61 protein-coding genes (2 of these 61 running past the window's edge) are annotated in these 55,801 nt (G+C 56.4%); 28 read left to right on the top strand and 33 right to left on the bottom strand.

Going from position 1 to position 55,801, the window contains the following annotated elements:
* The 7 genes from AC2FIB_RS03350 to AC2FIB_RS03320 form a co-directional block, all read left to right on the top strand.
* Positions 1–839, top strand: the 3' portion of a protein-coding gene (locus tag AC2FIB_RS03350) for an ABC transporter ATP-binding protein (protein WP_282118422.1). The gene continues 4 nt to the left of window position 1, outside the view; only the last 839 of its 843 coding nucleotides appear in the window; its start codon lies beyond the left edge, outside the window; its stop codon occupies positions 837–839.
* Complete coding sequence (locus tag AC2FIB_RS03345) at positions 832–1,275, top strand: hypothetical protein (protein ID WP_496733218.1); 444 nt, start codon at positions 832–834, stop codon at positions 1,273–1,275. The genes AC2FIB_RS03350 and AC2FIB_RS03345 overlap by 8 nt, the downstream gene beginning before the upstream one ends.
* Positions 1,276–1,533: 258 nt before the next feature.
* Positions 1,534–1,857 carry a hypothetical protein gene (locus AC2FIB_RS03340; protein WP_496733217.1) on the top strand — a complete coding sequence of 108 codons (324 nt, stop codon included), beginning with the start codon at positions 1,534–1,536 and terminating at the stop codon, positions 1,855–1,857.
* A 222-nt stretch (positions 1,858–2,079) separates the two neighbouring features.
* Entirely contained in the window at positions 2,080–2,433 is a 354-nt protein-coding gene (locus tag AC2FIB_RS03335) for a hypothetical protein (protein WP_496841728.1), read from the top strand.
* 116 nt (positions 2,434–2,549) lie between these two features.
* Entirely contained in the window at positions 2,550–3,629 is a 1,080-nt protein-coding gene (locus AC2FIB_RS03330; protein ID WP_496841727.1) for a branched-chain amino acid ABC transporter permease, read from the top strand.
* Positions 3,626–4,939 carry a branched-chain amino acid ABC transporter permease gene (locus AC2FIB_RS03325; protein WP_496841726.1) on the top strand — a complete coding sequence of 438 codons (1,314 nt, stop codon included), beginning with the start codon at positions 3,626–3,628 and terminating at the stop codon, positions 4,937–4,939. The genes AC2FIB_RS03330 and AC2FIB_RS03325 overlap by 4 nt, the downstream gene beginning before the upstream one ends.
* Positions 4,940–5,126: 187 nt before the next feature.
* A complete protein-coding gene (locus AC2FIB_RS03320) occupies positions 5,127–5,378 on the top strand; it encodes a hypothetical protein (RefSeq protein ID WP_496841725.1) in 252 nt (83 codons plus the stop codon).
* Positions 5,379–5,420: 42 nt separating this feature from the next.
* On the opposite strand, the gene AC2FIB_RS03315 is transcribed toward AC2FIB_RS03320, so the two are convergent.
* The gene (locus AC2FIB_RS03315) at positions 5,421–6,962 is read right to left on the bottom strand and encodes a helicase HerA-like domain-containing protein (protein ID WP_496841724.1); all 1,542 of its coding nucleotides are present in this window, start codon (positions 6,960–6,962) and stop codon (positions 5,421–5,423) included.
* A 432-nt stretch (positions 6,963–7,394) separates the two neighbouring features.
* On the opposite strand from AC2FIB_RS03315, the gene AC2FIB_RS03310 reads away from it, so the two are divergent.
* The gene (locus tag AC2FIB_RS03310; RefSeq protein WP_109311523.1) at positions 7,395–8,003 is read left to right on the top strand and encodes an invasion associated locus B family protein; all 609 of its coding nucleotides are present in this window, start codon (positions 7,395–7,397) and stop codon (positions 8,001–8,003) included.
* Between the two features lie 63 nt (positions 8,004–8,066).
* Here AC2FIB_RS03310 and AC2FIB_RS03305 read toward each other — a convergent pair whose 3' ends face one another.
* From AC2FIB_RS03305 to AC2FIB_RS03290, 4 genes are read right to left on the bottom strand one after another with little or no spacing between them, the layout of a single operon-like run.
* A complete protein-coding gene (locus AC2FIB_RS03305; protein WP_496733212.1) occupies positions 8,067–9,275 on the bottom strand; it encodes a beta-ketoacyl-[acyl-carrier-protein] synthase family protein in 1,209 nt (402 codons plus the stop codon).
* A 9-nt stretch (positions 9,276–9,284) separates the two neighbouring features.
* Positions 9,285–9,542, bottom strand: coding sequence for an acyl carrier protein (locus tag AC2FIB_RS03300; RefSeq protein WP_058271604.1), 258 nt, complete (start codon positions 9,540–9,542; stop codon positions 9,285–9,287).
* Positions 9,543–9,574: 32 nt separating this feature from the next.
* Complete coding sequence (gene lpxD / locus AC2FIB_RS03295; RefSeq protein WP_496733211.1) at positions 9,575–10,666, bottom strand: UDP-3-O-(3-hydroxymyristoyl)glucosamine N-acyltransferase; 1,092 nt, start codon at positions 10,664–10,666, stop codon at positions 9,575–9,577.
* 36 nt (positions 10,667–10,702) lie between these two features.
* On the bottom strand, positions 10,703–12,307 hold the full coding sequence (locus AC2FIB_RS03290; protein WP_496733210.1) for a L,D-transpeptidase family protein: 1,605 nt from the start codon (positions 12,305–12,307) through the stop codon (positions 10,703–10,705).
* 354 nt (positions 12,308–12,661) lie between these two features.
* Here AC2FIB_RS03290 and mepK point away from each other — a divergent pair, with 354 nt between their 5' ends.
* The 9 genes from mepK (at position 12,662) to AC2FIB_RS03245 (ending at position 22,041) form a co-directional block, all read left to right on the top strand.
* A complete protein-coding gene (mepK, locus tag AC2FIB_RS03285; protein WP_113790634.1) occupies positions 12,662–13,231 on the top strand; it encodes a peptidoglycan L,D-endopeptidase MepK in 570 nt (189 codons plus the stop codon).
* A 434-nt stretch (positions 13,232–13,665) separates the two neighbouring features.
* A complete protein-coding gene (locus AC2FIB_RS03280) occupies positions 13,666–14,160 on the top strand; it encodes a hypothetical protein (RefSeq protein ID WP_496841723.1) in 495 nt (164 codons plus the stop codon).
* A gap of 183 nt (positions 14,161–14,343) precedes the next feature.
* Positions 14,344–15,375, top strand: a complete 1,032-nt coding sequence (locus tag AC2FIB_RS03275) for an alcohol dehydrogenase catalytic domain-containing protein (RefSeq protein WP_496733209.1) — start codon at positions 14,344–14,346, stop codon at positions 15,373–15,375.
* Positions 15,376–15,450: 75 nt separating this feature from the next.
* On the top strand, positions 15,451–16,326 hold the full coding sequence (locus AC2FIB_RS03270) for a branched-chain amino acid ABC transporter permease (protein ID WP_058277918.1): 876 nt from the start codon (positions 15,451–15,453) through the stop codon (positions 16,324–16,326).
* Between the two features lie 3 nt (positions 16,327–16,329).
* Entirely contained in the window at positions 16,330–17,427 is a 1,098-nt protein-coding gene (locus tag AC2FIB_RS03265; protein WP_496733208.1) for a branched-chain amino acid ABC transporter permease, read from the top strand.
* Entirely contained in the window at positions 17,424–18,188 is a 765-nt protein-coding gene (locus AC2FIB_RS03260; RefSeq protein ID WP_496733207.1) for an ABC transporter ATP-binding protein, read from the top strand. The genes AC2FIB_RS03265 and AC2FIB_RS03260 overlap by 4 nt, the downstream gene beginning before the upstream one ends.
* A complete protein-coding gene (locus tag AC2FIB_RS03255; RefSeq protein WP_496733206.1) occupies positions 18,185–18,958 on the top strand; it encodes an ABC transporter ATP-binding protein in 774 nt (257 codons plus the stop codon). The genes AC2FIB_RS03260 and AC2FIB_RS03255 overlap by 4 nt, the downstream gene beginning before the upstream one ends.
* Positions 18,959–18,963: 5 nt before the next feature.
* Positions 18,964–20,850, top strand: coding sequence for an AMP-dependent synthetase/ligase (locus tag AC2FIB_RS03250; RefSeq protein ID WP_496841722.1), 1,887 nt, complete (start codon positions 18,964–18,966; stop codon positions 20,848–20,850).
* A 30-nt stretch (positions 20,851–20,880) separates the two neighbouring features.
* A complete protein-coding gene (locus AC2FIB_RS03245; protein ID WP_496733204.1) occupies positions 20,881–22,041 on the top strand; it encodes an ABC transporter substrate-binding protein in 1,161 nt (386 codons plus the stop codon).
* Positions 22,042–22,114: 73 nt separating this feature from the next.
* Here the strand turns inward: AC2FIB_RS03245 and rpsI are convergent, their stop codons facing one another.
* Positions 22,115–22,600 carry a 30S ribosomal protein S9 gene (rpsI, locus tag AC2FIB_RS03240; protein WP_058271904.1) on the bottom strand — a complete coding sequence of 162 codons (486 nt, stop codon included), beginning with the start codon at positions 22,598–22,600 and terminating at the stop codon, positions 22,115–22,117.
* Between the two features lie 5 nt (positions 22,601–22,605).
* Complete coding sequence (gene rplM / locus AC2FIB_RS03235) at positions 22,606–23,064, bottom strand: 50S ribosomal protein L13 (protein WP_058271592.1); 459 nt, start codon at positions 23,062–23,064, stop codon at positions 22,606–22,608.
* Between the two features lie 242 nt (positions 23,065–23,306).
* Here rplM and AC2FIB_RS03230 point away from each other — a divergent pair, with 242 nt between their 5' ends.
* Entirely contained in the window at positions 23,307–23,669 is a 363-nt protein-coding gene (locus tag AC2FIB_RS03230; protein WP_496733203.1) for a nuclear transport factor 2 family protein, read from the top strand.
* Positions 23,670–23,673: 4 nt separating this feature from the next.
* Here AC2FIB_RS03230 and AC2FIB_RS03225 read toward each other — a convergent pair whose 3' ends face one another.
* A complete protein-coding gene (locus tag AC2FIB_RS03225; protein ID WP_496841721.1) occupies positions 23,674–25,077 on the bottom strand; it encodes an aminotransferase-like domain-containing protein in 1,404 nt (467 codons plus the stop codon).
* A gap of 99 nt (positions 25,078–25,176) precedes the next feature.
* Between AC2FIB_RS03225 and AC2FIB_RS03220 the strand changes: the two genes are divergently transcribed.
* Positions 25,177–25,404: a DUF1127 domain-containing protein gene (locus AC2FIB_RS03220; protein ID WP_058271589.1), complete on the top strand. Its 228-nt coding sequence runs from the start codon at positions 25,177–25,179 to the stop codon at positions 25,402–25,404.
* 58 nt (positions 25,405–25,462) lie between these two features.
* Here AC2FIB_RS03220 and AC2FIB_RS03215 read toward each other — a convergent pair whose 3' ends face one another.
* Entirely contained in the window at positions 25,463–25,906 is a 444-nt protein-coding gene (locus AC2FIB_RS03215; RefSeq protein ID WP_496733202.1) for a PaaI family thioesterase, read from the bottom strand.
* 58 nt (positions 25,907–25,964) lie between these two features.
* Between AC2FIB_RS03215 and AC2FIB_RS03210 the strand changes: the two genes are divergently transcribed.
* The 4 genes from AC2FIB_RS03210 to gluQRS all read left to right on the top strand — a co-directional run bounded on the left by AC2FIB_RS03210 (position 25,965) and on the right by gluQRS (position 29,900).
* Positions 25,965–26,750, top strand: coding sequence for an enoyl-CoA hydratase (locus AC2FIB_RS03210; protein WP_496733201.1), 786 nt, complete (start codon positions 25,965–25,967; stop codon positions 26,748–26,750).
* Between the two features lie 264 nt (positions 26,751–27,014).
* Entirely contained in the window at positions 27,015–28,355 is a 1,341-nt protein-coding gene (trmFO, locus tag AC2FIB_RS03205) for a methylenetetrahydrofolate--tRNA-(uracil(54)-C(5))-methyltransferase (FADH(2)-oxidizing) TrmFO (RefSeq protein ID WP_496733200.1), read from the top strand.
* Between the two features lie 37 nt (positions 28,356–28,392).
* Entirely contained in the window at positions 28,393–29,007 is a 615-nt protein-coding gene (locus AC2FIB_RS03200) for a class I SAM-dependent DNA methyltransferase (protein ID WP_496695435.1), read from the top strand.
* Positions 29,004–29,900, top strand: a complete 897-nt coding sequence (gene gluQRS / locus AC2FIB_RS03195; RefSeq protein WP_496733199.1) for a tRNA glutamyl-Q(34) synthetase GluQRS — start codon at positions 29,004–29,006, stop codon at positions 29,898–29,900. The genes AC2FIB_RS03200 and gluQRS overlap by 4 nt, the downstream gene beginning before the upstream one ends.
* A gap of 6 nt (positions 29,901–29,906) precedes the next feature.
* Here gluQRS and hisI read toward each other — a convergent pair whose 3' ends face one another.
* Positions 29,907–30,296: a phosphoribosyl-AMP cyclohydrolase gene (gene hisI / locus AC2FIB_RS03190; protein WP_496733198.1), complete on the bottom strand. Its 390-nt coding sequence runs from the start codon at positions 30,294–30,296 to the stop codon at positions 29,907–29,909.
* 48 nt (positions 30,297–30,344) lie between these two features.
* On the opposite strand from hisI, the gene AC2FIB_RS03185 reads away from it, so the two are divergent.
* Entirely contained in the window at positions 30,345–30,797 is a 453-nt protein-coding gene (locus AC2FIB_RS03185; protein ID WP_496733197.1) for an iron-sulfur cluster assembly scaffold protein, read from the top strand.
* Between the two features lie 59 nt (positions 30,798–30,856).
* Positions 30,857–31,495 (top strand): MarC family protein, encoded by a 639-nt coding sequence (locus AC2FIB_RS03180; protein WP_496841720.1) that lies wholly within the window; start codon positions 30,857–30,859, stop codon positions 31,493–31,495.
* Positions 31,496–31,681: 186 nt separating this feature from the next.
* On the opposite strand, the gene AC2FIB_RS03175 is transcribed toward AC2FIB_RS03180, so the two are convergent.
* The 5 genes from AC2FIB_RS03175 to sciP form a co-directional block, all read right to left on the bottom strand.
* Entirely contained in the window at positions 31,682–31,804 is a 123-nt protein-coding gene (locus AC2FIB_RS03175) for a hypothetical protein (RefSeq protein WP_255414864.1), read from the bottom strand.
* 111 nt (positions 31,805–31,915) lie between these two features.
* Positions 31,916–34,006 carry an ATP-dependent DNA helicase RecG gene (recG, locus tag AC2FIB_RS03170; RefSeq protein WP_496733584.1) on the bottom strand — a complete coding sequence of 697 codons (2,091 nt, stop codon included), beginning with the start codon at positions 34,004–34,006 and terminating at the stop codon, positions 31,916–31,918.
* On the bottom strand, positions 34,003–36,129 hold the full coding sequence (gene ligA, locus AC2FIB_RS03165; protein ID WP_496733196.1) for an NAD-dependent DNA ligase LigA: 2,127 nt from the start codon (positions 36,127–36,129) through the stop codon (positions 34,003–34,005). The genes recG and ligA overlap by 4 nt, the downstream gene beginning before the upstream one ends.
* A 124-nt stretch (positions 36,130–36,253) precedes the next feature.
* Positions 36,254–36,970 carry a response regulator transcription factor CtrA gene (gene ctrA / locus AC2FIB_RS03160; RefSeq protein WP_496733195.1) on the bottom strand — a complete coding sequence of 239 codons (717 nt, stop codon included), beginning with the start codon at positions 36,968–36,970 and terminating at the stop codon, positions 36,254–36,256.
* A gap of 82 nt (positions 36,971–37,052) precedes the next feature.
* Positions 37,053–37,346 carry a CtrA inhibitor SciP gene (gene sciP, locus AC2FIB_RS03155; protein ID WP_496733194.1) on the bottom strand — a complete coding sequence of 98 codons (294 nt, stop codon included), beginning with the start codon at positions 37,344–37,346 and terminating at the stop codon, positions 37,053–37,055.
* Positions 37,347–37,473: 127 nt separating this feature from the next.
* Here sciP and mnmA point away from each other — a divergent pair, with 127 nt between their 5' ends.
* Positions 37,474–38,619: a tRNA 2-thiouridine(34) synthase MnmA gene (gene mnmA, locus AC2FIB_RS03150; RefSeq protein ID WP_496695423.1), complete on the top strand. Its 1,146-nt coding sequence runs from the start codon at positions 37,474–37,476 to the stop codon at positions 38,617–38,619.
* Between the two features lie 10 nt (positions 38,620–38,629).
* Here mnmA and AC2FIB_RS03145 read toward each other — a convergent pair whose 3' ends face one another.
* The 18 genes from AC2FIB_RS03145 to AC2FIB_RS03060 all read right to left on the bottom strand — a co-directional run bounded on the left by AC2FIB_RS03145 (position 38,630) and on the right by AC2FIB_RS03060 (position 54,747).
* A complete protein-coding gene (locus AC2FIB_RS03145) occupies positions 38,630–39,205 on the bottom strand; it encodes a hypothetical protein (protein WP_496733193.1) in 576 nt (191 codons plus the stop codon).
* Entirely contained in the window at positions 39,198–40,364 is a 1,167-nt protein-coding gene (gene lpxB, locus AC2FIB_RS03140; RefSeq protein ID WP_496733192.1) for a lipid-A-disaccharide synthase, read from the bottom strand. The genes AC2FIB_RS03145 and lpxB overlap by 8 nt, the downstream gene beginning before the upstream one ends.
* Complete coding sequence (locus tag AC2FIB_RS03135; RefSeq protein WP_496733191.1) at positions 40,364–41,158, bottom strand: LpxI family protein; 795 nt, start codon at positions 41,156–41,158, stop codon at positions 40,364–40,366. Before AC2FIB_RS03135 ends, lpxB begins: the two co-directional genes overlap by 1 nt.
* A 3-nt stretch (positions 41,159–41,161) precedes the next feature.
* Positions 41,162–41,947, bottom strand: coding sequence for an acyl-ACP--UDP-N-acetylglucosamine O-acyltransferase (lpxA, locus tag AC2FIB_RS03130; RefSeq protein ID WP_496733190.1), 786 nt, complete (start codon positions 41,945–41,947; stop codon positions 41,162–41,164).
* Positions 41,944–42,417 carry a 3-hydroxyacyl-ACP dehydratase FabZ gene (gene fabZ / locus AC2FIB_RS03125; protein WP_496733189.1) on the bottom strand — a complete coding sequence of 158 codons (474 nt, stop codon included), beginning with the start codon at positions 42,415–42,417 and terminating at the stop codon, positions 41,944–41,946. Before fabZ ends, lpxA begins: the two co-directional genes overlap by 4 nt.
* A gap of 72 nt (positions 42,418–42,489) precedes the next feature.
* Complete coding sequence (locus tag AC2FIB_RS03120; protein ID WP_496733188.1) at positions 42,490–43,074, bottom strand: OmpH/Skp family outer membrane protein; 585 nt, start codon at positions 43,072–43,074, stop codon at positions 42,490–42,492.
* A 7-nt stretch (positions 43,075–43,081) separates the two neighbouring features.
* A complete protein-coding gene (bamA, locus tag AC2FIB_RS03115) occupies positions 43,082–45,442 on the bottom strand; it encodes an outer membrane protein assembly factor BamA (protein ID WP_496841719.1) in 2,361 nt (786 codons plus the stop codon).
* Between the two features lie 124 nt (positions 45,443–45,566).
* Positions 45,567–45,695: a hypothetical protein gene (locus AC2FIB_RS03110; protein WP_496733186.1), complete on the bottom strand. Its 129-nt coding sequence runs from the start codon at positions 45,693–45,695 to the stop codon at positions 45,567–45,569.
* 89 nt (positions 45,696–45,784) lie between these two features.
* On the bottom strand, positions 45,785–47,137 hold the full coding sequence (gene rseP / locus AC2FIB_RS03105) for an RIP metalloprotease RseP (protein WP_496841718.1): 1,353 nt from the start codon (positions 47,135–47,137) through the stop codon (positions 45,785–45,787).
* 4 nt (positions 47,138–47,141) lie between these two features.
* Positions 47,142–48,314: a 1-deoxy-D-xylulose-5-phosphate reductoisomerase gene (gene dxr, locus AC2FIB_RS03100; RefSeq protein ID WP_496841717.1), complete on the bottom strand. Its 1,173-nt coding sequence runs from the start codon at positions 48,312–48,314 to the stop codon at positions 47,142–47,144.
* The gene (locus AC2FIB_RS03095) at positions 48,314–49,096 is read right to left on the bottom strand and encodes a phosphatidate cytidylyltransferase (RefSeq protein WP_496733183.1); all 783 of its coding nucleotides are present in this window, start codon (positions 49,094–49,096) and stop codon (positions 48,314–48,316) included. The genes dxr and AC2FIB_RS03095 overlap by 1 nt, the downstream gene beginning before the upstream one ends.
* Complete coding sequence (gene uppS, locus AC2FIB_RS03090; protein ID WP_109311554.1) at positions 49,093–49,824, bottom strand: undecaprenyl pyrophosphate synthase; 732 nt, start codon at positions 49,822–49,824, stop codon at positions 49,093–49,095. Before uppS ends, AC2FIB_RS03095 begins: the two co-directional genes overlap by 4 nt.
* 9 nt (positions 49,825–49,833) lie before the next feature.
* Complete coding sequence (gene frr / locus AC2FIB_RS03085) at positions 49,834–50,397, bottom strand: ribosome recycling factor (protein WP_058271567.1); 564 nt, start codon at positions 50,395–50,397, stop codon at positions 49,834–49,836.
* A 185-nt stretch (positions 50,398–50,582) separates the two neighbouring features.
* Positions 50,583–51,578: an acryloyl-CoA reductase gene (acuI, locus tag AC2FIB_RS03080; protein WP_472723727.1), complete on the bottom strand. Its 996-nt coding sequence runs from the start codon at positions 51,576–51,578 to the stop codon at positions 50,583–50,585.
* 58 nt (positions 51,579–51,636) lie between these two features.
* A complete protein-coding gene (locus AC2FIB_RS03075; protein ID WP_496733182.1) occupies positions 51,637–52,740 on the bottom strand; it encodes a dimethylsulfoniopropionate demethylase in 1,104 nt (367 codons plus the stop codon).
* Positions 52,741–53,247 carry a DinB family protein gene (locus AC2FIB_RS03070; RefSeq protein ID WP_496841716.1) on the bottom strand — a complete coding sequence of 169 codons (507 nt, stop codon included), beginning with the start codon at positions 53,245–53,247 and terminating at the stop codon, positions 52,741–52,743.
* On the bottom strand, positions 53,247–53,951 hold the full coding sequence (locus AC2FIB_RS03065; RefSeq protein ID WP_282118485.1) for a DUF1326 domain-containing protein: 705 nt from the start codon (positions 53,949–53,951) through the stop codon (positions 53,247–53,249). Before AC2FIB_RS03065 ends, AC2FIB_RS03070 begins: the two co-directional genes overlap by 1 nt.
* A gap of 4 nt (positions 53,952–53,955) precedes the next feature.
* Complete coding sequence (locus tag AC2FIB_RS03060; protein WP_496733180.1) at positions 53,956–54,747, bottom strand: DUF2182 domain-containing protein; 792 nt, start codon at positions 54,745–54,747, stop codon at positions 53,956–53,958.
* A gap of 86 nt (positions 54,748–54,833) precedes the next feature.
* Between AC2FIB_RS03060 and AC2FIB_RS03055 the strand changes: the two genes are divergently transcribed.
* Both AC2FIB_RS03055 and AC2FIB_RS03050 read left to right on the top strand, forming a co-directional pair.
* Positions 54,834–55,565: a FadR/GntR family transcriptional regulator gene (locus AC2FIB_RS03055; protein WP_496733179.1), complete on the top strand. Its 732-nt coding sequence runs from the start codon at positions 54,834–54,836 to the stop codon at positions 55,563–55,565.
* A 10-nt stretch (positions 55,566–55,575) separates the two neighbouring features.
* Positions 55,576–55,801, top strand: partial view of a DUF4345 family protein gene (locus AC2FIB_RS03050; RefSeq protein WP_058277883.1) — the 5' portion only. The gene runs 137 nt beyond the window's last position; the window shows 226 of its 363 coding nt (coding positions 1–226); its start codon is at positions 55,576–55,578; its stop codon lies off the right edge, out of view.

Here is a 55,801-nt window from a genome sequence, read left to right as displayed (position 1 = left end):
CCGCGGGTGCAGGCGATAATCCCTATCAGGACGATCACGGCAACAAAGACGCCTCGATCACCAATACCCGCGGCGTTGGCACCATGACGCCCGCGCATGCGAAAAGCGGTCCCGTTTCCAAGGTTGAAGGCGGTCCCTTTCTGATCGGCGACACCATGACCGGCGGTTACGGCAAAGGGCCGGACATCCTGCACGATTGCACCATCGCCGTCGACAAGGGTGAGATTGCAGTCATCGTTGGCCCCAATGGCGCTGGCAAATCGACGGCTATGAAGGCTGTCTTTGGTATGCTGGATGTCCGTTCCGGCGCGGTGCGGCTGGATGGAGAGGATATCACCAACCTCACCCCGCAGGACCGCGTAATCCGCGGTATGGGGTTTGTGCCGCAAACCTCCAACATCTTCACGTCAATGACGGTCGAAGAAAACCTTGAGATGGGTGCCTTCATTCGCCGCGACGACATCAGTCAGACGATGGAGCAGGTCTATGACCTCTTCCCCATCCTGCGCGACAAACGCAACCAGCCGGCTGGAGAGCTTTCGGGCGGTCAGCGTCAGCAGGTCGCCGTCGGCCGCGCGCTGATGACCCAACCCAAGGTTCTGATGCTGGACGAACCAACTGCCGGTGTCTCGCCCATCGTGATGGACGAGCTGTTCGACCGGATCATCGAAGTGTCCCGCACCGGCCTGCCGATTCTGATGGTCGAACAAAACGCCCGCCAAGCGCTGGAGATTGCGGACAAGGGGTATGTGCTGGTTCAGGGGCGAAATGCCTATACCGGTACGGGCAAGGAACTGTTGGCCGATCCGGAGGTTCGGAAGAGTTTCTTGGGTGGGTGAGTTGAAGGCCGTGGCGACGCTCGCGTTTACCGCAATTGGCAGTACAGCGCTTTCAACTCCCTGCGCCTTGCAAGAAACCTGCGCGTATATGGAGGACTGCGAGGGCGCTGAACTCACGCTCGAACTTTTGGGTACTCCACCAGAGCTTGTTCAAAGCAATTTTGGTGACTTTTCTGTGGGGCAGATCGCAAGGGCGGGCGAAATCACTTCGAAAATCCATTTATCAGATGGACAAAAGTGGACCGCCACCACGGCAAACGACGTGCTGACCGCATCTCGGACACAGGAAGACAAACACATAAACATGCATGTGACGAAAACCTCAGACGGCGAAATGGCCGTGACACTGTTCACGGTGCCAATGCGCTATGTCGATTATGCGAAAATCGGCAAGACAAGACGCGCATTCTCCGGAAAATGTGAGCAGGAGTTTTAAGGGAATTCCTCAGCGCCTTTGTGGCGCTCTCCAACGTTATCCTAATTCCCGAAATTTTCTGAAATCAATTGGTTTGAATATCCGAAGTTTCCCGAAACTCCCCTACCATCCCAAGATTTTCACGCGCCGGCTGCAATCCCGTCACATTGTGCGTTTAGCGCCGGGCTTTGTGAAGGAAACGTTTTCCCGGTCAACCAAAGTTAGTTCCGTGAAATCAAGCGAACCTTCTGAATGAAAAACTCTATTCAGGACCCATAAATGAAAAAATGGATGTGTGTGGCCGTCGCCACCTTGTGCGCAACCGCCGCAACGGCGGAAGAGCGACACTTTGTCTGCGTCTCAGACCGCGACGGCAGCGAAGTGCGCCTCAACAGGGCACCGGAGGGAGACAAGGGCAACATCGAAACTACGAACATTTCCGGCGATGCCATGGTGCTTAAAGGCGTTGGCAACATGACGTTTGTCTATATCGAAGGCGCGGACGTCATGACCTTTGTCGTCCACTATGACGACATGTCTTATGATCTTTCAGTCAAAGGCCCGCATGCCGGTACCGATCACGGGACATGTAAAGAAGTCTAAGCGCTCTCTCAGAGCGTCCCGAAACAAATCGGGGCTATTGAGGATAATATCTCAAGAAATATCAAGAGGATGTGAGCACATGCTCACTCCTCTTTTTTTTCGCATGATATCGTCTAGGTCAGATAAGGGCGACACAGGTAATCGCTCGTTCTTCACTCTCAACCACCCGCATTCCAGCAGAAACCCCAATCTGGAAAGCGGAGCAAACCACCAAGAGACACCATGAAAAATCTGACTGCACTGACACTCGCCCTTCTCGCCCCCTCATTTGGTTTGGCAGCTGGTTCCGGACCGCTGGACGGTGCTGATTTTGTCGTGACCTGCGTCTCGGACACCGATGGTAGTAGCGTTACTCTGGCCCGTTCGGGTGCGACTGATACCGGCTTCATCGTAACGGACACAATTCGGGGTGAAGCCAAGATTCTACCGGGTGTTAACTCGCTGACGTTTCGCCACATCATGGACAAAGACGTGGTCACTTTTGTCGTCGATTTCGACGACCTAAACTATGACATGTCCATCAAGGGGCAGCACACTGCAAACGACCGAGGCATTTGCGATGACCCCGTAAGCTGACAAAGCGATAACTCTCTCACATTCCGGCCCTTTCAGCCCAAAAAAGGGAGCGCAAATTGTTGTGTCTGACATAAGCGTCGTGCCATAAAGCCGCACCCGGACAGTGAGAAGAATTGATGGACTTACTAAACGCGCTTGTTGCGCTTTCGAACTTTGTGATCGTGCCTGCGGTTGCTTACGGCAGCCAGTTGGCTCTGGGGGCGCTGGGGGTCACGCTCATCTACGGAATCCTGCGGTTTTCGAATTTTGCCCATGGCGATACGATGGCCTTCGGCGCGATGATTGCCGTGCTGGTAACTTGGGGAATTCCATTGCTACTCGCATGGATTCTAGAAATGCAGTTTGGGGTTCTATTCTTGGTGTTGGCTTGGTTGTTGACACCATTCGGAGTAACCGGTGGTCCTCTACCAACTGCTCTCGTTTCGTTACCTTTTGCCATTCTCGGCTGCATCGTTCTGGTTCTGATAACCGACCGGCTGGTCTATCGGTTCTACCGGGAACAAAAGGCCAAACCGGTGATCCTTGTGATCGTTTCTATGGGCGTCATGTTCATCATGAACGGCCTTGTTCGCTTTATCATCGGACCGGATGACCAAAGGTTTTCAGACGGCGCGCGCTTCATTATATCCGCCCGTGATTTCAAGGCGATGACCGGATTGCGTGAAGGGCTTGCGATCAAGACCTCTCAGGGCATCACTCTGGTAGTTGCCGTTATTGCGGTGGCGCTGCTGTTCTGGTTCCTCAACAAGACCTGCACGGGCAAATCGATGCGAGCCTATTCCGATAACGAGGATCTGGCGCTGCTCTCGGGTATCAACCCCGAGCGCGTTGTGATGATCACCTGGATTATCGTGGCGGCATTGGCGACCACCGCTGGTGTTCTTTATGGTTTGGACAAGAGCTTTAAACCGTTTGTCTATTTCCAACTTCTGCTGCCGATCTTCGCCTCGGCCATTGTCGGCGGTCTTGGCAACCCGCTGGGCGCCATCGCGGGCGGGTTCATTATCGCGTTTTCCGAGGTCACCGTAACTTATGCGTGGAAAAAAGTGCTGACTTACGTCGCGCCAGAAAGCCTGGCGCCTTCGGGACTAGTGCAATTCCTATCCACCGATTACAAATTCGCCGTCAGCTTTGCCATCTTGCTGATCGTGCTTCTGTTCAAGCCTACCGGCCTGTTTAAAGGGAAAGCGGTATGACCGAGTCTGTCAAAAACACGCTGCTTTTTGTTGTCGTTGGCGGCTTGATCCTGCTGACCGGTTTCACACAAAGCTGGAACTCCGCAATCCTGATCCTGAACATGGGGTTGATCTCGGCCATCATGGCGATTGGGGTGAACCTACAGTGGGGATTTGCTGGCCTCTTTAATGTCGGCGTCATGGGCTTTGTGGCGCTGGGTGGTCTGGCTGTTGTGTTAGTATCGACCGCTCCAACACCCGGTGCGTGGTCTTCGGGCGGGTACGGCATCGTTCTTTCCTTGCTTTTGGGGGCTGCGACCGTTGTGGCGGCAGTGCTGGTGGCGACCCGGATGCCTAAGGGCCGCGCCCAAACCTTGACGATTGTCACCATTCTTATTGTAGGCTTCTTTGTTTACCGCGCGGTATTCGATCCCAGCGTGGCTGGTGTTGAAGCAATCGATCCGGCAGTTGCCGGCAACCTCGGCGGTTTGAACCTGCCGGTCCTCGCGGCCTGGCCTGCGGGTGGTCTGTTGGCTGCTGGTGCGGCATGGCTGATCGGAAAAACGGCGCTGGGTCTCCGCTCGGACTACCTGGCAATTGCAACGCTTGGCATTGCCGAGATCATCATTGCGATCATGAAAAACGAAGACTGGCTGGCCCGGGGCGTCAAGAATGTCTACGGCATCCCGCGCCCTGCCCCCGTGGTAGGCTACGAGGTCGAACTGCAGAACGATCCCGGCTTTGTCGCGCGCGCCGATTGGTTCGGGTTGGACCCCGTCATCGCATCGACGCTTTCGGTCAAACTGGGCTATTCGCTGCTGTTCATGATCGTTCTGCTTGCTTTGCTGTGGATGGTGCAAATGGCGTTGAAAAGCCCGTGGGGCCGCATGATGCGCGCCATCCGCGACAATGAGGTCGCGGCAGAGGCTATGGGCAAAGATGTCACCCGCCGCCACCTGCAGATATTCGTTCTCGGCTCGGCAATCTGTGGCATCGCCGGTGCGATGATGACAACTCTGGACGGGCAACTTACGCCGGGCACATACAATCCGCTGCGGTTTACGTTCCTTGTCTGGGTGATGGTCATTGTGGGCGGTTCAGGCAACAATTTCGGTGCTGTTCTGGGCGCATTCCTGATCTGGTTCCTGTGGGTTCAGGTCGAACCAATGGGGTTGTGGTTCATGAGCCTGATCACATCGAGTATGCCAGATGGCAGCGCGCTCAAATCTCATTTGATCGACAGCGCCGCGCATATGCGGTTGTTCACCATGGGCCTAGTCCTGCTGATTGTTCTCAGGTTCAGTCCAAGGGGTCTGATTCCGGAAAAGTAAGATCACAATCCATCAATTCATGAAACCGCGCCAACTGACTGGTGCGGTTTCTTGATTTTGTTGGGTATACAGATTAGACGAAGCCCAGTACCGACTTGATCCAGCCGTCTTTTTGGCCACTATTTACGCTAAATTGACGCTTGGCACGCGATCATTCGGGAAACATACGAGTTTAAGAAGAGTGCACATGAATACTTCCCTAACCAAGACAATCCTTATCGTCCCGCTGATTTTCACGCTGGCCGGCTGTATACCTTCACCCGAGGATCTGGAATCCACCCCGGTCAAGGTGCAAACGCCCAAGGGCGAAGTCACCTGTCAGCTGTATCGTCTGGACCGGGTGACCTGGGATCGGGCGATCAACTTCCCGGCAACCAAGATGTCGGTTCCCGAGGCGGATGCCTACTGCCGCCAAGAAGGTCAGCGCCGTCTGAAGTAACAGAATGCGTGCCGGGTAGAAGGTTTCTGCCCGGCACAACCCTTATCTGGCTTTGAACAAACCGCCCAGAATGCCGCGAACAATACGGCGTCCGGTTGTTCCTTTCAGTTCCTTGATCACGGCCTCGCTCATCGCGGTTGCGAACGTGTCTTTCTTACGCATCACGCGAGAGGATGACCGCCCGACCCGGCTGCCGGAATAGCGTCTTGCTGTCGCAAATTCACGCTCGGCCGTGGATTGTGTTTCCAACTGTTCTTCGGCTTCGGCCGCTGCTTGCGCTGCTGCATCTGCGCGGGACTGAAGGATTTCAAAGGCAGATTTCCGGTCCTTCAACTGCCCGTATTTCACTTTCATCGCTGACGCATCCATCAGCGCCTTCCGCTCGGCCTTGGTGATTGGCCCCAGTTGCGTTCCGGGCGGGCGGATCAGAGTGCGTTCTACGATCCCTGGCACGCCTTTTTTCTGCAACATCGAGGTCACGGCCTCACCGACACCAACTTCACGGATCGCTTCTTCGGTGTCGAAGGCTGGGTTTTCTCGATAGGTTTCTGCTGCAAGCCGCAGGTTCTTGCGATCCCGCGCCGTGAATGCGCGCAAGGCATGCTGCACCCGGTTGCCCAGCTGGCCAAGAATGTCTTCCGGAACGTCCGCCGGATTCTGCGAGATAAAATAAACACCAACCCCCTTGGAGCGAATGAGGCGGGCGACCTGTTCGACCTTGTCCACCAGAATCTTGGGCGCATCATCGAACAGCAAATGCGCTTCGTCGAAGAAGAACACCAGTTTGGGTTTGTCCGGGTCGCCAACTTCGGGCAGTTCTTCGAACAGCTCGCTTAGCAGCCACAGCAGGAATGTTGCGTACAGACGCGGTGACCCCATCAGCTTGTCGGCAGCAAGGATGTTCACGACGCCCTGCCCGTTTTCATCCACGCGCATAAGATCGGCCAATTCCAGCGCGGGTTCACCAAACAGTTTGGTGCCGCCCTGGTTTTCCAGCACTAGCAGGCGGCGTTGAATAGCCCCGATCGAAGCGGTTGAGACATTGCCATAGCGCAAAGACAACTGAGCCCTATTTTCCCCAATCCAGACCAGCAAGGACTGAAGGTCTTTGAGGTCTAATAGCGGTAAGCCCTCTTCGTCTGCCACCCGGAACGCGATGTTCAGAATGCCCTCTTGTGCTTCGCTCAGATCCATCAGGCGCGACAGCAGCAGAGGTCCCATCTCGGTTACTGTTGTACGAACGGGATGTCCCTGTTGCCCAAACAGATCCCAGAACGTAACCGGGCATGCGCCATACGCATAGTCGGCAAAGCCGATCCGCTGGGCGCGATCCTGAAACGCCTGGTGAAGCTTGTGGCCTTCGCTCCCCGCCTTGGCCAGACCGGACAGGTCCCCCTTGACGTCAGACAGGAATACCGGAACACCGGCTTGGGAAAACCCCTCGGCCAGAATTTGCAGTGTCACCGTTTTACCTGTTCCCGTCGCTCCCGCGATCATGCCGTGACGGTTGGCATACTTCAGCGTCAGCGACTGCGGCTGGCTGTAGTCGTTTCCACCGCCGCCCAAGAATATGTTTTGGTCCATGAATGTAAGGCCTTATTTCCACCGATCTGCGGCCAGCATACAAAGTTAACCTTTAACTGCGAAAGTCTAATTGCTGCCCACGTCGCTAAGGTTACGGGGCGGCATATTTCCTCCCTGTCGACTGACCGCGCCTTCCGGCGCGGTTTTTTTCACAAATCATGGCCGTTACATTAAAATTTCAGGTTTTCAGTTGACCGATGCCCCTGCCTTTCGTAACGTCTGCGCATAAATAAGTCGGCCAGTCCGACGGGGAGAAAATTTTTAGAAGGGAGCCGCTCCACCGGCTCCCTTTGTTCTTTTTGCCGTAGCGCTAGATTTCCGATAACCCGGCGAAAAACCGTTCACATGTTGAAATGACCCACCTTAGCCCCTGACAGTGTGGGACAAGGGTGATAGACGAGTGAAAAAGTCCAACATAAGACCGAGGCAATCATGATCAAGAACACCCTTTCAGTCAGCCTGGTGACCGCTTCGTTGTGGTGCGGAGTCGCATACGCTCAGGAAACGACGCAGGAAACTGAACAACAACCCCAGACCTCGCAAACTCAGATCGGCAACGATCTGGACCTGGGTGAAACCGGTCCGCGTAACGGCGAACAATACGTCAAGGAAGAAAAAGGCGACTGGGCGATCCTGTGCATCAAGACCGATGCCGACGAAGACCCCTGCGCGATGCGTCAGATCCTGACTGGCGAGCAAGGCCAGCCGATCGCGGAAATCACTCTGGAAAAACTGCCCGAAGGCGTGGCCGCGGTTGCCGGAGCAACTGTGGTTGTCCCGCTAGAAACGATGCTACAGGCGCAGCTGGCGCTTTCGATCGATGGTGCTCCGGGCAAGCGCTATGACTATCACCACTGTAACCCCGTTGGCTGTGTCGCGCAGATGGGCTTTACCGAGGGCGACGTGGAGGCAATGAAGGTCGGAACCAAAGCGACCTTGTCGCTTGTGTCAGTTCTCGCACCAAACCAACTGCTGCAACTTGAAGTATCGCTGTCAGGCTTTACAGCAGGTTTTGAAGGCTTGAAAGTTCTGCAGAACTGAGGTTTCGCTAAACTAAAGAAGCCGTCGGGATTTACCGGCGGCTTCTTTGTTTGAAATCAGATTTTAAATGCGTTTTAAGGCAATTACCGCATTCAGCCCGCCAAAAGCAAAGGCGTTGCTAAGTGCTACGTCCACTTTCGCCTCGCGGGCTTCGTTTGGCACGACATCCAGCGCGCATTCGGGGTCCGGCTCTTCATAGCCGATGGTCGGAGCGATCACCCCATCCCGCAGTGCCATGATACAGGCCAGCAGTTCGACCGCGCCGGTGCCACCGATAAGGTGGCCGTGCATCGACTTGGTCGAAGAAATCATCAGCTCGTCTGCATGGGGGCCAAAAACACCGGCCACGGCCGCGCATTCCGTCTTATCATTGGCCGCGGTGCCGGTTCCATGCGCGTTGATATATCCAACACTGTCCGCGCTTAACCCTGCATCCGCAAGCGCGCCCGACATGGCACGCGCAGCGCCCTGTTTGCTGGGCATGACAATGTCCGACGCATCTGACGACATCGCAAAACCCACAACCTCACACAGGATATCAGCCCCACGGGCGCGGGCGTGCTCGAATTCTTCGAACACGAAGACACCTGCGCCTTCGCCCTGAACCATGCCATTGCGATTCGCGCTGAACGGGCGGCAGGCGTCCTTGGACATGACACGCAGCCCTTCCCAGGCTTTAACACCACCAAAACACAACATCGACTCTGACCCACCGGTCAGCATCGCCGGAGCAGCACCGCTGCGTACCATCTGGAACGCCAGCGCCATTGCGTGGTTGGACGAGGCACAGGCCGTCGACACCGTAAAACTTGGCCCTTTGAGATTATGCTCCATCGAGACGTGGCTGGCCGCTGCATTGTTCATCAGCTTGGGAACGACAAACGGGTGCACCCGGTTTTTGCCATCCTCGTAAACGGAACGGTAGTTGTCATCCCAAGTCGAAACGCCGCCGCCAGCGGTTCCCAACACAACGCCGGAGCGGGCGGCAATATCTCCGTGGAATTCGATCCCGGATTGATCAATCGCTTCCTTGGCCGCCGTCAGCGTGAATTGAGTGAACCGATCATACAGCGTCATTTGCTGGCGATTAAACCGCCCCTCAGCCTCGAACCCGCGGACCTGACCACCAATCTGAATGGCCAGTCTTTCAACATCGCGAAATTCAAGCGCAGAGATACCGCAGCGCCCTTCGCGCATAGCCTCTAACGTATCAGGCACCGAATGGCCCAGTGAATTGATAGTACCGGCCCCGGTGATAACGACGCGTTTCATAGGATTATGTCAGACCTTTTCCGACACCAGCTTTTGGATGCCGGTGATGATGGCCGCGACGTTCGAGATGTCAAAGTCGCTCGCGCTCGGCTCGTTTGCGTTGAACGGAATCGAGATATCGAACTCTTCCTCGATGGCAAAAATGCTCTCGACCAGTCCAAGGCTGTCGATACCCAGATCTTCGAGCGTGCTTTCGGGTGTCACATCCGACGGCTCCAGCACGGCCTGCTCTGCAATGATTGCGATGACGCGGTCGCTGATGCTCATGTCGATCCTCTAATTATCATGTTGTGGTTGATTTAATCGCTCGGAGGCTGTTTGGAAACAGCCTTTTTCAGCGCCTCAACGTCACGTGCCAATCTCGGCAGCCGGCGCTGTGCTTTGTAAATGTCTGTATGCGTTTCCATTCTGATGGCCGGATACCCCATAACCACACGCCCTTTGGGAACGTTGGATAGGATTTTTGAGCCCCCGCCCGCAATCACACCGTCGCCGACAAAGATATTGTCGGACACTCCAGTCTGCCCGCCCAAAACAACGTTGTTTCCAATTTCAACGGATCCGGACACACCGGATTGCCCGCATAACAGGCAATCCTGCCCAACACGTGTGTTGTGCCCGATATGAACCTGATTATCGAGCTTGGAGCCATCGCCGATGCGTGTATTCCTAATGGTTCCATTGTCAATGGTGCAATTCGCACCGACTTCGACATCATCGCCAATCTCAACGGCACCCAAAGAATGAATACGGAGCCAGCTCTGCGCCCGGGCTTCACCCTGATCGCCCATGGATTTGCGGGCGTTTTCCACGCCTGATACCTCGGGCGTCACAAAGCTAAAACCGTCACTGCCGATCCTAGCGCCGGGTTGCGCAATAAAACGATCACCGATCTGAGCCCTTGCTCCGATACTCACCATCTCGCGCAGAAATGCGTCGTCGCCCAAAACGGCATCCAGACCGATCACGCAATGCGGGCCGATGACCGCATTCTTACCGATACGCGCACCGGCACCAACAACCGCCAAAGGACCGATCGAGGCACCCTCGCCTATCTCCGCCGTTGTGTCGATTACGGCAGAGGGGTGAATGCCCGGCCGAACTCCCTGCCCGCGATCCAGCATTGCCGTGATACCTGCCATCGCCATGCGTGGACGCGGCACAAAAATCGCGGCCTCCAGCCCCAGAGCCTGCCAATCCGCACCTTCCCACAAAACGGCGGCGCGGGCGGCACCCGTGCTAAGCGCGTCCGCGTATTTCGGCGACATCGCCATTGCCAGGTCAGACGGCCCGGCATCGACCGGTTCTGCGGCGCGCTCTATAACAAGGCCAAGTTCACCCTGACAGTCCGCGCCCAAGGCTTCGGCGATTTGCTGAATAGTGTACTGCATGACGGGCTTCCCGAATTAAGGACCTGCCCCCGGTGATTACCCCTGAACGTCCGGCAGGGCTACCCCTGCTTTCTGCAGAGCGTCCCAGATTTTCCGGTCCCGGTCATAGACATCGCGGCGGTACTGAACCTCACCTTTCGGACCGACATAGGCGGTGCGATAGATCAGATGAACCGGAACATGCTGTTCCAGCGGGACAGTCGTTTCCTTTCCAGACGCCAATATCCGGTGGAAAAACGCCTTTGGGTCCTCTTCCTGTTTGGCCAAAAGCGCATAGGCAAACTCGAAGGGTTGCGCCAACCGGATACACCCGTGCGAGAACGCTCGCGTCTCACGTGCAAACAGAGATTTCTGAGGCGTATCATGCAGATAGATGTTGTACTTATTGGGGAACATGAACTTTACCAGCCCCAGCGCGTTGCTTTTGCTGGGGGGCTGACGCATGGCAAACGGGAAGTTTCTGGTGTTAAACTGGGTGAAATCAACCGCGCCCCGATTAACCAGACGACCACTGCGATCCGTGATCTGGATGTGGCCAACGGCGTTCGGATTTGACTGCAGTTTTGGCAGATATTCCTTGGTGATGATCGAGCGCGGCACATACCAACTGGGGTTGATGACCATATGCTCCATCTCGTCCGAAAACTCCGGGCTGCGACGGTCATGCACGTTCTTGCCAATCACGGCGCGGGTTTCAAAGGTAACCCGGCCATCGTCCACGATCTTAGCTGAAAAGTCGGCCTGGTTGACCAGAATGTGCCGCTCACCCCGTTCACGCGGCAACCAGCGTTCGCGTTCCAGTGCAACATAAACGGCCTTCAAACGCTCGGACGCCGTGCGGTTAAGCTCGGTGATCGTGCCCTCACCGGCGACACCATCGGTGGCCAGACCGTGCGCCTGCTGGAAGTCTTTAACAGCAGTCAGCATTGCCTCATCGAATTCGGGACTTGCGGTCGGGCTTAGATACCCCATTGTAATCAGACGGTTACGAAGCTTAATTACATTAGGTCCGGTATCGCCATATTCCAACTTACCCACAGGCACACCAGCACCCCAACCGCCTTGGTTGACCAATGCCTCAAGCGCGATCTTCTGTTTCATCAACGCGCGGTACTGGGTGGATTGCGGTGCAAGCAGATCGAAATACGCGTCACCCTCCGCAGTAAGTAGGCCCTGCAAATGGTCATTGGCCGACCGACGCGACACTGTGCGGACCAGCCCATCATCAATCTGCGCAGGACGCAATGCGCCTGAATACAGATCACTTGCATAGCTGACAAACGCCTTGCTTAATTCGATTTCAACCGCACCCAAATCCCGCAGCGATCTGGCGTCCTGCATTTTTGATACGATCGACTGAACGTCAAAGCCCCCTTCGGGCAAGCCATGCAGGTTTGTGGAAGATAACGCCTTTATCAACCGCGCTCTGCGCGTTTCATGCTCAGGCGTGTCGCCCACCCATATTGGGGCAAAGGCGTTGGTACGATAGAATTCTGCCAGACCTGAACCTGCAGGCGCAAACTCGGCCACAGCCATTTGAAATGCCGTTCCGGGTGCAGACTGGGCACTTGCCACAGAGGCAGACGCCGTAATGCAAGCGGCGAAGATAAGACTTTTAGGCAACCGATAAAGTGCTCGCATGGGATGACCTTGATTATTCAATACTTTGCGCGTTCTGAGGCGCGTTCCGAATGAATATGGTTTTCAGCTGGACGTTTTGTCCATTCACAAATACATCAATCCAAAGCATCCATCCGAGCCTGATGCGCGTTTGCATCGGCTGCGTTGCGCCAACGCCTAATTGCCTCAATACTATACCGATTTGCATCACCTGCGCAAAAAATCGCCGAAAATTCCCCCTTGAAAAGATGAATGTGAAAGATTTCTTGGCTGGCATTTCGTACTGTGTCATAAATCCCGCATCTGGGATGGGTAAAAATTAAGATCGTGCGCGTAACATCGTGTGCAGGCAGGAACAGTACGGGACGAAACGAAATGACCACGAGCAGTACATCGGGCTTGACCCGGCGTGCCCTATTGGGCGCATTCGCTGCAACAGCAGTTGTAGCAGCACCGACTTATTCCAATGCAGCAGGTTTTTTGCGCGGTGGCGGCGATATTCGTCGTATCCGTATGTATTCGGGCCGCACGGGCGAACGGCTTGATATGATATATTGGGTTGACGGAAAATACATCAAGGACGCTGTTAAAGAAGTGAACCACTTCATGCGCGACTGGCGTACTGATCAGGCCAAATCCATGGATCTGCGCACCATCGACATCATGGCAGCCTCTCATAATCTTCTGGACGTGAATGAGCCCTACACTCTTTTGTCCGGCTACCGTTCCCCCCAAACCAATGCAATGCTGCGGTCTCGTTCGCGTCGTGTGGCCAAGAACTCGCTGCACATGAAAGGCCAGGCTGCAGACTTGCGCCTGTCCTCCCGTTCCGTATCCCAGATGGCCAAAGCAGCCATGTCCTGTCGCGCTGGCGGTGTCGGCAAGTATCACCGCTCGAACTTTGTCCATATGGATTGCGGCGAGGTTCGCAGCTGGGGCGGCTAAAAGGCGCCCAAACTGTTTTCAACGACGAGCGCCCTTGGGCTCTCTTTGTCTTTAGGCGTATGGATCACATTTTTTTGCCCGGAAATCGGATCGCACGAACGGCTTCAATCCGAGCAATGACGCCAGCGTTTGAGGGGTTCCAGGGGATGGTGGCGACAACGTTTGCCGATTGAAAGCGACGATCAGATCATCGCAGGTTCAAAAGCGATCCGCGCTGCCTCTGTACTTACGGGTTCAAACCCGCCTCGGTTTTAGACAAGTAATCAAGCTCACCTGCCGTGCTGTCCGCATGACGGCGTGTTATTGCCACCTGGTTCCATCAGATCGGCGCAGGCTGGCTCAAACCCCCGAATTGAAATGAATTTCTGGGAATTCCCCTTTGATCACTGATAATTTAACTTCATCTAAGCGACACATATTTCAAGGAGAACCCCATGTCGCGTACTCTCATATTAGCTGTTATCGTCGCCGGACTTGGCGCCGGAGCTTACTATTACCTCAATCAACCCGAACCCACGCCAGCCGAAAGCCTGCAATCGGCAGCCCAGGACGCTGGTGCGGCCGTAAATGATGCCGTGGATGCCGCCACCGAACAGGCGAGCGAAGCCGCATCTTCCATTGCGGACCAGGCCACCGAAGCGGCCGAACAAGCCGGACAGGCGGCCACCGATCTGGCCGACCAGGTCGGAGATCAGGTCGCGTCCCTCGCTAATCAGGGGCAAGACTTGCTGAATTCCTGGATCGAAGAAGGTACGCTTTCCGTCCAGAATTTTGATTATGACGCCATGGTAGCTTCGGTTCAGGATAGCCAGTTGTCACAGGACCTGAAAACAAAAGCCTTGGGTATCCTGGATGAAATCAAGGCATCCCCTCAGTTGATTGCTCAAAAGATCGAAGAGCTGCGCACGCTTCTGACTGGACAACAATAATTTCTGGGGGCCGTTCTATTTTGAGCGGCCCTTTTTCTTTACCGGGCGCGCATTCCCGTTACGTCAGGCGCAACTCTGATTGACGTCTCAGCACCCGTTTGATTGGCTGCCCCTAAATCCAACGCAACACCACTTGCAGCAGACCTGTTCTGTGCTGTGTCCGCACAGGAGATAGGAGACATAATGACCACCCTGCCCCCCCCAAACATGTTCGCCGTCATTCAAACCCATGACGGCTATTCCGGATCGGCCACAGGTCCTTTTATCGAGGATGCCGCCGATTGGCTGGCCGAGGCCGAGCTTCCCGTGCCCGAACCTGGTCCCGGTCAGGTGCTGATCAAATTACGGACGGCGTCGGTGAATCCATCCGATCTCCACTTTATCAAGGGAGAATACGGGCAACCGCGTGTCAAAGGCACGCCCGCCGGGTTCGAAGGCTGTGGCGACGTGGTGGCCACCGGCACCGGTGCCGAAGCGTTGCAGGGACAAAGGGTTGCCTTTGTGGCGGCTGGTTCCGGGGCGTGGGCGGAGTATGTCGTGACGCAGGCGCTGATGTGTATCCCACTGCGACCCGATATCTCAGACGAAGATGGTTCCGCCCAGGTCATCAATCCCATGACGGCGATGGCCATGGTGGACATCGCGCGGGGTGCGGGCGATGCTTTTGTCGTTTCGGCGGCCACCAGCCAGTTGGGCAAACTCATGTGCTCATTGGGGCGCGATTTGGGACTGAAACCCATCGCAATCGTGCGTCGGACCGAGGCAGTTGAATCCTTGAAGGAACTTGGCGCTCATGAGGTCTTGGTCACGTCCGACCCGGACATGATACAGAAATTCGCAGCGCTCAGCATGGAACTAAAACCACGTGTCTTTCTGGATGCCGTGACGGATCAGGTTTCCGAGCAGATTTTCTGTTCAATGCCCAACGGTGCACGGTGGGTCGTCTACGGCAAGCTCAGCCCCGAATTGCCAAAACTGACACAGACCGGTCAGTTGATCTTTATGGGCAAGCGGATCGAGGGGTTCTGGTTGACCAAGTGGATGACGTCAACGCCTCCGGCGGACCAGATGAGAGTTGTTGGAGAAGTACAGGCCCGGTTTGCTGACGGACGCTGGAAAACGGATGTTTCTGAACGGCTTGGCTTGCGCGATGTGGTGGCAAATCTGGCCAATGCTCTGAAAAAGAGTGACGGGAAGGTGATTATCACGCCATAGTAGAACAAAGCCCCGGACGAAGGAGGATGTCCGGGGCGTAAGGAACGCCGGGCCAACCGGCATGGGAGGACAAACTTGGATAACGCACAGCTGCTGATCAGCGGGCTGGCGAATGGCTGTGTCTACGGCCTGATCGCGCTTGGCTTTGTGCTGATTTACAAGGCCACCGAGGCAGTGAATTTCGCGCAGGGCGACTTCATGATGTTGGGCGCCTTCGTGACGATCGGGCTTACGAATACGGAGTATATGGGGCTGCCCTTCTGGATGGCCTTACCGATTTCATTGGGGATCATGGGCGCGTTGGGCTACTTGCTTGATCGCCTGATCATCCGGCGTTTGTTTGGAGAAAGCCAAACGGCAGTTGTTATCCTGACCATCGCTTTGGGTTTCGTAATCCGGTTCGCAGCCGGGTTGATCTGGGGGCACGAGCCGCAGACGCTTCAAAACCCGTTGGCCGGCAAGGAAGTCCGCTTTGGCGGGCTGGTGCTGGGGATGGAGGACGTCGCCGTCATCGTCGTGACCATCTTGCTGACCTGGGGGCTGTATGTTTTCTTCAGTCGAACCAAGCTGGGTCTTGCGATGCAGGGCGCGTCGCAGAACCAGTTGGCGGCGTATTACATGGGAATACCGGTGAAGCGTGTGCAGGGCTTTATCTGGGCTCTGGCGGGGGTTGTCGCGGGGATTGCAGGCATCTTGTTCGCGGCCAAGGGGTCTGTCGATCCAACCACCGGTTTACTCGGCATCAAGGCCTTCGCCGCAGCCGTAATCGGTGGCTTTGGAAGCCTTCCGGGGGCATTGGCTGGCGGGCTGATCGTCGGCGTGATTGAACCCTTTGCCAGCCGCTACATCGCGGCAGGGTACAGTCAGATCGCGCCTTATGCGCTGCTGCTGGCGGTGCTGATCTTTCGCCCAAACGGGCTGTTCAGTCAGGTTCGGGTCAAGAAGGTCTAAGTCATGCGGATTGTGTTCAAAACCAACTACATGCAGGATATCCGACCTTGGAAGGACGCGTATCAGCTTTGCCTGTACTTGATCTTGCTGGCGATTGTCGCCGCCGCTCCGTGGTGGCTGGACGACTTCTACCTGGGTGAACTAACAAACGTGCTGATCTGGGCCATCGCGGGCCTGGGGTTGATGATCCTGACGGGTCACACAGGGCAAGTCAGCCTAGGTCATGCCGCGTTTTTGGCCTTTGGATGCTACGCCAACGTCATTCTTCTTGAAGCTGGCGTGCCGTTCCTGATTGCCTTCCCCTTGGCTGGTATTCTGACCGGGTTGGCCGGAGTGACGGTTGCCATCCCTGCCCTGCGACTGCACGGCATTTATCTTGCGATCTTCACAATGGCCCTGTCCATCCTGATGGATGACGTCATCGTTCTGGCCGAGCCGATCACAGGCGGGGTCGCGGGTAAATACCTGGGCGGCGTTGAGATTTTCGGGTTTCTCGTCGACCGATGGGGCACTCCGGTTCAATTTTTCTGGCTAGTCCTAGGCGTGGCGGTGCTGGTGACGCTTGGCTACATCAACCTGTTGCGCGCGCCTTTGGGGCGTAGCTTTATCGCTGTTCGGGATTCTGAAGTGTCGGCACAGGCCATGGGCGTGGACATTGCCCGGACCAAGATGATCTCGTTCGCGCTGTCCTGCGCGGTCAGCGGATGGGCGGGCGCGTTGATGGGCATGTTCTCGGGTGCATTCAACAATGAGACGTTCAGCGTCCTGATCTCAATCCAGCTACTGATGATGATCGTGATCGGTGGTCTGGGATCCATCCACGGCGCGTTCCTTGGAGCAATCGTGATCGGGTTCCTGCCCCAGTTCCTGTCGATATCAAAGGAGTACGTGGGCGCAGTGTTTGGTGGCAATACCGTCGCCATCCCGGGGTTGGAGTTCGGTATCTTCGGTATGATCCTGATCGCCTTCATCCTGTTTGAACCGATGGGCCTGTACGGGCGCTGGCTGAAAATTCGCACGTGGTTCGAGCTGTTTCCCTTCTATCGCAAGGACATGTTCAAGCGGCAAAAGTCCTACCTCAAGACGGAGCGCCTGAGATGAGCCTTCTTGAGTTCGAAAACGTCACTCTGAAATTCGGCGGGCTGACAGCGGTCAATGATCTGTCTTTCGAAGTCGAGGAAGGCGAGGTTTTCGCCATCGTTGGCCCTAATGGTGCAGGGAAGTCCACGGTCTTCAACCTGATCTCGCGTTTCTACGACCCTTACGCAGGCAAAATCCGTTACGACGGGCACGACTTGCTTAAGGCCAAACCGTCCGGCGTTGCTGCATATGGTGTGGCGCGGACATTTCAGAACATCGAACTCTTCGAGCATGCGACGGTCTTGCAGAACCTGCTTGTCGGACGGCACCGCCACCGCAAAACCAACATGCTGTCCGAGGTGTTGTTTCTGCCATCCGCACGACGACAGGAACTGGAGAACCGTGAAAGGGTCGAAGAGATTATCGACTTCCTCGACCTGCAGGCGTTTCGGGACAAAATGATCTCGGGCCTGCCCTACGGCGTGCGTAAGGTGGTCGAGGTGGCCCGCGCACTGGCCACCGATCCCAAGCTTTTGTTGTTGGACGAACCGGCCTCGGGTCTGTCAGTCGAAGAAACAACGGACATGCGCTGGTGGATTGACGATATCCGGCGGCAGATGGGGATCACGGTACTGATGGTCGAACATGATATGGGGCTGGTTTCCGGCGTCTCGGATCGCGTTCTGGCAATGGCGGACGGCGCAAAACTGGCGCTGGGAACACCTGCTGAGGTTCAGTCGCACCCGGCGGTGGTCGAGGCCTATTTGGGGAAAGCCTCATGAGCGAGCCCATCCTGACAATCCGCAACATCGAAAGTTTTTATGGTCCGATCATGGCGATCCGGGGTGTTTCTCTGGATGTTCATCAGGGCCAAATTGTATCGATCCTTGGCGCCAATGGCGCGGGCAAGACCACGCTGATGAAAACCGTTTCTGGCGTGATGGATCCGGAAAAGGGCAAGATCACGTTTGAAGGCGACGAAATTCAGGGGTCCGAGCCACATAAGGTCGTGCAGAAAGGCATCGTTCATGTGCCCGAAGGGCGTGAGGTGTTTCCACTGCTGACGGTCGACGAAAACCTCAGCCTTGGGGCCTATACCCTGAAGGACAAGGGTCAGATCGATCACGATCGGGATCTGGTGTTCTCATACTTTCCGATCCTCAAGGAACGTCGCAATCAAGAGGCAGGAACCTTGTCCGGCGGACAGCAGCAGATGTTGGCGATTGGCCGTGGGTTGATGGCCAGCCCAAAGATCATGCTGTTGGATGAACCCTCGCTTGGTTTGTCACCGCTGCTGGTTCAGGAAATTTTTGGCATCCTCAAACGACTGAATGACGAACAGAGCATGACCATGATGCTGGTCGAACAGAACGCCAACGCCGCCCTGGAACTGGCCCACCATGGCTATGTGATGGAGGTCGGACGCATCGTCATGGACGGCGCTGCAGATGTTCTGATGCGGTCAGAGGACATCCAGAATTTCTATCTGGGCGTTCAGGAAGAAGGCGCGCGGGAAAACCGCCGTTGGAAGCGGAAAAAGACGTGGAGGTGAGACAGATGAATATCAGCACCCTGCCCCCTCAGATCACAGTCAACGGCGTTCGCCTGAACGCAACCCCCGGCCAACGCCCGGTTTGTGTCGATGGAAGCACCACGATTTGCGAGCTGTTTCGGAACCGCTGCACTGAGCTTGGTGATCGAACGGCGCACCGCGAAAAGGACCTTGGCATCTGGAGGTCATATTCCTGGACGGACTATTGGCAGCACGCCAAGTGGATTGGGCTGGCCCTGCGCAAATTGGGACTGCAACGGGGCGAGGTTGTCTCGATACTGTCCGAGGATAGAAAAGAATGGGCCTGGTTCGACATGGGCATTCAGGCCGTTGGAGGCATCGCATCGGGCGTCTACACCACCGATTCTGCCAGCCAATTGAAATATCTCGTCAATGACAGTGACAGCCGATTTCTGATCGTCGAGAATGAAGAGCAACTGGACAAATTTCTGCAGGTCGAAGACGAGGTTCCCGGGCTGCTGAATGTCATCATTCTTGACGATGAGGGGCTGCACGATCTAGATCATGCGCGCTGCATGATGATCGACGCGCTGTATACGCTGGGCCAACAAGCCGAGGCTGTAGAACCCGACCGTTTCGAGGCCGAAATCGCGCTGGCGTCGCCGCAGGATACCGCGCTGTTGATCTACACCTCGGGCACCACGGGAATGCCGAAAGGCGCGATGCTGAGCCATGAGAACATCCTTGCGGCAATAGAATGTGGGGCACATGCGTTGCCTGCCTTAGAGACGGACGAACAGCTGTGCTTTCTACCGCTGTGCCATATTCTAGAGCGTGATGTATCCATCTACTTCCCACTTGCTGCCAAATGCATCGTAAATTTTGCTGAAAGCCCGGAGACCGTGTTTGCGAACTTGCAAGAGATCTCACCCTCGACCTTCACCGCTGTTCCGCGTGTTTGGGAGAAGATTTATTCCTACGTTCAGATCATGACGCAGGATGCGACGCCCACGGGCCGCGCAGCCTTTGGCATGGCCCTGAAGGCAGGGCTTGCGCGGGCCGAGTACATTCTGGCCGGCAAACCCGTCCCGGCCGGTGTCGCCGCGCAATTCTGGGTGTGGGACCGGCTGGTACTGCGCAACTTGCGCCGCATGCTGGGTATGGACAAGATGCGGCGCGGAGGTTCAGGCGCGGCTCCGATTTCAACGGACTTGCTGAAATGGTACTGGGCAATTGGCGTGCCGTTGGTCGAGGGGTTCGGGATGACCGAGACCTCGGGTCTGGCGACGCTAAACACCATTGAAAGCAATAAGGTCGGAACCATCGGACGCGCTGTGCCCGGAAATGATATCCGGATATCCGAAGACGGTGAGATTCAGCTAAAAGGCCTTAATATGTTTCAAGGATATTGGCGCAACAACGCTAAAACGGCCGAGACGTTCACCGCCGATGGCTGGCTGCGAACCGGCGACTTGGGGCATATCGATGACGACGGCTACGTCACCATTTCGGGGCGCATGAAAGATATCATCATCACTGCCGGGGGCAAGAATATCACCCCTGCCGAGATCGAAAGCCGAATGAAATTCAGCCACTATATCGCGGACGCGGTGATAATCGGTGACAAGCGAAAGTTCCTGACCGCGCTAATCATGATTGATCAGGAAAACGTTGAGAAATTTGCACAAGACCGGAAGATTCCATTCTCGAATTTTGCGTCCTTATGTGCCGCCTCCGAAGTCAAAGATCAGATTCAGGCGGAAATCGATGCCGTGAACAAGGATTTCGCGCGGGTAGAACAGATCAAGGATTTTCGCCTGATTGATGTGCTTTTGACAGCCGATGACGACGAACTGACTGCAACGATGAAGTTGAAACGCAGTTTTGTCGAAAAGAAACACAGTCATCTTATTGAAGACATGTACGATTAGAAAAAGAGATAACCCAAAGGGAGGAGAAAGATGAAGAATGTGATCATGCGGCTGGCGGCGGCCACCGCCTTGACGGCTTCGGCGACCCTTGCCAATGCACAGACACAGGGTGTCACGGATGATGAGATCATTATCGGGTCGGTCAATGACCTGAGCGGTATCTTCGCAGCCGTCGGTGTTCCGGCGACCAAGGGCGCAAATGTGGTGTTTGACCGCGTGAACGCTAATGGTGGCATACACGGGCGGACGATCCGCTATGTTGTCGAGGACAATGGGTATCAGATGCCGCGTGCGATGCAGGGCTATAACAAGCTGCTGAACCGCGACAAGGTGTTCGCAATGCTGCAGTCGCTGGGAACGCCGATGAATGTCGCGGGGTTCAAGCTATTGGATCCAAAAGGTATTCCCAATGTTGCCCCTTTGTCTGCTGCACGGCAGATGTTACAGGAGCCGATGGACAACAAGTTCACGGCCTTTTCCACATATTTTGACCAAAGCCGTGTCGGTGTGAAATATCTCGCTGAGCAATTTGGTGGTCAGTCTGTGTGTTCGATGTATCTGCCAACCGATTTTGGTGAGGAAATCGTCGAAGGCACCAAGGCCGGTGCCGAAGAAGCCGGGATCGCTTTCGTCGCTGAGACCACGCACAAACCGGATGAAACGGATTTCGTGGGCTCACTCAGCAAGTTAAAGGAAGAAGGCTGCGATATCGTAACGATCGCTCTGGGCGTACGTCAGGCCATTACCGTTGTTGGCACGGCCAAAAAGATGGGCCTTGCAGATATGAAGTTCCTTGGCACCTCGGCCAGCTTCCTGACCGTCGTTGCGCAAGTGCCGGGCGGTGTGACTGACGGTTTCTATGCCGCCGCATCCTGGCAGGATCTGTGGTCCCGCGCAGAAGACCCCGCCCCTGCCGCTTTTATCGAAGAATATAAAGCGGCAACCGGTGAAGACCCCGTGGGATTTGCCATGCTGGGATATTCTGCGGCCGAAACGATGGTCAAAGCGCTTGAGGCTGCTGGCCCCGATCTGACGCATGAAAGCTTTATCGCAGCGATGGAAACGCTGGACTATCAGGATGAACTGGTTGGCAACCACATGACTTTTGGACCTGATGACCATCAGGGGGCTGACTCAGTCTATGTGAATGTTGTCGAAAACGGTGCCTGGAAGATGGTGTACGAAGAATAGCGTCCAACCGACATCTCAAACGAAAAAGGGCTCGCGAATGCGAGCCCTTTGATTTTGTTCACTCGGCAGCGAATTAACGCTTCGAGAACTGGAACGAACGACGCGCTTTGCGCTTACCGTATTTCTTACGTTCCACAACGCGGCTGTCGCGGGTCAGGAAGCCAGCGGCTTTCAGAGCGCCACGCAGGCTGGGATCGTACAGTTGCAGCGCTTTCGAGATGCCGTGCTTGACCGCACCGGCCTGACCGGTCAGGCCACCGCCCTTGACGGTTGCAACAACGTCGAACTCACCTTCAACACCGGCAACCTGGAACGGCTGGCGCAGGATCAGCTGCAGAACGGGACGAGCGAAGTACTTGTCCTGATCCTTGCCGTTCACGGTGACCTTGCCGGAACCCGGCTTGATCCAAACGCGGGCAACAGCGTCTTTACGCTTGCCGGTGGCATAAGAACGACCCAGCTCATCACGTACGGGTTCACGTACGATGACTTCTTCGGCCACAACCTCAACGCCTGCAACGGCGCTCAGCTCTTCGAGAGTATTGATCTGATCAGCCATGGTCATTAGCTCCGGGTGTTTTTCTTGTTCATGGATGCAACATCCAGAACTTCGGGCGACTGGGCTTCATGCGGGTGCTCAGCACCGGCATAAACACGCAGATTGGTCATAACCTGACGCGACAGGCGGTTGCCAGGCAGCATGCGCTTGACCGCTTGGGTCACAACACGCTCGGGGTGCTTGCCTTCAAGGATCTGCTGCTTGGTGCGCGACTTGATGCCGCCCGGGTGGCCAGTGTGCCAGTAGAAGTTTTCTTCGCGCTTCTTGCCGGTCATCTGGATTTTGTCAGCGTTAATCACGATGACATTGTCGCCCATGTCCATGTTCGGGGTGAACGACGCTTTGTGCTTGCCACGCAGACGCATGGCGACGATCGAAGCAAGACGACCCAGAACAACGCCCTCGGCGTCGATCAGGATCCATTTCTTGTCGATGTCTGCAGGTGTTGCAGAAAAGGTTTTCATGGCAGGATAGTCCTGTTTGATGTGAAAGACCGCTCACATGCGGAGCGGCCCGAATTCGATGTTGCGTATTTAGATGCACCCTAGCGGCGCGTCAAGAACGTGAAAACAAAAATAATATAGCAATTACAGCACATTATGAAATAGGTATTATTTTACCCCATAAAATCGCCATCAATTTTCGCAAATATCCCCAACCAGATATACTATCGTAGACCAGCGATCAAAAAAGGAGTGGCCAGAGAATGGATTGGCAGCAAACCATCGCCAATTACGGGGCGGCCTGGCAACAGGCGGACCAAGGTCAACGCCTTGACCTATTAACCAAGTGTTTCGCCACGGATGGCGTCTATGTAGACCCGACGGCAGAAGTGAGCGGACGCTCAAACCTGTGCGATCATATCGGGGAAGTCCTCCAAAGCTCCGGCGGGCGGGTTGAGCTGACCAGCAACCCCAACAATCATCACGATGTCGTCCACTTTACTTGGCATATGGTTGACCCCGACGGCACCGTAATGGTGACCGGCCACGATTTCGTTCGATTGGATGAACAAGGCAAGATTTCACATCTGGCCGGGTTCTTTGGTGACCCCGCCCCATTGAGCTAGGGGCCTAGACGCTGATCTGTTCCGGCGGATTATCCAAAAGTGCACGCAGGCGCTGCATTGCGGCCTCGAACCGCTCCAACGACACGTGCCCATTCATCGCAATGCGTACGGCGTTGGGGGCACGCCCGTCCCGCAGCGCGAACTCGTCGGCAGACCGTAACTGAATGCCTTCGCGTTCAGCAGCACGGCTGAATGCGGCGGCACGCCAACCCGACGGTAGGTTCAGCCAGACAAACGGCACGTCCGGCGCCCAGTTCAGATCAAAGCCGCCAAGCGCATTGACCGTCACCCGGACATAATCGCCCATCCGGGCACGGACGTCCCTGGCGATCTGCCGTGTCCGTGGATCAGACAGCAACAGCCGGGTCAGTTCTGCAAGCGGTTGTGCCAAACCGAAATAGCCGTATTCGGCTGAGCGCCGAAGATCGACGCTGCGTTCGCGCGGGGCGATGGCGAACCCGACCCGCAGGGCTGGCGTCAGGATCTTTGAGATCGACGAAACATGCCAACCCCGTTCAGGTGCCAAAGCGCGATAGCTGGGCTCGCGTGCGTCCCCCATTCGATAGCAATCGTCTTCAATGATCTGCAAATCATGGCGGCGGGCGACTTCCACAACCTCTTTTCGACGTTCCAGCGGCGTATGTGTACCGGTTGGGTTTTGCACCTCGGGCGAGACGCAAACTGCTTGCGCCTGGGTCTGACGCAAAATGTGATCCATAGCCTGAGGGTCAATGCCCCACTTGTCCATTTTCACGCCGACAACCTCGGCCCGCATCAACTCACCTGCCCGACGGAAACCGGCATACGACAGATCTTCAACCAGAACGACCGGTTTGGGGCCGCGCAGGATCGTCTGAAACACAAGGCAAAGACCATTTTGCCCACCATGCGTCAGAACCACATCATCATGGGTCACTGCGCCAAGCGGCAGATCTGAGAGCCATTCAACGACCGCCTGCCGCATGGGTTGGTACGCATCGCGTGTCGGGTAATTCATCAGCAAACGCGGATCGGCTTGGGACACTTTCTTAAGACATTCCCTGATCAATGCCACCTGCCCCACATCCGGTAATCTGGGGCTGAACAGGCTGACATCGGCGTTGTACTTGTCGTCGCGCAGGTGAAGTTGCCTTGCCCACACATCGTCCAGCAAAGGTGAATTCGGAGGGGCGACAAATGTACCACGCCCGACCTCGGCTTGTAGCAAGCCTTCTTCCGTCAGAATCGTATATGCCCGGGCAACCGTGCCAGGCGTGATTTGTAACCGATACGCAAGTTCCCGGACCGGAGGCAGCTTGGACCCTACCTCCAGTGCTTTGTTCTCAATCGCTTTTCGTATTGTATCGGCGACCAGTGTGTACTTGGGACCTTTGGATTTTGGTAACGCCTCTGGCCAAATTGTATCCATTACAATTCTTCCTTTGCTTTTGACACAATCCCGAATGTATCACACATATGTACCGAACATTAGTACATTGTGTCAATACAATTTGAAAGGATACCCAAGATGACACGCCATATGCACAACCCCGCCCTCATGCTGCTGAACGATAGCCCTCGGCTGCCGATGATCGCCGCGCTGGCCGTGCGGTTTGCGGCGACTGTCACACAGTGGGAACGACAGCGCCGCAGCAGAATTAACCTGTCAAAGCTGGATGATCGCATGCTTAAAGATGTCGGCCTGACCCGCCCTGCGGCCGACCGCGAGATCAAACGCTATTTCTGGCAGTATTAATTATCCCCAGTCCCTATCGGGACCTCTTCCTAGGCCGGGTTTCATACCCGGCCCTTTTTTATCCAAATGCCGCAGCTGCAGACCCCGCCGGTGGCAATGAATAGGTCATCGTAGCCCGCGCCACGGGTTGGTCTGAGCCTTCCGAGAACATCAGAACATCGCCTACCGCAAGCGTCTTGCCCAGTTTTAGCAAGCTGCAGCGCGCGATCATATCGTTGGCCCCATCGGGTTTGCGCATGAAATCCATCGAACACCCCGTCGTCACCGCCAGCGACTGACGTCCTTTCAATGCAAGGATCATTGCATAGACGCTGACATCGGCCAGACCGAACATCGACGGGCCTGAAACTGTCCCCCCTGGCCGCAGATGCCTGTCTCCGACCTTCAGCCGCATGGTGATTGAGTTTTCATCCAGGCTGTCGATGACAAAGTCCTTCTCGACCTGTGGAAAAACCTCGACCAGATAATCTGACAGTTGTTCGCGGTTCAAAACCAACGACATACTTCCCCTCCTCGAATTGCCACCCTAGAGTTGGCCCGACATCAGATCGGAGAGCAAGATGGGAATTCTGGAACGTAACGACATGAACGGCGTTGCCCGGTTGAAAATGAACGCGCCAGAGCGCCTGAATGCCCTGAGCGAAGAGATGCTGGCAGCACTTCAGGCTGAATTCGACGCCTTAAGTAACGACTCGAGCATTCGCGCCGTGATCCTGTCCGGCGAAGGCAAAGCGTTTTGCGCAGGTCACGATCTTAAACAAATGACAGCCGGACGTCAGAGCGAAGATGGGGGAAAAGCCTACTTCCAGGACTTGTTCGCGCAGTGCGCCAAAATGATGCTGTCGATTCAATCCCTGCCCCAACCCGTGATCGCGCAAGTCCACGGCATCGCCACGGCCGCCGGCTGCCAACTGGTGGCCACTTGTGATCTTGCGATTGCAGCCGAAGGCACGCGCTTTGGTGTAAACGGGGTCAATATCGGGTTGTTTTGCTCGACCCCTATGGTGGCCCTCAGCCGGAATATCCCCCGGAAACAGGCATTTGAGATGTTGACGACAGGCGCGTTCATCTCCGCAGAACGCGCGACAGAGCTGGGCCTGATCAATCGCGCCGTACCCGAAATGTTGTTGGAACATGAAACGATGGCGCTGGCCGAACAACTGGCAGACAAGCTTGGGTCGGCGGTCAAAGTGGGCAAACAGGCCTATTACAAGCAATTGGATATGCCGATCGAACAGGCCTACGCCTATACCGGAGAGGTAATGGCGCAGAATATGATGCATCGGGATACCGAAGAAGGAATATCTGCATTTATCGAAAAAAGATCGCCAAATTGGGAACAATAACGAGATTATTTAAGTTAATTTTCGCGACTGTTCGCAATTTAGTCCTTTTCAAAAGGGCCACACTGTGGCAAAGCTGAGACATGGCTTAGGCCCAAATACGCTTTTGGGTCGCTGTAGGCGGAAGGTCCCTCCAAGCTGGTTTCTCTCACCGGCGCTGACATTCCCGCTGCGGCGACCCCAAGTACCCTCCTTAAATTACTAGCTAATCAACGCGAAATCTTGCGTGTGTTGCGTTGCGCGATGCTGTGCCCTATGTGGCACCTCATGACACAGAAATTGCATATAGTTGGCGGCGGCATGGCAGGATCCGAGGCGGCCTGGCAAGCAGCGGAAATGGGCGTGGACGTTGTAATCCACGAAATGCGGCCCAAAGTGGGCACTTTTGCGCACCAGACCGGCAATCTGGCCGAGATGGTGTGCTCGAACTCCTTCCGCTCGGATGACGACGAACAAAATGCCGTCGGTCTGCTGCATTGGGAAATGCGCGCAGCCAACGGGATCATCATGACCACCGCCGATACGCATCGCTTGCCCGCCGGTGGCGCATTGGCCGTGGATCGTGATCCGTTTGCCGAAGCAGTAACCGCCAAGCTGCAGGCCCATCCGCGAGTTGAGGTGACGGGCGAAGAAGTCACCGCCCTGCCCGACGACGGCCACTGGATCATTGCGACGGGTCCGCTGACATCCTCGTCGCTGGGCGAGTCGATCAGGGCTCAGACAGGTGCTGAGGCTCTGGCGTTCTTCGACGCGATCGCGCCCATTGTCTATGCAGACAGTATCGACATGAGCCAGGCGTGGATGCAGTCACGTTATGACAAGGGTGAAACCGAAGAGGAGCGGACGGCCTACCTGAACTGTCCCATGGACCGCGATCAGTACGAGGCCTTCATTGACGCCCTGCTATCCGCTGACAAAACCGAATTTCACGAAGGTGAAACTGCCGGGTATTTTGACGGCTGCCTACCCATCGAGGTTATGGCGGAACGGGGCCGCGAGACGCTGCGTCACGGTCCGATGAAACCGGTCGGCCTGACCAATTCGCATCAGCCTGACGTCAAACCTCATGCCGTTGTGCAACTGCGCCGCGACAATGCGCTTGGAACGCTATTCAACATCGTCGGTTTTCAGACCAAGATGAAATACGGCGCTCAGACCGACGTGTTTCGCATGATCCCGGGGCTTGAGAACGCCAGTTTCGCGCGCCTGGGCGGGATTCATCGCAACACGTTCATCAACTCTCCGACATTGCTGGACGCGCAGATGCGGCTGAAATCAAAACCGAATATTCGGTTTGCCGGCCAGATCACCGGCGTCGAGGGGTATGTGGAAAGCGCTGCAATGGGCTTGTTGGCTGGGCGGCTGGCTGCTGCCGAGATCCTGGGGCGTTCCCTGCCCGAGATCCCGCAGGACAGTGCCATGGGCGCGTTGATACACCACATCACCGGCGGGGCCGAAGCCAAGACCTTTCAACCCATGAACGTCAACTTTGGTCTGTTTCGCCCGGTTGATGGCCTCAAAGGGGGGCGCCGGGGCCGTAAGGACCGGTACAAGGCCTACACCGACCGGGCCAAGACGGAATGGACAGACTGGCTGGCGCATTGCTGACTGGACGCATTGCACCCTACCGGCCTAACATACGGGTATGAGCGACAAATACCTCAAAGACGCCTACGGGCTTGATACGCCCGAAGCGACCCGTACGCACTATCAGAAGTGGGCCTCGTCATACGACGCCGAAGTGGGGTCACATGGCTACGCCACGCCTGGCCGCGTGGCCGAGGCACTTTGGTCTCAGATGCCCGAACCGCAGACGCCTGTTCTGGATTACGGTTGTGGCACGGGTCTGTCCGGCAAAGCCCTGCACGATACGGGATTTCAGGTGATCGATGGTGTGGATCCCACACCAAAGATGCTTGAAGGGGCGGCCGCCAAGGGGGTTTACAGAAACCTCACGACGTTTGAGATCACCGATCCGGAACCGCTTGAGCAAGATGCCTATAAGGCAATCACAGCGATTGGCGTGATCGGAACCGGCGCCGCCCCGCCAGAGACATTCGACCTTTTGATGAAGGCGCTACCCAGAGGTGGCTTACTGGCCTTTTCCTTCAACGATCACACACTTGACGACCCGTCCTTCACCACCCGTTTGAACGATTGGCTGGACATGGGCGCTGCGCGGTTGTTGTTTCGGGAATACGGGCCGCATCTTCCCGGGATGGACCTTAAATCTGACGTATATGTTGTTGAAAAGACGTGACATTCATAACCAGATTTGCCCCATCTCCTACGGGGCCGCTTCATCTTGGCCATGCCTATTCTGCACTTCTTGCCAGTGATATGGCCGCCGCTGAAGGCGGTCAATTTTTGCTGCGGATCGAAGACATCGACCGCTCCCGCTGCCGGGTAAATTGGGAAGAGCAGATTTATGACGATTTGACCTGGCTTGGATTGACCTGGCCAGAACCCGTGATGCGGCAATCGTCTCGTGTGTCGATTTATGAAAAGGCGCTGAAAACTTTGTGGTCCCAAGGTCTATTGTACCCTTGTACCTGCAACCGTCGGGACATTGCCGCCGCCGCCGGAGCGCCGCAGGAAGGAGTTCCTCTGCATGGGCCGGATGGGATCATTTATCCGGGCACGTGCAGGCATGTTTCAGTGCGATCGGGCCCGATTCCACAAGATTTGCCCCTTCGACTGGACATTGAAATGGCTGCAGGTGTAGTTCCAGATCTGCTTAGGACTGCCGCTCAACCGTTTGGAAAAACCGCGGTTTTCGAAGAAACAGGCGCGGGTCCGGAAGGGGAAACGGGGCCCGTCACTTTCACTGCTGATGAGTTACGGGACACAATCGGAGACGTGGTATTGTCCCGGCGCGATATGGGAACGTCCTATCATCTATCCGTCGTTCTGGATGATGCGGAACAGGGCGTGTCTCACGTCGTACGCGGCCAGGACCTATTCGAGGCGACGCGTATCCATGTTCTGTTGCAGGCCCTGCTAGGTTTACCGACACCTGTCTATCACCATCATAAACTGATCCGAGATGATGCAGGCAAACGCTTGGCCAAACGCGACGACGCGCGCGCCATCGCCAAGTATCGTGGTGATGGAGTTACCGTGGATCAGGTTCGGGCCATGGTCGGGCTGTGACCGACCCTAGTCCATCGGCCGCATTAGCTCGACCTCTTCACCATCCCGCACTGCGGTGTAGAAACAGGTGCGTCGGTTAGTGTGGCAGGCAGCGCCGGTCTGTCGCACCAGGACCAGCAGGCAGTCGCGATCACAATCGACGCGGAAATCGATCAGTTCCTGAACATGCCCCGAGGTTTCGCCCTTGATCCAGAACGACTGACGTGAACGCGACCAATACGTCACGCGGCGCGTTTCAAGAGTTTTTTCAACCGCTTCTGCGTTCATCCACGCCATCATCAACACCTCGCCAGAGGCTTCATCCTGTGCGATCGCTGGGATCAGACCGGCGTCGTTAAACTTCAGGCTAGTCAGATCGAAAGTGACGGTCTCGGACATTGTAAAAACCTTTTGCATCCCTGTGGATGGCCACTATGTATGGGGAACACGCAACGAGGGAAAGCCATGTCTGGCGAGAACGACCTGATAAAGCTGTATTCCGGGCGCATTCTGGCTCTGGCTGCGGACATTCCGCATCTGGAACGTCTGGAAAACCCTGATGCGACTGTCAAGAAACGCTCGCCATTGTGCGGGTCGACCGTGACCGTGGACGTCAAGGTTGAGGACGGTCACGTGTCCGACTTTGGTCAGGACGTTAAGGCCTGCGCCCTGGGTCAGGCCTCGGCCTCGGTCGTTGGATCCGCTGTAATTGGAACCACGCGCGCGCAAATCGAAACCGCGCGGGATCAACTGTCGGCTATGCTGAAGAAAGACGGCCCTGCTCCGGACGCACCGTTTAACGGGCTGGAAGTTCTTATGCCTGCGCGTGATTACAAGAACCGGCACGCTTCGATTCTGCTGGCGTTGGATGCTACTGCTGAAGCTATGGAACAAGCCGAACAGGCCAACTGCGCCTGAAGATGGTAATTCAATTCAAACCCATCTAACCTCCGCCAAAGTTTTGGGGAGAATTTGGTTTGAATAGTTTTCTGGAACATTTTGTTACCCTGTGGGTCGTTATTGATCCGATTGGAACAATTCCCGTTTTTATCGCCGTTACAGCCGGGCTTGGGGCGGCGGCGCGTCGTAAAACAGCCCTGTTGGCGGCGTTCATAAGTGCCGGGGTTTTGCTGTTCTTCCTTGTCTTTGGACAACTGCTGATCGAGGCGCTGGATATCGGGTTGAACTCGTTCCAAGTGGCCGGAGGGATCATCCTGTTCCTGTTCGCCCTGACGATGATCTTTGGCGAAAGCAAACAAGAGGTTGAACAACGAGCAGCAGAAGACGATCAGGAAGACAAATTCCACAAGCCCAACCCCGCGATCTTTCCGTTGGCGGTACCCTCACTGGCGTCGCCGGGTGCAATGCTGGCCGTGGTTATCCTGACTGACAACAACCGGTTCAGCGTGGCGGATCAAGGCATCACGGCACTGGTTATGTTGTCTGTCGTGGCCATCGCCTTTGTTTTGATGCTGCTGGCCGAACCGATCATTCGACTGATTGGCCATTCCGGTGCCGCCATTATCAGCCGCATCATGGGGATGATCCTGGCATCGGTTGCAGTGAATTCCGTGCTGTCGGCGATGCTCGAAATCTTCAAAACCGGACAGTTGTAAAAAAAACCGCCGCTCCTTCCGGGCGGAAAGGGCGGCGGTAGGCAATGCGTGTCTCGCGTGGGATCCGGATTTCCGCGCAGGGCCGAGGCATGGCCCTTTCAAGGGAATTGGGACAGGCAGGTCACCCTTGACAGAAATGGGGACGACGGCGCGGAGTTTTCGGCACGAGATCGCAGGCAGAAAGGGTCAGAACGCTCCGGGAAGGTGAAGGGCAACCACCAGCATCACCACCAATGACACCGCACCTGCCGCATCCTGCAATAGCGTGGAATGCGAACGGCTTATGGCGGTCTTGATCTGAGTCAGCATGGTCTCACCTCCGGTCGGGTTTTAATCCTTTGTTGACCTTTTGTTCTCATATTTCGCTGAGTCGGTAAAGAACTTTTTGAGAACATTTGTGAACTTTATAGAACGAAATTGCTAACCCACTGAAATTAAACGGATTGCCTGATCCTGTTTCATAAGCCAAAGTAGAACACGCACCGCCTGCCCACGTTCCGTGGCCAAGGTCGGGTCTTTGCTAAGCAAATTGCGTGCGTCCGTCTGTGCTACAGCCATCAATCCGGCCTGGCGTTCCAGGTCCGCAATCCGGAATTTAGGCAACCCGGATTGGGCCGTACCGATCAGGTCACCTGCGCCGCGCATCTGCAGGTCAGTCTCTGATATCCGGAACCCGTCTTCGGTCTCACGCAGAACTTCCAGCCGTTTGCGCCCACCTTCACTGAGCGGGGGTTGATACATCAACAAGCAGGTCGAGTCCGCCTCACCCCGTCCAACGCGGCCGCGCAGCTGGTGTAGTTGAGCCAACCCGAATATCTCAGCCCGTTCGATCACCATGATCGAGGCGTTCGGAACATTCACGCCAACCTCGATTACAGTCGTGGCAACAAGTACTTTTGTTCGGCCCTCTTGAAACGCGGCCATTGCGGCATCCTTGTCGGACGCGGGCATCTGGCCATGGACCAGGCCTACAATACCCTCGCCCAGTATGGCACGCAGCCGTTTGAACCGCTCTTCCGCTGCCGTCAGGTCCGAGACTTCGGATTCATCGACCAGCGGACAGACCCAATAGCACTGACGTCCTTCATCGATAGCCCGACGCAAATGCGCCACGACGTCATCCATACGGTCGGTGCTGATAATCGCCGTTTTGATCGGTTTCCGCCCTGGTGGTTTTTCATCCAGAACAGAGACGTCCATGTCCCCATATTGCGCCAAAGCCAGGCTGCGCGGAATCGGTGTCGCGGTCATCACCAGAACATCCGCGCCCTGCCCTTTTTCGGACAGCTCCATCCTTTGTCGGACCCCAAACCGGTGCTGTTCGTCCACAATGGCAAGTCGCAGGGCGCGGAATTCCACATCGCTTTGAAACACCGCGTGGGTGCCGACAAGGATGTGAATATCGCCCTGCTTTAGGGCGGCCAACTTTGCACGCCGTTCGGCGCCCTTGTCCCGTCCCGTCAGGATTTCCAGAACGACTCCGGCCTCTTCGGCAAGCGGGCGCAGGCCTTCCAAATGCTGCCTGGCCAGAATCTCGGTCGGCGCCATCATGACACCCTGTCCACCAGCCTCGACCGCGACCAGAAGTGCCATGAAGGCGACCAAGGTTTTCCCTGCGCCCACATCGCCTTGCAGCAATCGGTTCATCCGTGCGTCCGAGCCCATGTCGGCGGTTATTTCCTTGATCTCCCGCGCCTGGGCCCCGGTGGGTTTGTAAGGCAGATTAGCAAGAACTTTAGCTTGCAGAGCACCAGTGCCGACGCTCACGATGCCCCGGGCCTTCCGCTCGCGTTGTCGCGCCAAAGCCAGTGTCACCTGATGGGCAAACAGTTCGTCATAGGCAAGGCGTTCACGGGCTGGCGCGTGCGCAGCTACGTCATCTGCCCCCTGTGGATTGTGCGCCGCGGATACAGCCGTGGCCCAATCCGCCCAGCCCTGTTTTGACACTTGCGCAGGGTCAATCCATTCGGCCAGCTGTGGTGCGCGGGTCAATGCGCTACGTGCCGCCTTGTACGCCGTCTTTTGGGTGATGCCCTGCGTCAGGTGATAAACCGGCTCGAACTCAGGAATGTCATCCGCGCTTTCCATGGGTAGCATGTGATCTGGATGGACCATCTGCGCCATGCCGTCGAACAGTTCGAGCTTGCCAGAGATCACACGACGGCTGCCTTGTGGTAGAACTTTTTTCAAATAGTCGCCACGCGCGTGGAAAAAGACCAACTGAAACTCGGTCTGCGTGTCTTCGACGTGAACGCGGTAGGCCCCGCCCTTGTTTCGCGACGGTCGGTGGGTACCGACCGTGACCTCAACCGTCAATGTCGTTGGCAGATCAGCCCCTTGGATTGTATCGCGCCGCCTGCGGTCCACGACAGCGTAGGGCAAGCCGAACAGCACATCACGCGGCGACTCGATCCCCGCCTGCACCATTGTCTGCGCAGTCTTGGGGCCAACGCCCTCCAGAGTCTCGAGCCCCGCGAAAAGGGGAAACAGGATTTCAGGGCGGCCGCTCATGCGGTGCCGATCAGGTGCAGCCATTCATCTTCGTCCAGCGTCTCGATACCAAGTTCTGCTGCCTTCTTGGCCTTGGAGCCCGCACCCGGGCCTGCAACCAGCAAATCGGTCTTCTTGCTGACCGAGCCAGAGACCTTGGCCCCCAGTGCCTCGGCCCGGGCTTTGGCTTCGGCGCGGGTCATCTTTTCAAGTGACCCTGTAAAGACAACCGTCTTGCCAGCCACCGGACTACCCGATGTGTCGGGTCGTTTGGCGTCCAGCACGTCCAATTGCGCGACCAAAGCGTCGATGCTGGCGCGTTCTGCGTCCTGAGCAAATGCCGAAACCAACGCGCGCGCCATGACGTCACCTACGCCATCAATACCCAAAAGCTCGTCCCACTCAGGACCTTCGAAATCAGCGGCTGCGGTGACGGCGCGTTCAAATTCTGTCCAGGCGCCATAGTGGTTCGCGATCAGATTCGATGCGGCCTCTCCGACATGTCGAATGCCCAATGCAAAAAGAAGGCGTCCGAATGGGATTTGGCGTTTTTCATCAATTGCAGCCCAAAGGTTCCCGGCACTTTGCGCGCCCCAACCCTTACGGTTGGCGAGCTTGTTGAGATTGGCCGCATCTCTGGTCTGCAGTGTAAAGATGTCCACCGGGGTTTTAATTGGCAAGTCCGGGTCATCGTAAAACATTTCAATCTGCTTGGCGCCCAACCCTTCGATATCGAACGCTTTCCGAGATACGAAATGTTTCAATTTTTCAACAGCCTGGGCCGGGCAAATAATCCCACCGGTGCAGCGTCTAACGGCATCGCCTTCTTCCCGAACCGCATCACTGCCGCATTCCGGACAGGTTGTGGGAAAATCATAAGGCTGCGCATCCTCAGGGCGTTTTGAAACATCCACATCCGCCACTTTGGGGATCACATCGCCCGCGCGATAAACCTGCACCCAATCACCGACCCTGATATCCTTGCCATCGCGGATCGTACCACCCTTTGCGTCACGACCAGCAATGTAGTCTTCGTTGTGCAGCGTAGCATTGGACACGACGACGCCACCAACAGTTACCGGGTGCAGCCGGGCAACCGGGCTGAGCGCACCCGTACGACCCACCTGAATGTCGATGGCCTCAAGCCTTGTCCACGCCAGTTCTGCTGGAAACTTATGTGCGATAGCCCATCTTGGCGTGGTGGACCTGAACCCCAATCGCGCCTGCAGCGCCAAGTCGTTCACCTTGTAGACAACTCCGTCGATGTCATAGCCAAGCGTTGCGCGTTGCGCTTCGATGCTACGGTAGTGCTTGATCATCTGATCTGTCGTTTCGCACAACGCTGTCAGTGGGTTGGTTGAGAAACCGAATTCCGCCAACCGTTCAATGGCACCCATTTGTGTATCGGCCAAGGGGGCTGACAACTCACCCCAGGCATAAGCGAAAAACCGCAGCGGACGGGAGCGTGTGATTTTCGCGTCAAGCTGCCTCAACGACCCTGCGGCAGCGTTTCGTGGATTTGAAAATACCTTTTCGCCCAGCTCTGTCTGTCGCGCGTTCAGCTTGTCGAAGTCTTCATGCGACATGTAAACTTCACCGCGCACCTCCAGAACCTCCGGAGCGTTTTTGACGCTGTGCGGAATGTCCGAGATCGTCCGCGCGTTCGCAGTCACGTTTTCACCAATCTCGCCATCGCCTCGGGTCGCCGCCTGCACGAGTTTCCCCTGCTCATACCTTAGCGATAGGGACAGACCGTCAATCTTGGGTTCAGCAGTAAAACCCAGCTCGGCCGCGTCGCTCAATCCCAGATATTTGCGGATCGATCGGTCAAAATCCGAAACGTCCTCATCGTTGAACGCATTGCCCAGGGACATCATCCTGACGGCATGTACGAGTTTTGAAAACCCCTCTGCCGGTTTTGCGCCCACTTGATCTGTGGGGCTGTCGGACCGTTTCAGCTTAGGAAAACGTGCCTCGATGTCCACGTTTCGCCGCTTTAGCGCATCGTAGTCCGCATCCGAGATCTCGGGGGCGTCCTCGGCGTGATACAGCATGTTGGCCCGCGCAATCAATTCCGCGAGCCGCGCCAGCTCGGCACGTGCCTGATCTTCCGTCAGTTCTGTTACCGCAATTGTGTCGCTCATGCCCTCGCCCTGTCACTTTGTCTGTGAACCCAGTGATAGGGCGAGGGCATGGCCAGGTCCAGATGTGCTGTTACGTGAGTGAGGCGGCCGCCCTGGACCAACGGTGACCAGAATTCATTTGAAGTCACGCACCGACGGCGATCCGACGTTCGTCCAGACTGTTGCTTTGGGGATCGCGCAGCACGTAACCCCTGCCCCAGACGGTTTCGATATAGTTTTCGCCGCCGGTCGCATTGCTGAGCTTTTTGCGCAGTTTGCAGATGAAAACGTCAATAATTTTCAACTCGGGCTCGTCCATACCGCCATAAAGATGGTTCAGGAACATCTCTTTGGTCAGCGTTGTGCCCTTCCGCAGGCTGAGCAGTTCGAGCATCTGGTATTCCTTGCCAGTCAGATGAACAGCCTTGCCTTCGACCTCAACCGTTTTGGCGTCCAGATTTACCGCGACGCGGCCCGTATGAATGACAGATTGCGAGTGCCCTTTGGACCGCCGAATGATCGCGTGAATACGAGCGACCAGTTCCTCGCGGTGGAACGGTTTGGTCATATAATCGTCAGCGCCAAAACCGAAACCTTTGATCTTGCTTTCGGTATCGTCAGCGCCCGACAGGATCAAGATGGGGGTTTCAACACGCGCGATGCGCAGCTGCCGCAATACTTCGTGACCGTTCATGTCCGGCAGGTTCAGGTCCAGAAGGATCAGGTCATAGTCGTACAGTTTGGCAAGATCGATGCCTTCCTCGCCCAGATCCGTCGCATAGACGTTGAGGTTGGCGTGCGTCAGCATCAGCTCAATGCTTTTCGACGTGGTTGGATCATCCTCGACAAGAAGTATACGCATTTACTGCTCCAATTTGGGTCAATTTAACAATTCAAATTGAGACTGCTCAAAAATGGTTAACCTGACGTTACCGTTGAATCATTTATTCACCTTCATCTTTAGGTTGTCGATATTTTTTTAATGCCGTCACTTTCAAAGCGTCCGTTCCGTGTTCCGCGACCGCAGAAACCCAGGAATTGAACTCTTCATCACTAAGCCCATACCGCTTTTTGGCGTCCGACAACGAAATCAACCCGTATAGAACGCCGCGCACCACAATGACCTTGCGCGAAGCGACCCATCTGGTCGTCTCTGCAGGTGGCAGATCGTTTCGCGATAAAACCGTTCCATCCGGAAGGGTTACGGACCTTGGCCCTTCGACTTTGTGCAAATACATCTCTTGACCCTTTTTCAGCTGCGACAAAGCTGACAACAGCCTACTTAATGCCGCGTGAAACCGCCCCTTGAGAGTGTGTAGAATTTTCCTATATTCTGCCGGTCTTTCTTAACGCACTGGAATCGTCATGGCCCTCGATACCGAGACACCGCTGAACTCGCTTGGCTTTGCCAAACCCCCGTCAGAGACGCGGGTGGTTGTTGCCATGTCCGGCGGCGTCGACAGCTCAGTTGTTGCCGCTTATCTGGCCGATCAGGGCTATGACGTGGTTGGCGTGACGCTGCAGCTGTATGACCACGGCGCGGCCTTGGCCAAGAAAGGCGCGTGCTGCGCGGGGATTGATATCCATGACGCGCGGCGCGTGGCAGAGGAACGCGGTTTTCCGCATTACGTTCTGGATTACGAGAACATCTTCAAAGATGCCGTGATCGACGAATTCGCCGACAGCTATCTGGCCGGAGCGACTCCGGTCCCGTGTATCCGGTGCAACGAGCGCGTGAAGTTTAAGGACCTTTTGGAAACCGCTAAGGACCTTGAAGCCGACTGCATGGCGACTGGTCACTATATCCAGCGCAAGATGGGCGCGAACGGGCCGGAACTGCACAGCGCCGAGGACGCGAACCGGGATCAATCTTATTTCCTGTTTTCCACGACGCCTGAGCAGTTGGACTTTCTGCGATTTCCTCTGGGCCACCTGCCATCGAAAGACGCAACCCGAGAGATGGCCGCGCAATATGGTCTATCGGTGGCGGACAAGCCCGACAGTCAGGACATCTGCTTTGTGCCCGATGGCAACTATGCCAGCGTGATCGAAAAGCTCCGCCCCGGTGCGGCGGAACCAGGTGAGATCGTACATTCCGACGGTCGGGTGCTGGCGCAGCACAATGGCGTCATCCACTACACCATCGGTCAGCGCCGTGGTCTGGGTATCGGCGGGCTGAGCGAGCCTTTGTATGTGGTGAAGCTGGACGTAGACAAAAAGCAGGTTGTGGTTGGCCCGAAAGAGCTGCTGGCGACCCGGACCGTTCCGGTGCGCGAGATCAACTGGCTGGGGGATGAACCTTTTACGTCGCGTGACGAATGGCACCTGTCGGTCAAGGTGCGGTCGACCCGCCCGCCGCGCGAGGCGATTATCCGACCTCTGTCTGAAACGACTGCCGAAGTCGAATTGCTGACTCCCGAGGAAGGCATTTCGCCCGGTCAGGCCTGTGTGTTCTACTCCAATGAAAGCAGCCGCATATACGGCGGCGGCTGGATCTGGCGCGGTTACTGAGGCACCCGGATCACAAGACGTCGGTCGGGCTGTTCACCAGAATATACAGTCCGACTGCCACCATGATGTAAGGTGCAATCCTGTCAAGGCGGGCAAAACGCGGCCCTAAAACCTGTGCGCGTGGTGCGCCCCAACTTGCAATTCCGATTAGTGTTGCCAGTGCACACCCGGCCCCGATCAAGGCCGTCAACCGAAACGCTGGCGTCGAATCCGCGAACAGCGGAGTCATAGCCGCAAGCGTATCAATCGATAGCGTCAAAAACAGCGCGACGACCGAGGTGATGGCCCCAGTATCGGGCAGTTGACGCCCGCCCGACCCTTTCCGTTGCTGCCAAATGCCATAAAGGCCCAGAGACAACGGGATAATCCCAAGACAACCGACCCAATTCAGAAACCGGCTGTGATCCAACCCGCTGGCAATCACAAGCGACAGGCACAGAATTATCATTTGCGCCGCGGCAAAGCCAAAGACGGCCCGGCGCGTTTCCATCACCATGATCAGGCCGAAAAGGATGACCAGATTGTCCAGGTTAGTTGATACGGTCACGATCGCCGCGGAAAATGCGAACAGGATGTGTTCAATCATGGCGATTGGGCAGCTTGTTCAAAACCGCTCGGGCGGCGCGCAGACCCGGCGCTTCGCCACCGCGCCCCAAACGGTCCATGGTCACGTCCATCGCGCTGCGCTGCGCATCTGGACTGGTGGCCACGTCTGAGAGGGCCGAGGCAATCCTGTCCGGCTCGCAATCATCCAGCAGGCATTCAGGAACCGCGCGTGTTTCAGACACCAGATTGACAAGGGTCGCCGTGTCCAAATTCACCATACGCTTTGCGATCAGAGTCGTCAGCCAGTTCAGATTATAGGCTATCACCATTGGAGTGGCCTGTGCCGCCAGTTCCAACGAAACTGTACCAGACGCTGCCAGCGCAAGGTCAGCCGCAGAAAACGCCGCCCTTTTCTGCGCCTGCGCCTGGTCCGAGGGCAAGTCCCGCGGATCAACTACGACGGGCGACCCTGGCCAGTCCTGAACATGCTCAGTGACCGCATCAACCATATGGGCCACGGCTGGTACGACCACGCGCGTGTCGGGGCGCTGTTTCACAAACTCGATTAACGCCTGACCAAAGACCGGAGCCAGACGATCCACCTCACCCCGCCGCGAACCGGGCAAGGCCAGAACAATGGGCGCTTGGCCTAGACCGTAGGCCTCGCGAAAAGCCTGAATGTCTTGTTCGGTCGCCGCTGGTTCGCTGACCACCGGGTGCCCGACAAAGTCACATTCCATCCCCGCGCGCTGCATATAAGGCGGCTCGAACGGCAACAGCGCCAGCACATGATCGATGACCTTGGCCATCTTGTCCGCACGCCCGGGACGCCAGGCCCAGACGCTGGGGGCGACATAGTGAACCGTGCGGATAGTACTTTGCGCTTTGACCAGCTTGGCAACACGCAGCGAAAAATCCGGACTGTCGATGGTGATCAGAACATCTGGATTGCTATCCAGAACAGCCTGCGCTGTCTCAGAAATCCGACGTTTGAGGTGAAAGAACTTGGGGAGAACCTCGACCAGTCCCATGACCGACAATTCGGACATGGGAAAAAGGCTGTCCAACCCCTGCGCCTGCATCAACGGACCGCCGACGCCTTGGAATTCAACCTCGGGTACCAGAGACCGAAGGCCTTCCATCAAAGCCCCGCCAAGCCGGTCCCCCGAAGGTTCACCGGCGACGACGAAAACCCGCATCAGTTCGTCCGCTCGCGGACATACAAAAACAGGCCCAGCCGGTCACATTCCGCAATCACGCGGTCTTTCTCAAGCACAAGAACACCGCCCTTTTCGATCACAATTCCCGACAGCCCCGCCGCAACTGCGCCAGACACAGTATCAGGCCCGATCGCAGGCAGATCTGCACGAACGTCCTGATCTGGTTTCGGGGCTTTGAACAGAATGCCGCCGCCCGCATCGGGGCGCTGAGTCAGAGACTGCAACATCCATGCAGTGCCGAAGATACCCTCAATCGCCAGCGCCTGCCGTTTTGAAACCACGCAGGCCTGCCCCACATCCGCAACCCCCATCGCCCGCACGATGCCCGAGGCGCGGTCGGCATCAGCCAGATCAGTCTCGGACGCTTGCGCCTTCGTCAGACACCCCAGTTTCGGAAGAAGGTTCGGTGCGATTTCATGAGCTGCCTTAACCTCCAGACCTGCATCCTCAAAAATGCCGATGACAGCGCGTAGCGCCGCGTCATCGCCAGACATAATGGCCTGTTGCAGGATTGGGACCAAAGGCAATGTAGCTGCATCAATCCGCGCGGGGTCAATGGGCGGACGCCCCACGGCACCCGCCATGCAGATCTGGGTCACGCCTTGCGCCTTGATGTCGGCGATAAAGCTTCCAACCTGTTCCAATGGAAACTCGACGTCCGGGGTCAGAGTATCCGGGCCGAAGCCCTCCATCGCACAGACCACCGGGCGGTCGGGCAACTGCGCGACCACTTCACCCGGCAAAACGCCTGTTCCCGCAATCAACGCCAGCATGGTTTATTTCCCCGGTGTCAGGAAAGACCGATCCGAATGTCCGGTCACGAAATCGACGATCCGCTGAACGTATTCGCTTTCGTTATCCGCGCCGACCCGATGCGCGCGCTCCATGAATGTGCCATCGCCAGTAGACAGTTCGCGGAAGGCCGCCCGCAAAGCGGCAATATCGTCGCGTGAGACACCGCGGCGTTTGAGGCCGACGAGGTTCAGGCCGTCAAGTTCGCCACGCGGCGCCTGAACCAGGCCATATGGGATCACGTCATTCGGAACCATGGTCAACGCGCCGATGATCGCGCCGCGCCCGACGCGGACCCACTGATGCAATCCAGAGATACCACCGACAATCACGTCATCCTCAATGATGCAATGACCCGCTGCGCCGGCATGGTTCACCATGATTACCCGATTGCCGATCTGGACATCGTGGGCCACATGCACGCCCGCCATCAGCAGACAATCATCCCCAATCCGCGTAACGCCACCGCCGCCATCGGTCCCGGTATTCACCGTGACATGTTCGCGAATCCGGGTGCGTTTGCCGATCTCAAGGCGCGTATTCTCACCGCCGAACTTCAGATCCTGCGGGATCTCTCCAATGACCGAAAAGTTGAAGATCACGGTCTCTTCACCAACCGAGGTATCGCCGGTCACCACAACATGCGATTTCAGCTCGACCCGATCCGCAAGCTTGACCTGAGGACCGACATAGCAAAACGGACCTACGACGCAGCCTTCACCAATCTGCGCGCCTTCTTCGATGATTGCGCTTGGATGGATGCCGCTCATGTGGTCTTTTCCATGTCCCAATCGACATAGGCCGAAAACTCAGCCTCGGCCGCGACCTCTCCTTCGACCGTAGCACGGCCACTGAATTTGAAGATCTTGCCACCCTTTTTACCGCGAACCGTGTCGACATGCATCTCAAGCACGTCGCCCGGGATCACCTTGCGACGGAATTTGCATTTGTCGATGTTCATGAAATAGATCAGCAGTTCGCTGTCGATCACATCCATGCCCACCCCCAGCATGACCCCTGCGGTCTGTGCCATCGCCTCGACAATGGTCACTCCCGGCATGATCGGGGTTCCCGGAAAATGCCCTTGGAAATGCGGCTCGTTCATGGTGACGTTCTTGATGCCAACAGCCGATTGAAAGCCCGAGATATCTACGACCTTGTCGACCAGCAGAAACGGATAGCGGTGAGGCAATATCCGCTGGATCAGCTGAATGTCTGCGCTTTTGGTTTCCGTGGTCATAGTGCAGTCGTCCCGTTCTGGATTTCTCTTTGACGCGTGGTTAGCAACACCGCGCCTTAAGGGCAAGCAAACCTATTCTTTGCTTTCGTCTTCAAGTTGGCTGCCATCGCCAATCTGTTCATTAATCCGCGCAATTGCCGTGTCCGTCACATCAGTTCGGTCCGAGCTGAGAAAGACATTGGAACGTTCGATAACAACCGACGCCCCGGATTCGCGCAACAACTCGATCAGGATCGGCTGCACAAGAACCAGAAAGGTCTGCCGCGCTTCTTCGCTTCGGCGCGCAAGGGCGTCCAGTTTGGCGCGCTGACTTTCGCGATGTGTCTGAACCTTGTTGTCGAACGCCTCGGCCAGCGGGCGAAACTCTTCGGTTGGCAGTTCTGCGCGCTTTTCGGTCAGGTCTTTTTCTTCCCTGCTCAGTTCAGCGACAATTCGTTCATTCTCGTCGGCCAACAATGCGCCTTCACGTTCGATCTCGTGCATGACGCGCCGACCGAATTGCGACTCTGAAAACAACCGGTCACTGGACAGGGTCAGAACATTTGCCTGAGGAACACCTAATTGCTGCGCCTGAGCGGTCGACACGCAGGCCAGCGCCAGAAAAACGCACAGGGCCCGAAATGGGCCCTGTGCAGTCAATTTTATCAAGTTCAGCATCTGGCGATCAGAACCGCGCCTGAACGGTCAGGTCAAAGTTCTGTTCCTTGTCGAAGTCTTCTTTCTTCAAAGCTTTGGAGAAGTTGAACCGCAGAGGCCCAAAAGGCGTTTCCCACAGAACGGACACACCGATCACGTGGCGGATAGACCCGTCCGCGCCAACAATGTCGGCTCCAGCGGTGTTCACGTTGTTGATGTTGTAGACGTTACCAACATCGTAGAACACACCGCCGCGCAGACCCAGTTCTTCGGGCAAGCCAAGCGGGAAGTCTGATTCAAAGCGAGCAACCCAGTAATAGTTACCACCGATCGCATCGTCCTGACCGTTCGACAGGTCACGCGGGCCCAGACCCGCAGGTTCAAAGCCACGGAACGTGTTCGGACCAATCAAGAAGCGGTCGATCACACGGCTGAAATCGTCGCCCTGCCAATGCAGTGCACCTACCTCCATCGATGCCCGCAGAACAACTTCCTCGTTCAGGACACGTGTCTGCGCGATGCCGCGCGCTGTGGTTTTGTAGAACTCGTTGTCGCCGCCAAGACCGGCCGCATCAACGCCGACCTCAAACAAAACGCCCGCATTGGGGTTCAGGCCACCGCGTCGGCTATCATAGAGGTAGGATACGCCCAGCGTGCTCGATGTCCGCTTACCCTGCTCGATTTCCGAAGCGATAACAGCACCGTTCACTTCGTCATCCTGCTGAGTCATCTCGCTGCGGTTCCAACCATAGCGGAGACGAAGCGAAGACAATTCGCTGATCGCGTAGCTCAGCTGCGGCTCGAAGAAGACGCGCTTGGTATCGTAGCTTGCAAAGCTCGAATTCGTCGATGCCAGGCCAAGACCAAGATCGAACTGCAACCGGCGACCCAGCAAATATGGTTCGGTGAAGTTAATGATGTATTGCTCGGAATCCTGCGCCGTCGAAAGGGTCAAGCCAAGGTTTTGACCACGACCCAGGAAGTTGGATTCGTTCAGGCCAATTGCAATCCCGAAACCGTCGGAAATCGAGTAACTACCACCGAGGCTCAGCGAGCCGGTGGGCTGTTCTTCGACGTCCACATCCACAATCACCTGGCTGGGCGTGGACCCTTCGCGCGGCTCAACATCTGCCACGGCAAAGAACCCAAGGGCACGGATACGTTCAGCACTCTGGCGGATTTCACGCGGGTTGAACGGATCACCTTCGACCGTATCGAACTGGCGGCGGATCACGCGGTCCAGTGTCGTTGTGTTGCCTTCGATGTCGATACGTTCAACAAAGATCCGCGGACCTCTGGTCAGAACAAACTGAACGTCCAGCGTCAGATCACGTGGGTTACGCGTGACCCGCGGTTCGACCCGCAAGAAATCGACACCCTGTTTCAAACCTAACCGTTCCTGGCGAGCGATCGAGCTTTCAATCAGAGACGGGGAATAGGTCACGCCTGGACGGATTTTCAACGCTGCCTGATATGCGGCGGGATCCACCCCGGGAATTTCACTGACGGTCGAAATCTTGCCGAACGAGAACTTCTGTCCCTCTGTGATATTCATCACCAGGAAGAACGCGTCACGTTCGCGGGTAAATTCGACATTTGCGCTATTCACGCGGAAATCCACGTATCCGCGCGACAGATAGAAGTCGCGGATGACTTGTTTATCAAACTCGATCCTGTCAGCGATAAACGTGTCGCCGCGCAGGAACGTGCGCAGAATGTTGGCCTGCTTTGTCTCCAGTATCCGGCGTAAGCGGCGGTCTGAGTATGCCCGGTTACCAACAAAGCTGACACGCTCAACCTCGATCGTGGTGCCTTCGGCAATTTCAAAGACAAGATCGACGCGGTTGTCGCTGCGGCGAATGATGCGTGGGATGACGGTTGCGGAAACACGGCCTTGCGCTGAATAGATTTCAGCGATCTGATCCGCGTCCGCTTCAGCAAGCTGTGGTGTGAAAACCCGGCGGGGCTGAGAATTGATGGCCTCAAGCAGAAGATCGTCTTTTACGCGACGATTGCCTTCGATGCTGATCTGATTGATCGTCGGATATTCTTCGACTTCAATCACGAGAGTGTTACCGCGCGGCGTCAGCTCAACTGTCTCAAAAACACCACTGTCAAGCAAACGCTGAAACGCATCGTTCAACTGTCCGGCGGTCACTGTCTGGCCGGGTTGAATTCCAGTCCGGGCAATAATTGTCGAACTTTCGATCCGCCTGTTACCCTCAACATCGAACGCATTGATAGTGTAGCTTTGCGCGCGCGCAACCTCCGGCAGGAAGGTAAAGCTTGCTACAAAAACAAAAGAAAAAATACGTAGCGTCTGCCACAAAATATTGTTTGCTGGCTTCTGCCCCCCGCAGGATGTGCCTGCGCCTCGCCTATCAGTCATTTTTTTTCTACCCGAATTTTAGGACTTTATTGTTGAGTAGCGAGATTAGGTTTCCTTGTCAAAAGACGAAAACACAAAGCGGCCCAGTGGGCCGCTACCAGTCGTGTTGAAATTTTAGCGAGAATCACATACTGACTACAAACGCCCAACCGGCGATGGCTAGCGCAGTCGCGCCGAAAAACAGCAAAACGTCCCGATTCAGCGCGACCACAAAACTAAAGCTCTGAAAAGATTTCCGCAGCGTCTTTGTCATTTGAGCCTCTGACACAAAAATTTAGACGCAGTCAAATTAAGCGCGGATTGGGGCGAAATTGCGGCTTTTGTTGGCGCATATCACCACAATCAGCAGAACAGATCATTGGACACGGAAAAGATCATCAGGCCAAGGATCAGCGATATCCCTACCCCCATCAGAACCTTCAGTACGCCGTCGCTTGGTGGTTTACCTGCCACGGCCTCATAGGCGTAGAACACCAGATGCCCGCCATCCAGTGCCGGGATCGGAAACAGGTTCAACAGCCCGACAGCCGTAGACAACACAGCGATAAAGAAGATGAAGCTTTGCGCACCTTGGCTGGCCATCGCCCCCGAGGTTTCCGCAATTCCGATCGGGCCGGATATGTTGCAGGTGCTGATGGCCCCCGTAACCATGTGCCAGATACCCGACAGCGACCCGTCTATGATGCGCAGGGTTTGACGCGCACCACCCGAAATGGATTCAAGAACTCCGGCCGCCTCGGTCGCGGGTTCCAGCATCATCCCGCCAACGATACCGATGCGCCAATGTGTAATAAAGCCGCCTTCTGACTGCGGTTCGTCCGTACGGCGCGGGGCAAGTGCGAACTCAAGATCTGCCCCGTCGCGCCAGACATTCAGCAACAGAACTTTCCCGTCGGACCCTTCGACATGCTCTTTCAACTGATCAAATGCAAAGATCGGGTCCCCATTGACCGACGTGATGACATCACCACGCTTAAGGTCGATATCCATGGCCGCACTACGAGGCGTAACCTGCTGAATCAGGGGCGGAAACAGCCAGGGACCGGTCACATCCATGGTCTGATCATCGCGGATGACCGTATAATCCAAAACCGGTTCCACCGGCAGCGCGTCAACAAAGTCGGTCCATGCGCCCTCCTCGTCGAAATCGGGCACCGCAACGCCGCCAATGGCGACGATTTCGTCACCGTCCTGCAATTGCTGAACAGTGCCAGGCAAAGGGTGCAAGGTCCCAACGGTCAGTGGGTCCTTAGTCACACCCTGGGTCAGGAAAATCAGACCAAACACCAGGATCGACATGATGAAATTGAAAACCGGACCTGCTGCAACTGTGGCCGACCGGGCCCAAAGAGGTGCCCCATGCATAGTGCGGCGCAAATCCTCCGGGCTCTGCTCGGTAATTTCCTCCATCGCGGCTTCGTCTTTGCCCGACGCCGCATTCGCGTCGCCCAGGAATTTGACATACCCACCAAAAGGCAGTGCGGCGATCTGCCATCGCGTGCCGCGTTTGTCGATGCGGCTCCAGAGAACCGGGCCAAACCCGACCGAGAACACCTCGGCATGGATACCGGACCAGCGTCCAACGATGTAATGGCCGTACTCGTGCACCGCGACGATCACCGAAAGTGCGATGACAAAGGCAATGATCGTGTACAGCAAATTGCCAAACTGAGGGATCAGAGAAAGTACGTCCAAAATTTTATCCTGCTCGTTGGATGACGATGTCATCTACCCATGTACGTGCCAAATGGTCCGTTTGCAGCACGTTATCAAGAGTTAAAGGGGCATCAATAAGGCCACCTGCGGCCTCGAATCTGTCCAGAACGGCCTCGACTATCTCGGCCATCTGAAGGAAACCTATTTCGCGCGCGACGAACCGATCCAACGCCCGTTCTTTGGCGGCGTTGAACACAGCACCTGACAGGCCGCCGCGTTCCATCACGGCGCGCGCCAAGCGCAGCGCGGGATACCGCGCCTCATCAGGTTCACTGAACCTGAGCTGCCTCAGTTTTCCAAGATCCAGCCGTTCGACTGGCAAGTCCTTCCGATCGGGCCAGTGCAGAGCGTACCCGATGGCGTGGCGCATATCCGGGGCGCCCATATGGGCCATGACAGCGCCGTCCTGGAACCCGACTAAGGCGTGAACGATGGATTCCGGGTGCACCAGCACTTCGATCTGATCCGGAGACACGCCGAAGAATTCTTTGGTTTCAATCAACTCCAACGCTTTGTTGAACATAGACGCGCTGTCGATTGTGATCCGCTGCCCCATATCCCAGTTCGGATGGCTCGAGGCTTGCTCGACTGTTGCATGTGCCAGTTTGCTCAGTGGCCAGTCACGGAACGCGCCGCCACTTGCTGTGATGATGATACGCTCGACCGCGGCCATGTCCTCGCCGACAAGCGCCTGAAAAACGGCCGAGTGTTCGCTGTCGACCGGCAAAAGCCGCGCATTGTTCGCCTTGGCAGTCTCAAGAACCAACGCACCGGCGCAGACAAGCGTTTCCTTATTGGCCAACGCCAGCGTGCCGCCCTGCCTGAGCACTTCAAGACCCGGCTCCAGACCAGCGGCGCCCACAATGGCCGACATAACCCAATCGGCAGGCCGTGCCGCAGCTTCCGTCAGCGCATTTTGACCAGCGGCCACTTCGACGCCCGAACCCGCAAGGGCCGCGCGCAGATCATCCAGCCGGTTTTCATAGGCCGTAACTGCCACATCGGCGTTCAAACGCCGGGAATCTTCCGCCAGCTTTTCGATATTCGCCCCGCCCGTCAGAGCGACGACGTCATAGGACGCGGGGTCGCGATCAATCAGATCAATCGTGTTTTGCCCAATTGATCCGGTCGCGCCGAAGATTGAGATTTTGCGCATCACATCGCTCCGGGGGAATAGAAAATCCCGGCTATCAAAACGAACAGGGCCGCGCCCATCATGCCGTCAAAGCGATCCAGAAACCCGCCATGACCTGGTATCAGGTTCGAGCTGTCCTTGACCGCAAATTTGCGCTTTGTTGCGCTTTCGACAATGTCCCCGGCCTGACTGGCCATCGACGCAAGTACCGAAATCACCACAAACATGACGCCAAAGCCGGCATGCACAGCAAAGATCGTGCCAACCACAGCTGCTGCTGCCCACCCGCCTGCGGTGCCCGACCATGTTTTTTTTGGGCTGACCTTTGGCCAGAACTTAGCGCCGCCAAAGGTTTTGCCAACAAAGTATCCTGCAACATCCGTTGCCACGACCACCGAGATCAGCCAGACCATCCAGCCGAACCCCATGTTCTCGCGGATTGAGATGAAGCCCAGACCCGATGCAGCAATCCAGAAAGCGAAAAGCGCGTAGATCCCCTTGGATCGACTGATCTGCCCTGCCCCGACCAAGGCCGGCGCAAGCAGGAATGGCAGCGTATAAAGCGGCGGAAGATGATAGCTGAGCACGACAGCAACACCGGTGAGGATGCCCAACTGGATCGCTACACCATTGCGGTCCGGATCGATCATCCGCACCAGTTCCCAGGTCATCAATCCGCAGGCGATTGCGATAAAGGCTTCGAACCACAGGCCGCCTAGCCACACTTCGACCGAGCCGATGCACACAAGCACCGCAGCAGACAGAACACGGGCGGTTAGGTCAGACCATCGGCCCTCGCTCATGCCGGAACCGCTCCGAACCGCCGGTCACGGCTTCCAAAGTTCCGGCACAGCCGTTCCAGTTCGGCCGAGGTGAAGTCGGGCCAGAGCGTGTCGATGAATTCGTATTCCGAATAGGCCGATTGCCACAAAAGAAAGTTGGATATACGGGCTTCGCCACTGGTTCGGATCACCAAATCCGGATCGGGAAGAACGTGCGTATCCAGATACTTGGGCAGAGTTTCTTCATCCACGTCCTCAGGGCGCAGATGGCCTTCGGCCACGTCTCGCGCCAGCCGTTTGGTCGCCCGGGCAACCTCATCCCGCCCACCGTAATTCAACGCAATGGTCAAGTGCACCAGATCGTTGTGCTGGGTTGCAACCTCCAAAGTGTCCATCAGTTCCGTCAGCTTGGAATCCAGACGAACCCGATCGCCGATAAAGCGCACGCGCACACCTGCTTTGGTCAGGTTGCGTGCTTCTTTGATGATGTACCGTCTAAACAGGCTCATCAAACCGGCGACTTCGACCTGGGTCCGTTTCCAGTTCTCGGTCGAGAAGGCAAAAACGGTCAGATACTTGATGCCCAATTCCGGACAGGCCTCAACCACTTCTCGTACGCGCCGGGCACCGGCCTGATGCCCAAACAGCCTGGGCCGGTTGCGCGCCTGTGCCCACCGCCCGTTCCCATCCATGATGATGGCTACGTGGCGTGGCCCGATAGCTGGTGAGGGTTGAGTTGTGTCAGGCATAATGCGGGCTCAGACCTGCATGATCTCGGCCTGCTTGGTTTCAAGCGCGGCGTCGACGTTCTTGATCATCTGGTCGGTCAGGTCCTGGACTTCACTTTCCCAGAACTTCTGATCGTCTTCTGACATGCCGTCAGCCTTGGCTTTCTTGATCTGATCCATGCCATCGCGACGGACGTTACGGATCGAAACACGGGCGTGCTCGGCATATTGCCCGGCAACCTTGCCCAGCTCGCGGCGGCGTTCTTCGTTCAATTCGGGGATCGGCAGCATGATGATTGTGCCGTTCAGCTGTGGGTTGATACCCAAGCCACTTTCGCGGATCGCTTTTTCAACCTTGCCCACAAGGCCCTTGTCCCACACATTCACCGTCACCATGCGCGGTTCGGGGACATTCACGGTGCCGACCTGATTGATCGGGGTCATCGATCCATAGGCATCAACCATAACCGGTTCCAGCATTGACGCCGACGCACGGCCCGTTCGCAAGGAAGCGAATTCAGTTCTCAGGTTGCCCATGGCGCCATCCATACGGCGCTTCAGATCGTCGGTGTCTAGTTCAAAATCGTCAGACATGCTGCTCACTCCCCGTCTTCAGGTGATGTTTGCATGGCTCATAGTCCATCGCAATTGGGATGTATAGCAATGATGATCCGGAATTGAGCCAATGACCAGAGGTGTTTCTGGCATTTTCGGGTTCTTTCAATGGCAACTGAACCGGCCAACATTGATGTCAGCCGGTTCAATCATGTGCATAGGAATCAGGCGTTTACATCGACAACAACACGGCCTTTGACCTGCCCTTTCAGAATATCCGCCCCCAATTGAGGCAGATCGCTCAGCGTCGCGGGATGAACCATTGCCTCAAGCTTGTCCATCGGCAGGTCGGTTGCGACGCGTTGCCATGCGCGAACGCGGTTGTCATAGGGCTGCATCACACTATCGATGCCCAGCAGGTTGACACCGCGCAACAGGAACGGAATGACGCTTGCGGGCAGCCCTGCCCCTCCGGCCAGACCAACGGCTGCGACTGAGGCACCGTATTTCATCTGACCCAGCACTCGGGCCAACATCTCGCCCCCCACCGCGTCAATGCACCCGGCCCAGGACTCGCTTTCCAACGGGCGTTTCACGGTTTCATTGAGATCCTCGCGTGGGACAATCGTGGTGGCGCCGAGTGATTTCAGATATTCACCCGCCTCTGGCCGGCCTGTCACGGCAGCCACCTCATAGCCCAAATTGGCCAGAATGGCGGTCGCAACCGAACCAACACCACCAGCGGCCCCGGTAACAAGGACTGGACCATGACCCGGCTGCATGCCTTGATCCTCAAGCGCCATAACCGCCAACATCGCTGTGAAACCGGCCGTGCCAACTGCCATGGCCTGACGCGTGTCCAGACCTTCGGGCAAGGGAACCAGCCAGTCGGCCAGGGCGTTGGCTTTTTGGGAATATCCGCCCCAATGCGCTTCACCCACGCGCCAGCCGGTCAAAACGACCTTGTCGCCCGGCTTATAACGATCGTCCGAGGACGCCTCGACCGTGCCGCTGTAATCAACGCCGGGCACGTGCGGATAGCTGCGCACCAGCCCGCCGCCCTTCGGCGACATACAAAGGCCGTCCTTGTAGTTCACGGTTGAATACTCAACAGCGATTGTCACTTCGCCATGGGGCAGATCCCCAACGGAAAGCTGTTTGACCGAAGCGCTTGCCAGTCCGCTGTCTTCGTCCTTATCCATTACCAACGCATTGAACATTTCAACTTTCCTTTCTTTTCAACCAGTCGCCAGCCTTTGCTGAACTGATAATTTCCATTCATATCCAGAATTTGTCTCGCACGGTTGCGCCACGCATTCCGTCCGGTGTTTCAATTTCGATCCGTGTGCCGGGTTCCCAATGGCTCAGCTTGACCATACCGATTGACACATTGGTGTCGAAGTCCGGGGACCAAGCGGACGACGTAATCTGGCCAATCCGCTTACCTGCAGCCACTACCGGCCAAGGGCGGTCGCATGGTGGCACGGCGTCTCCTTCGATTGCGATCGGACGGATTTGCTGAACCGGACCCTCCTTGGCCACGCGCAGCAGAGCGTCTCGGCCAATACAACCGATTGCCGTGTGGGTGTTACAGAACTTGCCCAAACCGCATTCATGCGGCGTGTTGTCGTCGGTCATGTCGTTGCCGTATGACAGTAACCCACCCTCAATCCGTTCGATTAGATTGGGACAGCCCGCGCGGACGTGCAGGTCTTCACCCGCCGCGAAAAGGGCGTTCCACAAGGGCATACCGATGTCCGAACCCTCGACATAGATTTCGAAACCACCTTGTTTGGAATAACCAGACCGTGCGATTGCGAGTTCACGCCCCTCGAACTCGAACTTGTCAAACTTAAAAAAACGAATGTCTCGCACACGGTCGCCAAAGATACGGGCCAGCAGATCATCCGCCTTCGGCCCCTGTATCGCCAGCGGAGACACATCGGGTTCGTCGACCAGCACATCCAGACGGTATCCGTTGGCAATGCCCTTGACCCAAAGCAGCAAGTCACTGTCGGCAATCGAAATCCACCACCGATCTTCCGAGAGCTTCACCGCCACAGGATCATTCAGCATTCCGCCTGTTTCATCGACAATGGGAACGTAAAAGCACTGACCGGGCAACATCCTCCGCAGATCCCGCGGCGTTAGCATTTGCATCAGCCGCGCGGCATCCGGCCCACGCAGTTCGACCTGCCGTTCACATGAGACATCCCAAACCTGCACATGGCTTTTCAAGTGCCGGTAGTCTGCTTCGACGGATTCAAAAACAGTGGGCAATAACATACGGTTATAGACCGTATATCCTTTGACCCCAGCAGCTTCGACACCATCCGAAAAAGGTGTTCGGCGCAGGCGACGCGAGAGTGAGATCTGAGCCACTTAAGCCTCCTCAGGCAGAAAAACCAGATCGCTCACCGGTGCAGCAGAACCTGTTTCGGTCAACATTTGATGCAGCTGGCCCCGGTGATGTGTTTGGTGGTTGAAGAAATGAATGACGCATTGCGCATACGGTTTCGTGACATCAGCTTCTTTGGCGGCCGAGAACCATGTGAACGGGCCGCGCAGGTCCTCGTCATTCAGGGACGCGGCCCATTGGGTTGTCCGCTGGTCAATCTGATCGCGCAACGGCAACCATTCCGCCAGATCGGCGCAAAGTGACGGGCTTTCCGGGATACCGCCGCCGGGACCCTGCCCTTTGTCAAACCGCGACATCCATATCCAGTCCCCCCAAAGCAGATGATTTGCCGAGCCCAGGATCGAACCAAAAAACGCTCCGCGCTCGCGGGTCAGTTCCTCATTCGGAAGCGCGGCAAGAAACCCCTTCAACTGACTGTTTTGCCAGTGATTATATCGGGCCATCTCTTGCGCATAGGCGGCGGTGATCATCACTTTGGCCCATGCCAGTCAATTGGGCAGATTTCGGCAGATTTTCCGCCAAAATCCCAAACACGGCCGTAGTCGCGCACCTTGGACTTGGTGCCGCGGGCCACGATGATGTCCGGACCCATCCAATACTTCGAGTTTGACACCATGACCGGATGCTCGGGGTCCTTGCCGCCCAGCATCTCAATCTCACCCTGAATTTTGCGGCCGATCGCGATGCGGCGTTTGTTGCCATCGCGTTCAATCTGAACCGGAGCGCGCTCGGCCCCGATAATCTCGCTGACTAGCATGGTAAACAATCCAGTGGTCCCACCCGCCTGACCGCTGAAGATTTGCAACAGGCCGTTGTAGGCCTTGCCGCTTGCCCGTTCGTCAACATAGGCTGCCACTTTCCACTGGCCCTCGCCCATGCGGCCCGGAATATCGACCAACAACCCGACGTTCAGACCGGACAGGTCTTCGCCTTCATAGTGGCCCTCATCGACGATAATACCCATCCACGCGTGGCAATGCCCTTCGGTCGGAGGGTGCGCGCCCAATGAAACCACGCAGGGGCAGAACACATCGCACGAGCAGTTCAGGATCAATTCGCCTTTGATTGCCCAATCTGTCGGGCTCATCTCGCGCCGCTTGGGATTGGGCATACGGCTATCAATGCGCTGACTGATCGGCAGCTTGTCGGCCTCGGGTTTTCTGTTCTTAGCCATAGGCTTATCCTCCGTAGCTTATTGGATAGACGAGCAGAACAAGACCGCCCGCAATCAATGCAAATCCCATCGGTCGGGTCACTGCGTGCCCGATCTGGGGTAGTTTCTCCAAAACCATGAACAGGGTCGCGAGACCCATCCACAACAGGCTCATGACACCGCCAACAAAACCAAGCGCCATGAAGCCCCAGCAGCAGCCCACACAGAATGCGCCCAGTCCCAGCCCCATGCGCAAACCGCCAGTGAACCCGGTTTTCCAGTGCCCCAGAAAATAGGTCATGGGGGCATGGCAGACTCCGTGGCAGACCTCTTTCGCGCGGGTGAACTGAAATGCGCCGACGGCGATCATCAAGCCGCCTGCGAAATACCCGGATTTACCAATGCCGAGCATGTCAACGACCCCACCAAACAATAGCGCCAACTGAACACCGGTGATCAAAGCTGCAAAGCCAACCCAGACGACCAGATACCCGGACAGAACACCCAACCAACCTGCGCGCGAGCCATTGGCGCTGCGGATCAGATCGTCATAGCTGCGCAACGTCGGCACGAGCGTCGGCAGCATCATCGCCGCCATCATGATAGCCCACATCCAGAACAGCGGGCCAAATTCGGCCATGGGCATATACATGTCCATGCGCGGGTCCATGGCCGCCATGGCCTGACCCATTGGGCCGGGGCGACCAATCCAATCCAGATCCATGTCGCGGCCCATGGTGAACATGACCCACCACGCGGACAGGATCAGGGCATAAAACCCCAGCCAAAATGCAGTGCGCAGAACTGTGCGACTCACGCGCTCCTCCCGACTCAGTCCTTGCTTTTCAAATGTCAGACTTTTAAATGTCAGACAAATAAAAATTCACCAACGGTCCCCAGAATATGAAAATTGACCCCAAGAAGCCTGCTGATCTGTCTGCGCAGATCGCTCAGGCCATTCGTGACGCAATCATTTCGGGCGAATTGATCGTGGATGAACGTTTGCCCTCCGAGGCGGAATTGTCCGAGCAATTCCAGGTATCTCGCCCAACCGTGCGGGAGGCATTGAAGCGTCTTGCAGCGCAATCCCTGATCCGCACGCAACGTGGTGCAAGCGGTGGTGCATTTGTGAACCGGTTGAGTTTTGAGGGCGCGTATTCCCAACAGATCACGACCTCGACCCTGCTACTGTCGATGAATGCAGTCAGTTTCGACACCGCCTGCGAAGCGCGCTTCGCGCTCGAACGCGCCTGCGCCGCCTTGTCCGCACAGCGCCGTACAGCGGATCAGTTGGCCACCATGCGAGCCGAAGTTCACCGCCAATCCCAACCCGGCCTGACGGATGAGGCATTCTGCGCGTCGGACGTGGCGTTTCACCGGGCGCTGGTTGATGGTGCCGGCAATCCCGTACTGTCTTATCAACTGGCCGGCGCGGTCGAAGCCATGCAGCCGCTGATGAACATGATCACTTTCACAGCGCGGTCCCGGGAAGCAATTATTGCCTTCCACAATCAGATCGCCGACGCGCTGGAAGATCGCGAGTCGACCAAAGTGGACGCGACGCTAGTTGAGCTTGAGAGTTACACAAGGCAACTGGCGCAAGACGTGGCGCAGCAGCGACGTAATCCGGCGTAAGGAAAATGAAATGACCACCGCTTTGAACGTGATTGCAGCCCTCATGACCATTGGGTTCGGCCTGTTCGGGTTCCTGGCGCCCAGCTTTACCTTGGGCGCGCTGGATCTGAGCACCACCAACAGCAACATGGGGCTGAGCGAGATGCGTGCCTCGGTCGGCGGGCTTTTCGTAGTCACTGGCGTGGCTGTTTTATTCCTCAACAACCCGATGGCCTACGCCATGCTGGGGGTTGTCT

Source organism: Ruegeria sp. YTSA072, from assembly GCF_059610285.1.
Note: the sequence above shows the minus strand (reverse complement) of the source record. Positions and strands in the feature narration are given on the sequence as shown.

Bases quoted from the DNA above. Each gene is read 5' to 3' on its own strand.
- AC2FIB_RS03255 (WP_496733206.1), top strand. From the start codon at position 18,185: ATGAGCGAGCCCATCCTGACAATCCGCAACATCGAAAGTTTTTATGGT.
- AC2FIB_RS03220 (WP_058271589.1), top strand. From the start codon at position 25,177: ATGACACGCCATATGCACAACCCCGCCCTCATGCTGCTGAACGATAGC.
- AC2FIB_RS03070 (WP_496841716.1), bottom strand. From the start codon at position 53,247: ATGATCACCGCCGCCTATGCGCAAGAGATGGCCCGATATAATCACTGG.
- AC2FIB_RS03055 (WP_496733179.1), top strand. From the start codon at position 54,834: ATGAAAATTGACCCCAAGAAGCCTGCTGATCTGTCTGCGCAGATCGCT.
- AC2FIB_RS03095 (WP_496733183.1), bottom strand. From the start codon at position 49,096: ATGAGCGAGGGCCGATGGTCTGACCTAACCGCCCGTGTTCTGTCTGCT.
- AC2FIB_RS03340 (WP_496733217.1), top strand. From the start codon at position 1,534: ATGAAAAAATGGATGTGTGTGGCCGTCGCCACCTTGTGCGCAACCGCC.
- mnmA (WP_496695423.1), top strand. From the start codon at position 37,474: ATGGCCCTCGATACCGAGACACCGCTGAACTCGCTTGGCTTTGCCAAA.
- AC2FIB_RS03310 (WP_109311523.1), top strand. From the start codon at position 7,395: ATGATCAAGAACACCCTTTCAGTCAGCCTGGTGACCGCTTCGTTGTGG.
- AC2FIB_RS03135 (WP_496733191.1), bottom strand. From the start codon at position 41,158: ATGCTGGCGTTGATTGCGGGAACAGGCGTTTTGCCGGGTGAAGTGGTC.
- AC2FIB_RS03260 (WP_496733207.1), top strand. From the start codon at position 17,424: ATGAGCCTTCTTGAGTTCGAAAACGTCACTCTGAAATTCGGCGGGCTG.
- acuI (WP_472723727.1), bottom strand. From the start codon at position 51,578: ATGTTCAATGCGTTGGTAATGGATAAGGACGAAGACAGCGGACTGGCA.
- mepK (WP_113790634.1), top strand. From the start codon at position 12,662: ATGACCACGAGCAGTACATCGGGCTTGACCCGGCGTGCCCTATTGGGC.
- AC2FIB_RS03200 (WP_496695435.1), top strand. From the start codon at position 28,393: ATGAGCGACAAATACCTCAAAGACGCCTACGGGCTTGATACGCCCGAA.
- AC2FIB_RS03250 (WP_496841722.1), top strand. From the start codon at position 18,964: ATGAATATCAGCACCCTGCCCCCTCAGATCACAGTCAACGGCGTTCGC.
- recG (WP_496733584.1), bottom strand. From the start codon at position 34,006: ATGAGCGGCCGCCCTGAAATCCTGTTTCCCCTTTTCGCGGGGCTCGAG.
- ligA (WP_496733196.1), bottom strand. From the start codon at position 36,129: ATGAGCGACACAATTGCGGTAACAGAACTGACGGAAGATCAGGCACGT.
- rpsI (WP_058271904.1), bottom strand. From the start codon at position 22,600: ATGGCTGATCAGATCAATACTCTCGAAGAGCTGAGCGCCGTTGCAGGC.
- AC2FIB_RS03120 (WP_496733188.1), bottom strand. From the start codon at position 43,074: ATGCTGAACTTGATAAAATTGACTGCACAGGGCCCATTTCGGGCCCTG.
- AC2FIB_RS03225 (WP_496841721.1), bottom strand. From the start codon at position 25,077: ATGGATACAATTTGGCCAGAGGCGTTACCAAAATCCAAAGGTCCCAAG.
- uppS (WP_109311554.1), bottom strand. From the start codon at position 49,824: ATGCCTGACACAACTCAACCCTCACCAGCTATCGGGCCACGCCACGTA.
- AC2FIB_RS03230 (WP_496733203.1), top strand. From the start codon at position 23,307: ATGGATTGGCAGCAAACCATCGCCAATTACGGGGCGGCCTGGCAACAG.
- ctrA (WP_496733195.1), bottom strand. From the start codon at position 36,970: ATGCGTATACTTCTTGTCGAGGATGATCCAACCACGTCGAAAAGCATT.
- lpxD (WP_496733211.1), bottom strand. From the start codon at position 10,666: ATGCAGTACACTATTCAGCAAATCGCCGAAGCCTTGGGCGCGGACTGT.
- AC2FIB_RS03215 (WP_496733202.1), bottom strand. From the start codon at position 25,906: ATGTCGTTGGTTTTGAACCGCGAACAACTGTCAGATTATCTGGTCGAG.
- AC2FIB_RS03185 (WP_496733197.1), top strand. From the start codon at position 30,345: ATGTCTGGCGAGAACGACCTGATAAAGCTGTATTCCGGGCGCATTCTG.
- AC2FIB_RS03335 (WP_496841728.1), top strand. From the start codon at position 2,080: ATGAAAAATCTGACTGCACTGACACTCGCCCTTCTCGCCCCCTCATTT.
- AC2FIB_RS03330 (WP_496841727.1), top strand. From the start codon at position 2,550: ATGGACTTACTAAACGCGCTTGTTGCGCTTTCGAACTTTGTGATCGTG.
- rplM (WP_058271592.1), bottom strand. From the start codon at position 23,064: ATGAAAACCTTTTCTGCAACACCTGCAGACATCGACAAGAAATGGATC.
- lpxB (WP_496733192.1), bottom strand. From the start codon at position 40,364: ATGCGGGTTTTCGTCGTCGCCGGTGAACCTTCGGGGGACCGGCTTGGC.
- AC2FIB_RS03245 (WP_496733204.1), top strand. From the start codon at position 20,881: ATGAAGAATGTGATCATGCGGCTGGCGGCGGCCACCGCCTTGACGGCT.
- AC2FIB_RS03065 (WP_282118485.1), bottom strand. From the start codon at position 53,951: ATGGCTAAGAACAGAAAACCCGAGGCCGACAAGCTGCCGATCAGTCAG.
- AC2FIB_RS03300 (WP_058271604.1), bottom strand. From the start codon at position 9,542: ATGAGCATCAGCGACCGCGTCATCGCAATCATTGCAGAGCAGGCCGTG.
- fabZ (WP_496733189.1), bottom strand. From the start codon at position 42,417: ATGACCACGGAAACCAAAAGCGCAGACATTCAGCTGATCCAGCGGATA.
- bamA (WP_496841719.1), bottom strand. From the start codon at position 45,442: ATGACTGATAGGCGAGGCGCAGGCACATCCTGCGGGGGGCAGAAGCCA.
- dxr (WP_496841717.1), bottom strand. From the start codon at position 48,314: ATGCGCAAAATCTCAATCTTCGGCGCGACCGGATCAATTGGGCAAAAC.
- AC2FIB_RS03280 (WP_496841723.1), top strand. From the start codon at position 13,666: ATGTCGCGTACTCTCATATTAGCTGTTATCGTCGCCGGACTTGGCGCC.
- AC2FIB_RS03320 (WP_496841725.1), top strand. From the start codon at position 5,127: ATGAATACTTCCCTAACCAAGACAATCCTTATCGTCCCGCTGATTTTC.
- AC2FIB_RS03275 (WP_496733209.1), top strand. From the start codon at position 14,344: ATGACCACCCTGCCCCCCCCAAACATGTTCGCCGTCATTCAAACCCAT.
- lpxA (WP_496733190.1), bottom strand. From the start codon at position 41,947: ATGAGCGGCATCCATCCAAGCGCAATCATCGAAGAAGGCGCGCAGATT.
- AC2FIB_RS03175 (WP_255414864.1), bottom strand. From the start codon at position 31,804: ATGCTGACTCAGATCAAGACCGCCATAAGCCGTTCGCATTCCACGCTA.
- AC2FIB_RS03210 (WP_496733201.1), top strand. From the start codon at position 25,965: ATGGGAATTCTGGAACGTAACGACATGAACGGCGTTGCCCGGTTGAAA.
- AC2FIB_RS03305 (WP_496733212.1), bottom strand. From the start codon at position 9,275: ATGAAACGCGTCGTTATCACCGGGGCCGGTACTATCAATTCACTGGGC.
- AC2FIB_RS03265 (WP_496733208.1), top strand. From the start codon at position 16,330: ATGCGGATTGTGTTCAAAACCAACTACATGCAGGATATCCGACCTTGG.
- AC2FIB_RS03290 (WP_496733210.1), bottom strand. From the start codon at position 12,307: ATGCGAGCACTTTATCGGTTGCCTAAAAGTCTTATCTTCGCCGCTTGC.
- AC2FIB_RS03325 (WP_496841726.1), top strand. From the start codon at position 3,626: ATGACCGAGTCTGTCAAAAACACGCTGCTTTTTGTTGTCGTTGGCGGC.
- AC2FIB_RS03315 (WP_496841724.1), bottom strand. From the start codon at position 6,962: ATGGACCAAAACATATTCTTGGGCGGCGGTGGAAACGACTACAGCCAG.
- frr (WP_058271567.1), bottom strand. From the start codon at position 50,397: ATGTCTGACGATTTTGAACTAGACACCGACGATCTGAAGCGCCGTATG.
- hisI (WP_496733198.1), bottom strand. From the start codon at position 30,296: ATGCAAAAGGTTTTTACAATGTCCGAGACCGTCACTTTCGATCTGACT.
- AC2FIB_RS03110 (WP_496733186.1), bottom strand. From the start codon at position 45,695: ATGACAAAGACGCTGCGGAAATCTTTTCAGAGCTTTAGTTTTGTGGTC.
- trmFO (WP_496733200.1), top strand. From the start codon at position 27,015: ATGACACAGAAATTGCATATAGTTGGCGGCGGCATGGCAGGATCCGAG.
- sciP (WP_496733194.1), bottom strand. From the start codon at position 37,346: ATGTATTTGCACAAAGTCGAAGGGCCAAGGTCCGTAACCCTTCCGGAT.
- AC2FIB_RS03145 (WP_496733193.1), bottom strand. From the start codon at position 39,205: ATGATTGAACACATCCTGTTCGCATTTTCCGCGGCGATCGTGACCGTA.